The organism is Collinsella sp. BM28 (assembly GCF_054551995.1).
Genome location: NZ_JBTOLJ010000001.1, coordinates 228,879 through 286,549 on the forward strand (window position 1 = coordinate 228,879; position 57,671 = coordinate 286,549).

The 57,671-nt window shown below is 60.4% G+C and carries 44 protein-coding genes (1 of these 44 only partly in view); 36 read left to right on the forward strand and 8 right to left on the reverse strand.

Features of this window, described 5'->3' with window-relative positions:
* Positions 1-16, reverse strand: the start of a protein-coding gene (locus tag ACX9NZ_RS00995) for a hypothetical protein (RefSeq protein ID WP_118653383.1). 524 nt of this gene lie to the left of the window's left edge; the window shows 16 of its 540 coding nt (coding positions 1-16); the start codon lies at positions 14-16; its stop codon lies beyond the left edge, outside the window.
* Positions 17-298: 282 nt separating this feature from the next.
* Here ACX9NZ_RS00995 and ACX9NZ_RS01000 point away from each other — a divergent pair, with 282 nt between their 5' ends.
* The 3 genes from ACX9NZ_RS01000 (at position 299) to ACX9NZ_RS01010 (ending at position 2,063) form a co-directional block, all read left to right on the forward strand.
* A complete protein-coding gene (locus tag ACX9NZ_RS01000) occupies positions 299-1,129 on the forward strand; it encodes a hypothetical protein (RefSeq protein ID WP_118653385.1) in 831 nt (276 codons plus the stop codon).
* A 144-nt stretch (positions 1,130-1,273) separates the two neighbouring features.
* On the forward strand, positions 1,274-1,768 hold the full coding sequence (locus ACX9NZ_RS01005) for a hypothetical protein (RefSeq protein ID WP_407496625.1): 495 nt from the start codon (positions 1,274-1,276) through the stop codon (positions 1,766-1,768).
* Position 1,769: 1 nt separating this feature from the next.
* On the forward strand, positions 1,770-2,063 hold the full coding sequence (locus tag ACX9NZ_RS01010) for a DUF2442 domain-containing protein (RefSeq protein WP_302742115.1): 294 nt from the start codon (positions 1,770-1,772) through the stop codon (positions 2,061-2,063).
* Positions 2,064-2,139: 76 nt separating this feature from the next.
* On the opposite strand, the gene ACX9NZ_RS01015 is transcribed toward ACX9NZ_RS01010, so the two are convergent.
* Both ACX9NZ_RS01015 and ACX9NZ_RS01020 read right to left on the reverse strand, forming a co-directional pair.
* A complete protein-coding gene (locus tag ACX9NZ_RS01015) occupies positions 2,140-2,646 on the reverse strand; it encodes a GNAT family N-acetyltransferase (protein WP_407496623.1) in 507 nt (168 codons plus the stop codon).
* Positions 2,647-2,725: 79 nt separating this feature from the next.
* Positions 2,726-3,010 carry a hypothetical protein gene (locus ACX9NZ_RS01020; RefSeq protein WP_407496621.1) on the reverse strand — a complete coding sequence of 95 codons (285 nt, stop codon included), beginning with the start codon at positions 3,008-3,010 and terminating at the stop codon, positions 2,726-2,728.
* A 308-nt stretch (positions 3,011-3,318) separates the two neighbouring features.
* On the opposite strand from ACX9NZ_RS01020, the gene ACX9NZ_RS01025 reads away from it, so the two are divergent.
* The 7 genes from ACX9NZ_RS01025 (at position 3,319) to ACX9NZ_RS01055 (ending at position 10,982) form a co-directional block, all read left to right on the forward strand.
* Positions 3,319-4,764, forward strand: coding sequence for a sensor histidine kinase (locus tag ACX9NZ_RS01025; protein ID WP_407496619.1), 1,446 nt, complete (start codon positions 3,319-3,321; stop codon positions 4,762-4,764).
* 401 nt (positions 4,765-5,165) lie between these two features.
* Positions 5,166-5,999, forward strand: a complete 834-nt coding sequence (gene pstB, locus ACX9NZ_RS01030; RefSeq protein ID WP_407496644.1) for a phosphate ABC transporter ATP-binding protein PstB — start codon at positions 5,166-5,168, stop codon at positions 5,997-5,999.
* 31 nt (positions 6,000-6,030) lie between these two features.
* Complete coding sequence (locus ACX9NZ_RS01035) at positions 6,031-6,708, forward strand: response regulator transcription factor (protein WP_118653413.1); 678 nt, start codon at positions 6,031-6,033, stop codon at positions 6,706-6,708.
* A gap of 33 nt (positions 6,709-6,741) precedes the next feature.
* A complete protein-coding gene (locus ACX9NZ_RS01040; protein ID WP_407496617.1) occupies positions 6,742-8,184 on the forward strand; it encodes a sensor histidine kinase in 1,443 nt (480 codons plus the stop codon).
* Between the two features lie 149 nt (positions 8,185-8,333).
* A complete protein-coding gene (locus ACX9NZ_RS01045) occupies positions 8,334-9,017 on the forward strand; it encodes a transaldolase family protein (protein WP_407496615.1) in 684 nt (227 codons plus the stop codon).
* Between the two features lie 176 nt (positions 9,018-9,193).
* Positions 9,194-10,036 carry a transketolase gene (locus tag ACX9NZ_RS01050; protein WP_317440130.1) on the forward strand — a complete coding sequence of 281 codons (843 nt, stop codon included), beginning with the start codon at positions 9,194-9,196 and terminating at the stop codon, positions 10,034-10,036.
* 4 nt (positions 10,037-10,040) lie between these two features.
* Positions 10,041-10,982, forward strand: a complete 942-nt coding sequence (locus tag ACX9NZ_RS01055; protein WP_118653419.1) for a transketolase family protein — start codon at positions 10,041-10,043, stop codon at positions 10,980-10,982.
* A 200-nt stretch (positions 10,983-11,182) separates the two neighbouring features.
* Here the strand turns inward: ACX9NZ_RS01055 and ACX9NZ_RS01060 are convergent, their stop codons facing one another.
* Entirely contained in the window at positions 11,183-12,148 is a 966-nt protein-coding gene (locus ACX9NZ_RS01060; protein ID WP_118653421.1) for a hypothetical protein, read from the reverse strand.
* 480 nt (positions 12,149-12,628) lie between these two features.
* On the opposite strand from ACX9NZ_RS01060, the gene htpG reads away from it, so the two are divergent.
* The 10 genes from htpG (at position 12,629) to mfd (ending at position 29,953) form a co-directional block, all read left to right on the forward strand.
* A complete protein-coding gene (gene htpG, locus ACX9NZ_RS01065; protein WP_407496613.1) occupies positions 12,629-14,653 on the forward strand; it encodes a molecular chaperone HtpG in 2,025 nt (674 codons plus the stop codon).
* Positions 14,654-15,074: 421 nt separating this feature from the next.
* Positions 15,075-17,717, forward strand: a complete 2,643-nt coding sequence (locus ACX9NZ_RS01070; RefSeq protein WP_407496611.1) for a YhgE/Pip family protein — start codon at positions 15,075-15,077, stop codon at positions 17,715-17,717.
* On the forward strand, positions 17,718-19,928 hold the full coding sequence (locus ACX9NZ_RS01075) for a YhgE/Pip family protein (protein WP_407496609.1): 2,211 nt from the start codon (positions 17,718-17,720) through the stop codon (positions 19,926-19,928).
* Between the two features lie 322 nt (positions 19,929-20,250).
* A complete protein-coding gene (locus ACX9NZ_RS01080; RefSeq protein WP_118653427.1) occupies positions 20,251-21,588 on the forward strand; it encodes a glutamine synthetase family protein in 1,338 nt (445 codons plus the stop codon).
* 98 nt (positions 21,589-21,686) lie between these two features.
* Positions 21,687-22,349, forward strand: a complete 663-nt coding sequence (locus ACX9NZ_RS01085; RefSeq protein WP_118653428.1) for a response regulator transcription factor — start codon at positions 21,687-21,689, stop codon at positions 22,347-22,349.
* Between the two features lie 205 nt (positions 22,350-22,554).
* Positions 22,555-23,895, forward strand: a complete 1,341-nt coding sequence (locus ACX9NZ_RS01090) for a S1C family serine protease (RefSeq protein WP_294122979.1) — start codon at positions 22,555-22,557, stop codon at positions 23,893-23,895.
* Between the two features lie 331 nt (positions 23,896-24,226).
* A complete protein-coding gene (locus ACX9NZ_RS01095) occupies positions 24,227-24,508 on the forward strand; it encodes a NifU family protein (RefSeq protein ID WP_118653430.1) in 282 nt (93 codons plus the stop codon).
* 103 nt (positions 24,509-24,611) lie between these two features.
* A complete protein-coding gene (lgt, locus tag ACX9NZ_RS01100) occupies positions 24,612-25,433 on the forward strand; it encodes a prolipoprotein diacylglyceryl transferase (protein ID WP_118653431.1) in 822 nt (273 codons plus the stop codon).
* Positions 25,434-25,468: 35 nt separating this feature from the next.
* The gene (gene nth / locus ACX9NZ_RS01105) at positions 25,469-26,131 is read left to right on the forward strand and encodes an endonuclease III (protein ID WP_118653432.1); all 663 of its coding nucleotides are present in this window, start codon (positions 25,469-25,471) and stop codon (positions 26,129-26,131) included.
* A gap of 237 nt (positions 26,132-26,368) precedes the next feature.
* On the forward strand, positions 26,369-29,953 hold the full coding sequence (gene mfd, locus ACX9NZ_RS01110) for a transcription-repair coupling factor (protein ID WP_407496605.1): 3,585 nt from the start codon (positions 26,369-26,371) through the stop codon (positions 29,951-29,953).
* 102 nt (positions 29,954-30,055) lie between these two features.
* On the opposite strand, the gene ACX9NZ_RS01115 is transcribed toward mfd, so the two are convergent.
* The gene (locus tag ACX9NZ_RS01115) at positions 30,056-30,895 is read right to left on the reverse strand and encodes a MurR/RpiR family transcriptional regulator (protein WP_302742104.1); all 840 of its coding nucleotides are present in this window, start codon (positions 30,893-30,895) and stop codon (positions 30,056-30,058) included.
* A 147-nt stretch (positions 30,896-31,042) separates the two neighbouring features.
* Between ACX9NZ_RS01115 and ACX9NZ_RS01120 the strand changes: the two genes are divergently transcribed.
* From ACX9NZ_RS01120 to ACX9NZ_RS01135, 4 genes are all read left to right on the forward strand, one after another.
* Complete coding sequence (locus tag ACX9NZ_RS01120) at positions 31,043-32,476, forward strand: glycoside hydrolase family 1 protein (RefSeq protein ID WP_304292432.1); 1,434 nt, start codon at positions 31,043-31,045, stop codon at positions 32,474-32,476.
* 10 nt (positions 32,477-32,486) lie between these two features.
* A complete protein-coding gene (locus ACX9NZ_RS01125; RefSeq protein ID WP_302742102.1) occupies positions 32,487-33,875 on the forward strand; it encodes a PTS transporter subunit EIIC in 1,389 nt (462 codons plus the stop codon).
* 224 nt (positions 33,876-34,099) lie between these two features.
* Positions 34,100-34,840: a DMT family transporter gene (locus ACX9NZ_RS01130; protein ID WP_330006436.1), complete on the forward strand. Its 741-nt coding sequence runs from the start codon at positions 34,100-34,102 to the stop codon at positions 34,838-34,840.
* A 38-nt stretch (positions 34,841-34,878) separates the two neighbouring features.
* Positions 34,879-35,055, forward strand: a complete 177-nt coding sequence (locus tag ACX9NZ_RS01135) for a hypothetical protein (protein ID WP_330006435.1) — start codon at positions 34,879-34,881, stop codon at positions 35,053-35,055.
* Positions 35,056-35,191: 136 nt separating this feature from the next.
* Here ACX9NZ_RS01135 and ACX9NZ_RS01140 read toward each other — a convergent pair whose 3' ends face one another.
* Both ACX9NZ_RS01140 and ACX9NZ_RS01145 read right to left on the reverse strand, forming a co-directional pair.
* Entirely contained in the window at positions 35,192-35,377 is a 186-nt protein-coding gene (locus tag ACX9NZ_RS01140; protein WP_039910702.1) for a DUF362 domain-containing protein, read from the reverse strand.
* Positions 35,378-35,663: 286 nt separating this feature from the next.
* Entirely contained in the window at positions 35,664-36,317 is a 654-nt protein-coding gene (locus tag ACX9NZ_RS01145; RefSeq protein WP_118653438.1) for a hypothetical protein, read from the reverse strand.
* Positions 36,318-37,042: 725 nt separating this feature from the next.
* Here ACX9NZ_RS01145 and dnaK point away from each other — a divergent pair.
* The 5 genes from dnaK to ACX9NZ_RS01170 all read left to right on the forward strand — a co-directional run bounded on the left by dnaK (position 37,043) and on the right by ACX9NZ_RS01170 (position 41,677).
* Positions 37,043-38,929, forward strand: coding sequence for a molecular chaperone DnaK (gene dnaK / locus ACX9NZ_RS01150; RefSeq protein WP_407496600.1), 1,887 nt, complete (start codon positions 37,043-37,045; stop codon positions 38,927-38,929).
* 101 nt (positions 38,930-39,030) lie between these two features.
* Positions 39,031-39,798 carry a nucleotide exchange factor GrpE gene (locus tag ACX9NZ_RS01155; protein WP_118653440.1) on the forward strand — a complete coding sequence of 256 codons (768 nt, stop codon included), beginning with the start codon at positions 39,031-39,033 and terminating at the stop codon, positions 39,796-39,798.
* Positions 39,799-39,924: 126 nt separating this feature from the next.
* Positions 39,925-40,863 (forward strand): DnaJ C-terminal domain-containing protein, encoded by a 939-nt coding sequence (locus ACX9NZ_RS01160; protein WP_118653441.1) that lies wholly within the window; start codon positions 39,925-39,927, stop codon positions 40,861-40,863.
* Between the two features lie 111 nt (positions 40,864-40,974).
* Positions 40,975-41,388 (forward strand): heat shock protein transcriptional repressor HspR, encoded by a 414-nt coding sequence (locus ACX9NZ_RS01165; RefSeq protein WP_118653442.1) that lies wholly within the window; start codon positions 40,975-40,977, stop codon positions 41,386-41,388.
* A 37-nt stretch (positions 41,389-41,425) separates the two neighbouring features.
* Complete coding sequence (locus ACX9NZ_RS01170) at positions 41,426-41,677, forward strand: cysteine-rich small domain-containing protein (protein WP_294122992.1); 252 nt, start codon at positions 41,426-41,428, stop codon at positions 41,675-41,677.
* A 215-nt stretch (positions 41,678-41,892) separates the two neighbouring features.
* Here ACX9NZ_RS01170 and ACX9NZ_RS01175 read toward each other — a convergent pair whose 3' ends face one another.
* On the reverse strand, positions 41,893-44,061 hold the full coding sequence (locus tag ACX9NZ_RS01175; RefSeq protein WP_407496597.1) for a SpoIIE family protein phosphatase: 2,169 nt from the start codon (positions 44,059-44,061) through the stop codon (positions 41,893-41,895).
* Positions 44,062-44,312: 251 nt separating this feature from the next.
* On the opposite strand from ACX9NZ_RS01175, the gene ACX9NZ_RS01180 reads away from it, so the two are divergent.
* The 7 genes from ACX9NZ_RS01180 to ACX9NZ_RS01210 all read left to right on the forward strand — a co-directional run bounded on the left by ACX9NZ_RS01180 (position 44,313) and on the right by ACX9NZ_RS01210 (position 57,480).
* Entirely contained in the window at positions 44,313-45,047 is a 735-nt protein-coding gene (locus ACX9NZ_RS01180; protein WP_407496595.1) for a hypothetical protein, read from the forward strand.
* A 33-nt stretch (positions 45,048-45,080) separates the two neighbouring features.
* A complete protein-coding gene (locus ACX9NZ_RS01185; RefSeq protein ID WP_459389421.1) occupies positions 45,081-51,923 on the forward strand; it encodes a Calx-beta domain-containing protein in 6,843 nt (2,280 codons plus the stop codon).
* A 2-nt stretch (positions 51,924-51,925) separates the two neighbouring features.
* Positions 51,926-52,075, forward strand: coding sequence for a hypothetical protein (locus ACX9NZ_RS01190; RefSeq protein WP_304291493.1), 150 nt, complete (start codon positions 51,926-51,928; stop codon positions 52,073-52,075).
* Between the two features lie 142 nt (positions 52,076-52,217).
* Positions 52,218-52,511, forward strand: coding sequence for an STAS domain-containing protein (locus ACX9NZ_RS01195; protein ID WP_304291491.1), 294 nt, complete (start codon positions 52,218-52,220; stop codon positions 52,509-52,511).
* Between the two features lie 9 nt (positions 52,512-52,520).
* Entirely contained in the window at positions 52,521-54,737 is a 2,217-nt protein-coding gene (locus tag ACX9NZ_RS01200; RefSeq protein ID WP_330006430.1) for a cysteine peptidase family C39 domain-containing protein, read from the forward strand.
* 8 nt (positions 54,738-54,745) lie between these two features.
* On the forward strand, positions 54,746-56,599 hold the full coding sequence (locus tag ACX9NZ_RS01205) for an ATP-binding cassette domain-containing protein (RefSeq protein WP_330006429.1): 1,854 nt from the start codon (positions 54,746-54,748) through the stop codon (positions 56,597-56,599).
* A 59-nt stretch (positions 56,600-56,658) separates the two neighbouring features.
* Positions 56,659-57,480 (forward strand): LytTR family transcriptional regulator DNA-binding domain-containing protein, encoded by an 822-nt coding sequence (locus ACX9NZ_RS01210; protein WP_407496590.1) that lies wholly within the window; start codon positions 56,659-56,661, stop codon positions 57,478-57,480.
* Positions 57,481-57,671: the final 191 nt, after the last annotated feature.

Consider the following 57,671-nt stretch of genomic DNA (forward strand, 5'->3'; position numbering starts at 1 on the left):
TACTGGATGTTTCCATGACTGACCTCCCTTGAATCTAAGGCAATGATAGCATTCGTTTTGTTTGTTGCAACTATAAACAAGTTCAAGTTCTTAAAAAACTCGTCTAATTAGATGAATATACACGTAAACAAATATATATGTCATACCTAATCTATTGATTACTCAAACCCGACTTCTGTTTAGGATGCCTCCACCAAGAACGATCCAGCATATTTACGTCTACCTATGCGGCGTCGTGAATAGGGGCATAATTTCGGGAAAGTGCTAGATATGAGGATCGAGGGTTTCGGGGGACACGATGGAACGCTACCGCCTCGTCAAGGGTTTTGGTCGCCAGGAGTACAGAGAGGAATTCCTCGACGGCAGGCTCTACATGAACTCCCTGGGGTATTTTTGGAGTAACGGAAACGAAGCCCAGAGGGACGCCGCCGAAGGTCTGAGCCTCGAGATTGAGCCGATGACTCTGGAGGCATTGCCCATAGAGTTCAGAAGGGTGCAGATGCATTGCGCTCAAGTGTGTCCATCTGGTTTTGCCTCGTGTAATATCCTCTGCTTTGCCATGGATACCGTCAAGAACATCAATGGACTGCCGTGTATCGAGACCCTAGGGAACCCTCGCGAGCTCGGCGAGTATTTCATCGCAATCGATGATATCGATCAGTTTCTCAAACGGGTGGTGTGCGCGGTGGCCGCCCAAGGGGCGGAATACATCTTTTCGCCCGTGGCCTATGGGCCTCCCGCCTTGGCTCCCGGTCGGGATCTGGGCAATCATATTCTGCTTGAGATGGATGAAGCGCCGGGGGACGCCTTCTTTCCCGATGGGCTCCCGGGGACTTGTTTCGGGCCGTTCAAAAAGGCGGTGCAATACGCGTCGCAAAGAGAGTGGAGAATTGCGCTTTACCGTGGGGTTGCGGTCGCGACCCCATACGTCTTGGATATCGGGGACATAAGGGACATCGCTCACGAACTGCAATACGATGGCCTGTACATAGACGCCGAGATCGCCGCGCACAATACGGCAGCGTGGATCTTTGCCCAGACCGGCGGAAACATCTCAAAGGAAGAGCTGACCCGGCGCTTTTACGAGTTGGGGAATCGGAAGGTTAAGATGTTCTGTACCGTGGGTTGAGGCACATGGGGGAGCCGGTGCCATGCCCCATGAGCATGAAACTTGGCTCTAGGTCGATAATCATGTCCGCACGGCGTGCGAGAATTCTCACAACATGAATTGCTTGCAGGTACAGCTTAGGATCTGACTGAAAGAGAGTGCAAAATGGCTATTTCGAATGTTGATGCTGTGGTGACGGCGTCGACCGCGCTAGTGGCTCTTTTTGTCACGTTCCATCAAATAACTCAGTCAAACAAGCAGGGGCTCTTTAACCATCGGCTTAGCGTGTGGACAAATGCTAGGAGCCTCATGAATCTTTGTGAGAAAAATCGCCATTATCTAGAAAGGGAGCAAGAAAGCCCGGATTTGGCAAACGATTTGTCTTTTCAATTCATGACCAATAACGCTTATCTCTATTCCATTGGTCTGTCTATTGCGCATGTGCTTGAGCAAGATTACCAGCAGCTTCTTCTGTGTAAGTTGGCAGAGTTGCAGGATTTAGCCCTTGAAGCGAAATTTGTATTCAAGGGCGACTTGGGTAAATCGTTGTCGTCGTTTATCGATAGCTATCACTCCCTTTTGTTTTCCATGTATCAGTACCAGATTGCATTAAAGCTGGAAAGCCCTTCGACAAGATTGAGCCGCTCGTGTAGGAGGTAGCATGTACATCATCGACGGCATCGCATATGCTGGGGAGCCCGTTGAGGGCATCGAGGTCTCCCATGCGCGGTATGTCGGCGAGCGCATCTTGCTCGTCACGTTCTCGACGGGGGAGACACGCCTGTTCGATGCCAGCTGCCTTTTATCCATGCCCGCCTTCGAGCCGCTTGAGGACGAGGACGTCCTCAAGGATTTCCGGCTCGAGCACGGCATCATGACATGGTGTGATGGCGACATAGACATTGCCCCCGAGGCGCTTTACGAGCGGAGTTTTGAATATCAGCAGGTCGCCTGACCGTTGCCATGTTTTATGTTCGCAAAGGGCAGCCGGCCTTCGATAATGGCGTCGCCCGCGTGCGCGCACCCTTCGCTCAGCGCTCTTCTTGCTCCAACGGCATCGTCATATGCCAATGCGTCTTACTCAGCCCGAGCCGCTCATAGAGCCGATGCGCATCAGTGCGGGACCCGTTTGAGCTCAATTCGAGCACTTCGCACCCGGCTTCGCGCGCGATGCGGAGGGCACGCTGGACGAGTTTCGTGCCTATACCGCCCCCGCGTGCCCGAGCGTCGACGACTAGTTCGCAGATCTCGGCAGTCGGGCACTCGTGGTGCAGATGCGCTTCGATTTTTAAGTTGATCACACCGGCGGGCAATCCCCCGGATTCGGCTATAAAGCAGGTATAGTTTGGATTATGGAGTTGTCTAGAGAAGCGTTGGAGGAACGAGGGGTAATCGAATTCCATCGTTTCGAGCTGGCACATCATGTTGTGGACAAACGCGGCGTCCGCTTCGGTTGCGGGGCGAATGATCACGTTACCGCAGGCGGAGCCCGATTGCAGACATTCCAAATTGTTCTGTGGTTTCAACCCATCTCCCATTGGCCCTCCAAATAGACACACACTAAAGTAGTACATGCCGAGCATATGTGACGCGCTCTTGCGTATGCCGCCGAATGCGCTACGTGAGCCCCTTCTCGCGCCCGAACAGCTCCATCACGCGCTCGCCGGCCTCTTCGACCAAGATCGAACGCGCGCCCGCGGCTTCGGTCGAGCCGTTGCGCCCGTGGTAGTCGCTGCCGCCGGTCCTCATGAGGCCGTAGCGCGCGGCAGCCTCGCGCGCCTGCTCAACGGCCTTGGAGCCGTGGTCAGGGTGATGCACCTCGATGCCCATAAGCCCCGCTTGGACGAGCTCGGGAATCTGGCTCCATGAGTTCATCTGTCCGGCGTGGGCGAGTGCGGGCACGCCTCCGTGTACCCGTATCGAGGTTCGCGCGAACGCGAATCCGTCCGTCCGCCTATTGTATTCCCCTGCTCGGCATTGAGAGGGCGCATTGCTTGGCGGGGCGTTATTCGCAGCGCCCCGCATCAAGACACGCGGAGACTCGTCTCCACTTAATCCTCGCTTAATGTACCCGCATACCGATTGATGCGGGGCTGCATTGGTCATAATGGATGCAGGAATGTAATCATGGTCGCGCGCGATCATGCCACCTCGGGCGAGAGCGAGTGGCTATGTGGAACGACAAGCAGGCATCGAGGCGAGGGGGCCATTTGCCCGTTAACCCCATGACGGGTGCTCCGAATACGCGGACAGGCAACGTGGCGGACGTCGCTGCATCGCTGGACGCGACTCCAACGGGTTCTTCCGCTCCATCTCCCAAAGACGCGCCTAGGGCAGATGAGGGCAGCTTTGGCGCGCATGTCGCCAGCATGCCCCCCGCATCCGCCGTTCGTAACTCGACTTCGTCGCCCGTGGGGGATCGCACGTTCACTACGTATAACGACTCCATGGACGAGCTCCTTGCCAAGATGCGCAACATTCTCGATAGCCGCCTGCTCTCCATCGTGGTACTCGTGCTGATATCGTTCTCGGTGGTGGCGGGCGAGAACTTCCCTGCCTTCCTCATTGTGGTCGTGGTGGGGTACATGCTCATCGACCGGTTTATCACGGCCCGCCGCGCAGTTACGCTCGGCGGCCTTGCGTGGTTCATCGTCCTGTTCTTGGGCCGTCTTTTCACGATGGGCGCCGGCAGGCTTTTCATTGACCTCGACTACCTGTTCATGTTCTGCGGCTTTTTGCTCGCGCTCGCGGTGTGCGGTGTCTTTTTTGCCGGTCGCGCGATGTATTACATGGGGTACGACCGCGGCCAGGCTCTGGCAGATCGTGCGATCGCCGCGCATCTGGTCGACCGTCTCATTGAGCACCCCGAGAACGTGGCGAATCTTGATGGTACGTTTCTCGAGGTGGAGGGCGCTATCAACCGCGTGCGCAACCGCGAACGTCAGGTGGCGGATGCCCTGCGCGACGAGGCCCGCCGCAAAGACGACCTCGTCACCTATCTCGCGCACGACCTCAAAACGCCGCTGGCGAGCGTGGTGGGCTACCTCTCGCTTCTCGAGGAGGCTCCCGACTTGCCCGTTGAGCAGCGCGCTCGCTTTACGGGCATCGCGCTCGACAAGGCGCACCGCCTGGATGCACTTATCGAGGAGTTCTTCGACATCACGCGCTTCGACTTCCACGACATCGTGCTTACCCGCGGCTATGTTGACTTGGCGCTGCTGCTCGCGCAGGTCGCCGACGAATTCTATCCCATCCTCACCGAGCAAGGAAAATCAGTTGAGGTGGAGGCAACCGCGAGTCTCATCGTGCTCATTGATGGCGACAAGATGGCGCGCGTGTTCAACAACGTGATGAAGAACGCGATCGCGTACAGCTACGAGGGGTCGACCATTCGGATCTTTGCCGAGCAGACGCCCGATAGCGTGGTCGTGCGCTTCGAAAACCAGGGTGACCCGATTCCCGCTCCCAAGCTCGGCATGATCTTCGAGAAGTTCTACCGGCTGGATGCCGCGCGCGCGACTAACCGCGGTGGCGCGGGGCTTGGCCTGGCGATCGCCAAGGAGATCGTTTCCGCGCACGGGGGCACCATTTCCTGCGCTTCCACGCCCGAGGCGACGGTTTTCACCATCGAGCTGCCTAACGAGTCGCGTGGTTAGCGTAGGCTAGATGAGCTTTTTCGTACAGAAATTGGATTTTGCGAAGTAGACAGATGGGGCATGCTGCGGCGAACTGCGGTTTTGTTGCCGCATCGCGCCCGTTGAGGCTGCTCTACTTTGCAAAATCGAAAAACAATACGAAAAAGCTCAAGAAGCTCTCTATCACAACCTCAATGCGGCGCCCGTTTCCAAATTGAGGTCCCCAGATTGAGGTTCAGAACCTTCCGATCGCGGCTCCTGCGAGTTCTTAACATCCACGCGCATCGCGAGGTTGTTCCTTACAGGCTCCTTACATATGCCTTTCCGGCCTTTGAGGTGGACTCCGTATCATTCTGTGCGCTATGACGCTCATGTTGAGGAGGACCCAGGTGGATCGAACGTCTGAGGAAAGCGCCCTTGCCATGGCCCGCGCGGCCGAGGCGGCGGCATTGCGCGAGGTTGGCGCGCCCAAGATCGACCTGGGCGGCACCGTGCCCGTACACCACGCCACGCGCCTTTCCGTGAGCCACGTCGACTTGTTTTACGGTGACCATCATGCGCTCAAGGACGTGTCCATCGATATTCCGGAGCGCGAGATCACCTCGTTCATCGGTCCGTCCGGCTGCGGAAAGTCCACGCTCCTTCGCTGCTTCAATCGCATGAACGACTACGTTAAGGATTGCCGCGTTGAGGGCTCCATCAAGCTCGATGGGCAAGACATCTACGACGGCTTCGACACCACCTTGTTGCGTCAGCGCGTGGGTATGGTCTTCCAGCATCCCAATCCGTTCCCCATGAGCATCTACGACAACGTGGCGTATGGTCCGCGCGGCATGGGTGTCAAGAGCCGTTCGGAGCTGGATGGCATAGTCGAGGAGTCCCTACGTCGCGCCGCGCTGTGGGATGAGGTCAAGGACAAGCTGAAGTCGTCGGGCCTTGGTCTGTCTGGTGGACAGCAGCAGCGTCTGTGCATCGCGCGCGCGATCGCGGTCAAGCCGCAGGTTCTGCTCATGGACGAGCCCACGAGCGCACTCGACCCCATTTCCACGGTGCAGGTTGAGCAGCTGGCGATGGAACTTAAGCAGGATTACACCTTGGTAGTGGTGACGCACAACATGCAGCAGGCATCGCGCATTTCCGACTCTGTGGCGTTCTTCCTGCTGGGTGAGCTGGTTGAGCATGGCACCACCGCGCAGATCTTTAAAGCTCCGCGCGACCAGCGCACGGCGGACTACCTCACCGGCCGATTTGGGTAAAATCCACCAATAGGCGAGAGGAGCCGTTCCTATGATTTACTACGTCGAGGACGATGACAATATTCGGGGTCTCACCCTCTATGCGCTGCGCCAGCAGGGGATAGAGGCTGAGGGGTTCGCATCGGACAGCGAGTTCAAGGCTGCCGTTGCGCGTCGCGTCCCCGATGCGGTTCTGCTCGACATCATGCTGCCCGACACCGATGGCCTCGAGATCATGCGGCGCCTGCGCGCCGACCAGGCCACCGCGACGGTTCCCATCATGATGCTCACCGCCAAAGATTCCGAGCTCGACAAGGTCGTGGCGCTCGATGGCGGCGCGGATGACTACCTCACCAAACCGTTCTCCCTCATGGAGCTCACGAGCCGCTGCCGCGCCCTGTTGCGCCGCGGCGGCATGTCCAATCGTCCCGCGCCCGAGACGCTTTCCGTGGGAGGCATCGAGCTTTCCCCCAGCCATCGCGTGGTGCGCGTTGAGGGACAGGAGCTCAAGCTCACGCTGCGTGAGTTCGACCTGCTCGAGTACCTCATGCGCAAGCCCGGCGTGGTCTTTACGCGCGAGTCTCTTTTGCGCAGCGTGTGGGGCTGGGACTTTGACGGCGGCTCGCGTACGGTCGACGTACATGTGCAGACGCTCCGTCAAAAGCTGGGCGATTACGCCGATCGCATCGAGACGGTGCGCGGCGTGGGCTATCGTTTGGCAGACCTGTAAATGACGCCTCGATGCGGTCGCGTGAGTTCGCGCGTGGCCAAACGCTCCCTTTCCAAGCGTGTGTTCGCCACGATGCTCACCATGTCCCTCATCACGATCGTGGTGTTTGCCCTTGCGCTCACCTTGTTCATGCAAAAGCGCCTGGTTGATTCGACATCCGAGGAGCTGGCTAGCGAGGCGCGCGTTGTGGCGGCCTCCCTCAACAGCTCTCCAAGCTATGTCGGCATGCTTAGGCGTCTGCAGCAGGACGATACGCGCATCACACTTGTGGGGAAAGACGGTGACGTGTTGTACGACACCGATATCGACGAGAGCAAGATGGAAGACCACGGGGATCGTCCCGAGATCGAGGAGGCGTTTGAGACCGGGAGCGGTTCTTCTGACCGCGCCAGCTCAACGCTGGGCGAGGTCATGCTGTATGAGGCGGTTCGCCTGGCGGACGGCAGCGTGGTGCGCTTGGCAAAGGGCGAGGCGGGATACCTGTCTGTTCTCTGGTCGCTTGCCGGGCCCGTGGCGATTTTGACCGCCGTCGGCGTTGTGGTCTCCGTTGCCGTGGCGCGCCGTGAATCCAGGCGCATCATCGAGCCGCTGCTCGAGGTGGACCTCGATCACCCCCAGCGCAATGCACAAAACGCCTACGCCGAAATGGAGCCCATGTTGGAGCGTATTGAGACCCAGCGCCAAGAGCTCAAGCGCCAGGTGCGTGTGCTCGCCAACAATGATCGCATGCGCCGCGAGTTCACGGCGAACATAACCCATGAGCTCAAGACGCCGCTCACCACGGTTTCGGGTTACGCGGAGCTCATCGCCAACGGTATGGTGACCGACGAGGCAGATCTGCGCGACTTTGGACGTCGTATTTACAACGAGGCGGGAAGGCTCACTTCCCTTGTGAATGACATCCTCACCTTGTCCAACTTGGACGAGGCGGAGCGCTCCGAGGACGGTGCCGCGTCGGCGACGCTGGGCATGCGCGAACCCATCGACGTGCCACGCACGCTTGAGGGCATCGCCCAGCGCTTGGAGCAAGTCGCCCAGCGCGCGGACGTGCGGATTGAGCTGGCGTGCGAGCCTGCCATGGTGGTGGGTGTTCCGCGGCTCATCGACGAGCTTGCGTACAATTTGGCGAGCAATGCCATACGCTACAACCGTCCCGGCGGCGTTGTGACGCTCTCGTGCGGCGTTGAGCAAGTCGGCGGATCGGATGCAGATGAGGCCTCGGGGCTCTTTGCGCCGTACATCTGCGTTGCCGACACGGGTATTGGTATCGCCGCTGAGGAGCAGGGCAAGATCTTTGAACGGTTCTACCGCGTGGACAAAAGCCGTTCCAAGGCTCGCGGTGGCACGGGATTGGGTCTCGCCATTGTCAAGCACGCCGCGGCGTATCACGGCGCGCGCATCGAATTGGATAGCGAGCTTGGCCGCGGCACCAGCATATCCGTGCACTTTCCGGTGCAGGAGCTGCCGGAGCTGTAAAGCAACCGCCCGGGCGGGAGCCCGCTGGCGGGCCGGCTATGTAAATTCTCGACCGCTTGTCGATGCCAAAACGCTTTAGCTCCAAAACGCCTACAACGCAGCTTTTATACTGTGCTTTGTGTCGCATGATGCCGCGAGAAGGGTTTGAGATGAAGTTCTTTATCGACACGGCAGATCTCGAGGAAATCGCCGAGGCAAAAAGCTGGGGTTGCTTGGCGGGCGTGACCACCAATCCAAGCCTGTATGCAAAAACGGGCGGCAAGCTCGAGGACTTCGAGCCGCACATGCTCAAGATCGCCGAGCTGTGCGAGGGCTTGCCCGTCTCGGCAGAGGTGACGGCGAACACTGCGGAGGGCATGGTCGAGCAGGGCCGCCGCCTTTCTGCGCTCGCACCGAACATCGTGGTCAAGCTCCCCATTTGCGAAGCGGGCTTGACTGCATGCCGCGCCCTTGCAGACGAGGGCGCGCGCGTGAACATGACGCTCATCTTCTCTGCGACGCAGGCGCTTTTGGCTGCCAACGCCGGCGCCCGCTACGTGTCGCCGTTCGTTGGCCGTTACGACGACATTGCGCTCGACGGCCTTGCCCAGCTTGGGGATATCGTGACGTGCATCAAGAATTACGATTGGTCGGGCAAGAATCCGGACAGTCGAGTTGAGATCATCACCGCTTCCGTGCGCACGCCCAACCACGTGACGCAGGCGGCGCTCATGGGAGCGGATATCGCCACCGTGCCCATGAAAGCCCTCAGAAAATGCCTGCATCACCCGCTTACCGACGCCGGTCTCGCCGCTTTCGAGGCGGATTGGGAGCGGGTTGCATCTGCTCGCTAGGTCCTTTCGCTTGATTCTCAAAACGTCTTGTGGTCAAGCGTTTTATCGCAGGTAGATGTCTCAATTTCACATTGTAAGGTTTTGAATTTACCGTTTGCTTTCGACCCTCCGCCACGTCCTGCCGCTATGATTACCCTGGTAACGCGCCACCGCTCACATGCAAGGAGGCATTGTCCATGAGCGATGAGGAACTCATCCAGATTGCCAATGAAGTTAGAAAGGGGGTCGTGGTCGGAACGCATGCCGCCAAGTCCGGCCATCCCGGCGGCTCCCTCGGCTCAGCCGATATCATCACGTATCTGTATTTTGAGGAGATGAACATCGACCCGAGCGACCCGCGCCGCGCGAATCGTGACCGGTTCGTCCTCTCTAAGGGTCACTGCGCCCCTGCCCTGTATTCCGTGCTCGCCGAGCGCGGGTTCTTCCCCAAAGATGATCTTGAGACCCTGCGCCATGTTGGTAGCCACTTGCAGGGCCATCCCAACATGAACGACACTCCCGGCGTCGACATGTCCACTGGCTCGCTGGGTCAGGGCATCTCCGCCGCGGTGGGCATGGCGCTCGCCGCCAAGCACTGGGGCGATGCGTATCGTACGTTCTGCCTGCTGGGCGATGGCGAGATCGAGGAAGGCCAGGTGTGGGAGGCCGCGATGTTCGCCGGCAACCACCATCTCGACAACCTCGTGCTCATCGTCGATCACAACGGCCTGCAGATCGACGGCAGCATCGAGGAGGTCAACTCCGCGATGCCCATTGCCAACAAGTTCGAGGCCTTTGGCTTCCACGTCATCGAACTCGCTGACGGCAACGACATGGCGCAGGTGCGCGCTGCGTTCCAGGCTGCTCGCGAGGTGAGCGGCAAACCCGTGTGCATCGTCGCCGAGACGGTCAAGGGCAAGGGCGTCTCCTTCATGGAGGGCCAGGTGGGCTGGCATGGCAAGGCCCCCAACGACGAGCAGTTCGAGCAGGCAATGGCCGAGCTTGATGCCCGCGCGGCCGAGCTCGCGAAGGAGGCGTAAGGCAATGGCAGACGTTAAGAGGATCGCCACGCGTGTGAGCTACGGCGAGGCGCTGGTCGAGCTCGGTGCGGAGCACGATGACTTCGTGGTGTTCGACGCCGACCTTGCCGCGGCGACGCAGACGGGCAAGTTCAAGGCCGCCTACCCCGACCGTTTCTACAATGCCGGCATCGCCGAGGGCAACATGATGGGCCTCGCCGCGGGTGTTGCCACCACGGGCCGCGTTGCGTTCGCGAGCTCGTTTGCGATGTTCGCCGCAGGCCGTGCGTTCGAGCAGATTCGCAACTCGATCGGCTATCCGCATCTCAACGTGAAGATCGGCGCCACGCATGCCGGCATCTCGGTGGGCGAGGACGGAGCCACGCACCAGTGCAACGAGGACATCGCCCTCATGCGCACCATTCCCGGCATGACGGTCGTGGTTCCCGCCGACGACGTGGAGGCCCGTGCCGCCACGCGTTGCGCCTATGCGACGGACGGCCCCTTCTACCTGCGCTTTGGCCGTCTTGCTGCGCCGGTGATCAACGACCCTGATACCTACGAGTTCGAGCTCGGCCGTGCCGTCGTCATGCGCGAGGGCACCGATGTGTCCATCGTCGCTTGCGGCCTTATGGTGTCCGCCGCGCTTGAGGCTGCAGAGGTCCTTGCCGCGGAGGGAATCTCCGCCGAGGTCGTCAACATGCACACCATCAAGCCGCTCGACTCGGAGGCACTCGTCGCTTCCGCTTCCAAGACCGGCCACGTGGTGACGGTTGAGGAGCACTCCATTATGGGTGGCCTTGGTGAGGCGTGCGCGGCCGTTTTGGGCGAGCAGTGCCCGGTGCCCATGCGCCGTGTTGGCGTTCGCGACACGTTCGGCGAGTCCGGCCCGGCGCTGGAGCTTTTGGACAAGTACGGCCTCAACGCCGAGGGTGTTGCCGCCACTGTGCGCGAGGTGCTTGCGTAGAGGGTCCGCTCCCGCCTTCACGCCGACATGCGATGAAACGCGGTGCCGCTTGACGCGGTGCCGCGTTTTTCATTGGTGCGAAATCGCATGCTCGATTGGCTGGGATTCTCATGCTCGATCGGTGGGGCTCGCATCTTCGATTGGCGCGGCGCCGCACTTTCGACAGCAAAGCTCGCGGTGCCGCGCATCCGCGACCCCCGTCAGAATTCGTTGCCTCCATATCTGGTTACGGTCGGCATGAGCTGCATTCGCAAAATCTTTTGGAGCGTATGGAATCCGCTGGTGCGAATGCGCTTGCGAGAGCCCAGGGCGCGGAACAGATCGTCGGTGAACTGCTGGAATAGGTGCTCATCGACAAGATCCTCGTACCACACGTTCAAGATGGTGAATCCGGAGCCGACGATTTTGTTTTGTCGCCGCGCATCCCGCCCTGCCGCCTCTATGGAGTGGAACTCCTTTCCTTGGTATTCAAGGCCGACGCGCTGCCGGGTGAACCCGATGTCGACGCGCCGCCTCCCGACGGGCGTCGCGACGGGATGGTTCATCGAGATGGGACCGAGACCTAGACCGCCCATCGTGGTGGGCAGCGAGACAAGCATGGCCAGGACGGTCTCCATAGGGGAGTTTGACAGGCCGTTCACGTATTTGAGCAAATTACGCGCCCGCTTGATGCCGGTGACCCTGTGGATGGAGTCGGTGAGCCTGCCGATTTTCTCGGTTGATGTAAGCGGTTTCTCGGTGCACGTGAGGCCGTCCCACGAATCATCGAGAACATAGGTGCCGCAAAGCTCATATCCCAAGCTGATGATATCGAAGTTGCTCCAGGTGTTGTCGCCCGCAATCTGGATGAAGGAGAGTTCGGGACTCACCGTCCAGAACGATCGGTCGATTTTTATGAGCGACCGAGGAGGAAGAGGGCGGTAGCATGCCGTGACTTGGGTATCTTGACGTTGGTTGTATCCGCGGTTTCCATCGACGAGAACGTGATATGGCTTGCTCACGATGCCGTGGACGGTCATGTCATCAGCCAGGAGCTGCCGCGGCGGAACTGACAGGCCGGTGACCTGGCCGGTCCTCGGCTTGTCGAGCAGCGTCGGGATGAGGCGTTTGCTCGATCGGTAGAGTTCGAGTGCGGAGGCGCCGCACGCGCAGACAACTTTCTCCATGCATAGACGATACGCTCTTTTCTGCATTTCGGCGCATTTTTGCCAAAGTGGTCAAAAAACTACTTCATACAGTATTTCTTGTCTCTTTTTGTCGTTGGCTGGGCGTCGAGTGCATCACGGTTGATGCATGGGCGGCACACTGCTGTGCATTTCTTCATAAGTGACGGGTTTTACGGCCATTTCGATTTAGAGACGCGATGCAACGTAATTACAAATACTGTATGAATATAAATCGTGACCGCAATTGGCCGCAGCGAGCATCGAACGGTGAGGCCTGCTCTCCACGGGGTGCCAATAGCCCGCAGGTGACGGGCTGAGACTTCAGGATGCCAATTGTGTCATCTGAATCTAAGTGGTAAACGCTTAGGTTTTATGAGTTCAATTGTGGGTACCATGGAGGCGTTCAGTAGATGTGCGCCGCTTGCCGGCGCACAAGCCGGCGAAAGCCGGCTAGACGACAGCAGAAAGGGCGTTGCGCGTATGCAGCAATTTAAAACCGAGAGCAAGAAGCTCCTCGACCTCATGATCAACTCGATCTATACCAACAAGGAGATCTTCCTGCGTGAGCTTATCTCCAACGCGTCGGATGCGGTGGACAAGCTCAACTTCAAGAGTCTCTCCGACTCGAGTATTCAGCTCGGCAACGATGACCTTGCCATCCGCGTCTCGTTTGACAAGGACGCGCGCACGCTTACCGTCTCCGACAACGGCATCGGCATGACCGCCGAGGACCTCGAGGAAAACCTCGGCACCATCGCCCATTCCGGCAGCCAGGAGTTCAAGCAGGAAAACGCCGAGCACCAGGGCGGGGATGTCGACATCATCGGTCAGTTTGGCGTGGGCTTCTACTCTGCGTTCATGGTTGCCTCCAAGGTCCGCGTGGTCAGCCGTGCCTTCGGCGAGGACACGGCGCACGTATGGGAGTCCGACGGCCTTGAGGGCTACACCATCGAGCCCGGCGAGCGCGCCGAGCACGGCACCGACGTCATCCTCACCATCCGCGAGAACGTCGCCGGCGAGAATGGCGAGCCCGGCGAGAACTACGACACGTATCTTTCCGAGTGGGGGCTCAAGGACCTCATCAAGCGCTACAGCAACTACGTGCGCTACCCCGTCCAGATGATGGTCACCAAGAGCCGCGAGAAGGAACGTCCCGCCGACGCTGGCGACGATTACAAGCCGGAGTACGAGGACTACGAGGAGCTCGAGACCATCAACTCGATGACTCCCATCTGGAAGAAACGCAGCTCGGACGTGTCGGAGGAGGACTACAACGAGTTTTATAAGAGCACGTTCCACGATTTTGAGGACCCGGCGCGTACGGTGAGCTTCCACGCCGAGGGCACCCTCGAGTACGACGCGCTGCTCTATATCCCGAGCCGCGCACCGTTCGACCTTTACAGCAAGGATTACGAGAAGGGCTTAGCGCTCTATAGCTCCAACGTGCTGATTATGGAGAAGTGCGCCGACCTGCTGCCGGATTACTACAACTTCGTGCGCGGCGTGGTGGACTCCCAGGACATCTCGCTCAACATCTCGCGTGAGACCCTGCAGCACGACCGCCAGCTCAAAGCCATCGCCAAGCGCGTGGAGAAGCGCGTGACGAGCGAGCTCGAGAAGATGCGCGACGACGACCGTGAGACGTACGAGAAGTTCTTTGAGAACTTCGGCCGTGGGCTCAAGTTTGGCATTTACTCCAGCTATGGGATGAAGGCCGATGAACTTGCCGACCTGCTGCTGTTCTGGAGCGCGCGCGAGAACAAGATGGTGACGCTTGCCGAGTACGCCGCCGCCATGCCCGAGGGCCAGAAGGCGATCTACTACGCGGCGGGCGATGATCGCGAGCGCCTGGCCAAGATGCCCGTGGTAAAGGGCGTGCTTGACCGCGGCTATGACGTGCTGCTGCTCACGGCCGATGTCGACGAGTTCACCTTCCAGGCCATGCGCGGCTACACCGCCAAGCACATGCCCAAGGTTTACGAGGACGACGCTGCCCGCGAGGCGGCCGCCAAGGCCGTTGCCGACGGTGCGGAGCCCGAGACCGAGGACCGCTTCCTCGAGCTCAAGAATGTGGCGACCGGCGATCTCGACCTCGCGACCGAGGACGAGAAGAAGGATGCCGAGGAGGCTACGAAGGAGCACGGCGACCTGTTCGAGGCCATGAAGGAGGCCCTCGGCGACAAGGTGGAGAAGGTTGCGGTCTCCGCGCGTCTGACCGATGCCCCCGCCTGTATCACCACCGAGGGTCCGCTGTCGCTCGAGATGGAGAAGGTGCTTGCGCGCGGCCCCGAGGCCGATCGCGGCGAGATGCCCAAGAGTCAGCGCGTGCTTGAGCTCAACGCCAAGCATCCGGTGTTCGACAAGCTCGTGGCTGCTCAGGAGGCGGGCGACCAGGATAAGCTCTCCCTGTATGCCGGTCTGCTCTACGACCAGGCGCTGCTCGTCGAGGGCATCCTGCCCGCCGACCCGGTGGCGTTTGCCCAGAGCGTCTGCGAGCTCATGTAGATTGCCTACTTGCGCATCTGCCGGAAGTTTATAGCCATACGACTGGTCGGGGCGTCCCTCAGGGCGCCCCGGTTTTGCTCGGAGGGGGGGATGATGCGCCGCAAATACGCAAATGTTGGGTTAAAAGTGGGGGTATGCGAGTAAAGGCGAGATTGACCGCAATATAACCGCAGGTCAAGCCTTTGTTGCACAAATGGCTACACGGCGGATGCGGACTTTATCTCAACATTTGCGTATTTGCACGTTCCGCACGCTGGAGAAGAGGCTCTTTTCGCCCTTTCATGTGCACAGGTGTGTCGCCCTATTGCGAGTATTCTGCAGAAAGTATTGATAGTTACCAGTACACGTGTTGTTTTTCTCACGACCGTAGTATAGTTCTGCTCCAACAAAGGCAATAGTAAGGTCAAAGGGTGGTTCGAGCGTGAAGAAGGCCTTCCAGATCTTTAAACGAGACCTCAAGCGGTTACTGCGCAATCCCGTGGCGATGGTCATCACCATTGGTGTGTGCATCATCCCGTCATTGTACGCCTGGTACAACATCGAGGCGAACTGGGATCCGTACAGTAACACCTCCGGTGTGAAAATCGCCGTCGCCAACGAGGACGAGGGCGTTGAAAATGAGTTGACGGGGTCGCTCAATGCCGGTGAGCAGACGGTCGAGCAGCTCAAGGAAAACGACGACCTGGGCTGGGTCTTCACCGATGCGGAAAGCGCGAAAGAGGGCGTGTACAGCGGTGAGTACTACGCCGCGATCGTCATTCCTAAGGACTTCAGCGAAAAGCTCACGAGCATGCTCACAGGCGACTTTGAGCAGCCCGAGCTCACGTACTACGTGAATGAGAAGAAAAACGCCATTGCCCCCAAGGTGACCGATACGGGTGCCGAGACCATCGAGGAGCAGCTGAACGAGACCTTTGTTGCAACGGTCAGCAGCACGCTTGTCGAGCAGGCGCAAAAGCTCGGGGTCGATGTGGACGCGGCGGGGGAGCGCGCGGAGCAGGGCGTGCTCGCGAATGTCTCCGATTCCGTCGACGCCCTGCAGCGTGTGCGCGAAGGCCTTGGCGGCATGGCGACTACCATCGACGACGCCAAGGTTGCCGCAACGAGTGCCAAGAGCTCGCTGGCCGGCATGAACGCCGAGACGCCTGCGCTTGTCGATGCGCTCGACAAGGGACACCAGCTCCTGGGCACAACACGTTCGGCCGCGGGCGAGTTCCACACCGCGCTGTCGACCGCCCTCGCCAACGGAGCGACCCAGCTGGGCACGGCTTCGTCGAAGGCGGACGCCGCCGTTGGTTCAATGGCGGGCGCCGTCTCGGCTGCTAAGACCAAGATCGACATATCGCTCTCCAACTTCCAAGCCGTGATCGATTCCAATTCGCGCGCCCTCGAGGCCCTGCGCAACCTCAACAACTCGGCTTTGGGCTCAAACGGCGATATCGAGGCCTTCATCCGCGACCTTGAGAACCAAAATGCCGGTCTGCAGTCTGCCAAAGACGCGCTGCAGACGCAGAGCGATGCACTCGGCCAAGACGTCGATGCCGCGACCACCGCGACGGACGCTATCAACACCGCCGTGCAGGGCAGCGTCGAGAACCTGGGCAAGACCCAGCAGACCCTCAACTCCAGCGTCATTCCCCAACTGAGCGCGGGCCTCGATGCGTTCTCGAACGTCTCGGGCGACCTGTCGGGCGTCGTGACGAGCCTCACCCCCACCATCGCGCAGTCCATGGGCCTACTTGACCAGCTGAACGCCATGCTCGACCAGACCAAGAGCGCGTTGGCGAGCAGCGATGAAACGCTGGCCGACCTGCAGGCTACGCTTGAGACGGTCAAGACCGACATCGTCGCGCTGCGCAGCTCCGAGGCAACACGCGAGCTCGCGAACCTGCTCGATATGGACCCCGCTAACATCGCGGATTTCATGTCCGCCCCGGTGACCCTCACCACTAAGGCCGTGTATCCGGTCGAGAACTACGGTTCGGGCGTCACGCCGTTCTACACGAACCTGGCTCTGTGGGTGGGTGGCTTTGTGCTCATCGCCATCTTCAAGCTTGAGGTTGACACCGAGGGTGTGGGCCAAATCACGGCCAACCAAGGGTATTTTGGCCGCTGGATGCTCATGGTCCTGCTCGGCTTCGTGCAGTCGATCATCGTGTGCGTGGGCGACTTGGTGCTAGGGATCCAGTGCAGCCATCCCGTGTTGTTCGTGATTGCGGGCGTGTTCACCTCGTTCGTCTACGTGAACATCATTTACGCGCTGTCGATCGCGTTCAAGCATATCGGCAAAGCCATCGGCGTCATCCTCGTCATTGTGCAGATCCCGGGTTCCTCAGGCATGTACCCCATCGAGATGATGCCCGACTTCTTCCAGGCTCTGCACCCGCTGCTGCCCTTCACCTACGGCATTAACACGATGCGCGAGACCATCGGCGGCATGTACGGCATGAACTACCTGTTCAACCTGGGCATCCTTGCGGTGTTTTTGGCCGTGGCGCTCGTGGTGGGCGTATGGCTGAGGCCTAAGCTCCTCAACCTCAACCTGCTGTTCGACCGCCAGCTCTCCGGCACGGGCGTGATGATCTGCGAGCGCGACGACATGCCGCGCGAGCGGTTCTCCGTGCGCAACGCCGTGCGGGCGCTGTTTGACACGGAGGCGTATCGTCGCGAGATCCTCGAGCGCGGCGCGCGCTTCGAGCACCGGTACCCGCGGCTTATCAAAGCGGGCTTCTGCCTGGTGCTTGGTCTGCCCGTGCTGCTGTTCGTGCTCACGGCAACGCTTGACCTCGACATCGACGGCAAACTCGTGATGCTCGTGCTGTGGATCGTTGCCATCATCGTGGCGGATGCCTACATGATCTTTATCGAGTACCTGCGCGAAAGCCTGAATTCACAGGCGCGTATGACCTCGCTGCCCGATGACGAGCTGCGCGAGGAGCTGGGCCGCAGCATCGCGCGCGGGGTGCCGGCGCGCGCCGCAGGGGCGAGCCCGGATCGCGGCCTCACCGGCAGAACTCCTGCACACATCACCAACGGAGACGCCCCGAAGGGAGGCGAGGAGTAGATGAAGAAGATCATTGCCCTGCTCAAGCAGGATCTCTCGAGGGTGCGCGGCAGCGTGGTCGCATGCATCGTCGCGGTGGGTCTCGTGATTGTGCCCACCCTTTACGCCTGGTTTAACATTGCGGGCAGCTGGGATCCTTACGGAAACACGGGCAATCTCAAAGTCGCGGTGGCGAATTCGGACGAGGGCTATCTGAGCGATCTCATTCCCGTGCGCGTGAACATCGGCGACACGGTCGTCTCGTCGCTACGTGAGAACGACAACATTGACTGGGTCTTCGTCAAGGAGGGCGAGGCGGTCGAGGGCGTGCGCTCCGGCGAGTACTATGCAGCCGTCGTGATTCCCGAGGATTTCAGCTCTCGCATGATGACGGTCTTTTCGAGCGATGCCGAGCACGCCGAGATCGTGTACTACGAGAACCAAAAGGCCAACGCCATCGCGCCCCGCGTGACCGACAAGGCCGCGAGTACGGTGCGCAAGCAGATCGACGAGACGTTCGCCGAGACTATCAGCGAGGTGGGACTGGCCACCACGTCGAGCCTGCTCGATTACCTGGACGGCGATCAAATCGCCAACTACGCGGCGGACCTGAGCAGCACACTCACGGCGGGCATCGAGACGCTGCGCGATGCGTCCAAGACGGCGACCGAGTTCACGGGGGTCCTGGGCTCCTCCACAGGCCTTTTGGATTCTGCGGGCGACTTGTTGTCTCAGACGGGCGAGGCCAGCTCGAGTGCCGAGGCACTGGTGAGCGATGCCAAGACGGGCTTTGCCAACATGGATGCCGCTCTCGATGGCGCGGTTGACGCCATCAACGGGGCGCTGGCCGACAGCGCGGGTGACTACGAAGCCGCCGCCACGGCCATAGAGAACGCGTTCGCCACCGTGGATGAACACGTGTCGACTACCTGCACGCAGCTGCGTAGTGCCTCGTCGAAGATAGCGGGACAGGCGGCGGATGCACGTGCGGTGCAGAAGAAGATCGCCTCCCTTGAGGACAAGGTCGACAGTCTGCCGATATCAGATGCGGCAAAGGCCGAGCTCATTCAGCAAATCGACATCGTGGCCAACACGGTGGGCAACGTCGCTAACCAGCAGGAACTGCTCGCACAGCACCTCTCGGATGCCGCCGATTCCCTCGAGGCGGGTGCCACCGACGCTCGCGAGCAGGCAGAAGCCGTCAAGGAAAACCTCGCCTCTGCCAAAAACGACATCGCATCGATCAAGGACTCCTACAAGGAGACGCTCGAGCAGGAGATCGCGTCGCTCGCCGATGCGGTGGAGAGCGTCGCCAAGAGCAGCGAGGACATGGCGAGCAGTCTGAGCACGACCGCCTCCGATCTCTCGACGGCATCCAAGGACCTTTCGAGCGACCTTTCCGATGCGCAAGGCGTGCTTACCAGCGCCGCAATCGACCTGAGTACCTCCGCCGACGGCCTGCAGGAGCTCAAGGACGGCATCGATGCCGCCGTGGCGTCGGGCGACCTGCAGAAGGTGCGGGACCTCATCGGGTCGGACCCGACATCGCTTGCCGAGGCCCTCGCCGCCCCGGTGGCCCTCGACCGCCAGGCCGTGTACCACATCGAGAACTACGGCAGCGCCATGGCGCCGTTCTACACTACGCTGTCCATCTGGGTCGCGGGCATCGTGCTTGCCGCAATGCTCAAGGCGAACGTGGATGAGCGCGATATCCAAGCGCTCGCGCCGATTCACCTGCACGAGCTCTATCTGGGACGTTACGCGTTCTTCGCGTTGCTCGCCTTTGCGCAGGCGACGCTCGTGTGTGCCGGCGACCTGATGTTCTTTGGGATCCAGTGTGCCCATCCGCTGCAGTTCCTCCTCGTGGGCTGGGTTGCCGGGTTCGTGTTCAGCAACATCATCTACACGCTCACGGTGAGTTTTGGCGATATTGGCAAGGCGATCGCCGTTGTGTTGCTGGTCATGCAGGTGGCCGGCTCAGGCGGTACGTTCCCTATCGAGATGACGGCCGACTTTTTCCAAGGTGTCTATCCGTTCCTACCGTTCACGCATGCCATCAACGCGATGCACGCCGCCATGGCCGGAGCCTATGGGATGGAGTATTGGCGTGAACTCGGTGTCTTGGCGTGCTACCTGCTTCCGTCGCTCGCGCTCGGTCTGGTATTCCGCCGTCCCGTGATTCGCGCGAACCAGTGGATCATCGAGAAGCTCGAGGAGACCAAGCTCATGTAGGGGCCGACGGCCGAGCGCACGGCGGCGCGGTCTCAGCCGTCGATTGCCGCGAATCGGGCGTTTTTGTAACGAGTTTCCAGAGGGGCCGAGTAGACAGGTGTTTTGGGCTATCGCCAACTGGGGCTTTGATGCCCAAACCGACCGTCTACCCGGGGCGTCTCGATCTTCGTTACAAAAACGCCCGATTCGCGGCATTGCACCTTCTGCCCATGCCCTCATTTCCAAGGTGCTTTTATGCGGGGGAGTGCCGGAAACTCGGACGAAACATAACTATGCGAACATGGAGACAATCTGGCATCATCGCATGTGAAAGGGCTCGCATATGGACCAGCAGCAGAACATCGATTTCGTCCTGCGCACCGTCGAGGAGCGCGACATCCGCTTCATCCGCCTGTGGTTCACCGACGTGCTCGGCAGGCTCAAGAGCTTCGCCATCAGCCCCGAGGACCTCGAGGTCGCGTTTGAAGAGGGCATCGGCTTCGACGGTTCCGCCATTGAGGGCTTCACCTCTCCCGACGAGGCGGATATGCTGGCCTTCCCGGATGCCTCCACGTTCCAGATCCTGCCCTGGCGCCCCAAGCACGACGGCGCCGCGCGCATCTTCTGCGATGTCTGCACGCCCGACCGCCAGCTGTTCGCTGGCGATTCGCGCGAGTGCCTGCGCCGCATGTTCTATCGTGCGGAGAAGCTCGGCTACATCATGAATGTGGGCGCCGAGCTCGAGTTCTACTATTTCCCCGACGAGCACACACCCGAGCCCATGGACAAGGTTGGCTACTTTGACCTCACGCCGTCGGATTCCGCGCGCGACCTGCGCCGTTCCACCGTGCTCATGCTCGAGAAGATGAGCATCCCGGTCGAGTACACCTTCCACAGCTCCGGCCGCTCGCAGCACGGCATTTCCATGCGTCACGCCGAGGCACTCACCATGTCCGATGCCATCATGACGGCCAAGCACGTCATTCGCACCTGCGCCTACGAGTCGGGCATCCACGCCTCTTTCATGCCCAAGCCCATCGCCAAGGGCTCGTCCTCGGCGATGCTGCTTCACCAGTCCCTGTTTGACCGTGAGGGCAACAACGTCTTTTGGGGTGACGACGCCAAGAACCACCTGTCGCCTATTGCCAAGAGCTACATGGCCGGTATCTTGGCGCATGCCTCCGAAATCAGCGCCATCACCAACCCCACGGTGAATTCCTACAAGCGCCTCTCCGCCGGCGTGGGTAACGGTCCGCGGTATGCAACGTGGGGCATGCGCAACCGCTCCGCTATGATCCGCGTGCCCATCTACAAGCCGGGCAAGCAGGTTGCGGCCCGCATTGAGCTTCGCAGCCCCGACCCGATGGCCAATCCGTATCTGGTGAACACCGTCACGCTGGCAGCCGGACTCGACGGCATCAAGCGCGGACTCGAACTGCCCGAGGAGGCGACCTCCGATCTGTTGCGTCTGCCCGAGAGCGAGCTGCGCGCCCGCGGCATCGAGCCGCTGCCGAGAAACCTCGACGAGGCGCTCGACGTCTTTGAAAGCTCCGATTTCATGAAAGACGCCCTCGGCGAGCACATCCATGCATTCTTCCTCAAGAAGAAGCGCGACGAGTGGAATCGCTTCAACGCCACAGTGACCGAGTGGGAGCTCGATCACTATCTCGCCAATTCATAGGGAGTGGGGCCTCGGTCGGTGATCCTTGCCCGAATATCACCGCCATGTACGTGCTCGACCTGCCTATTTGTTATGATGATGCCGTCGGAGGTGTGAATATGTCCGAAAAGTCTGTGCTATTCATGGCGCGTACCACGCGACTTCATGATTTCGTCCGAACACTCGCCTCGTCCTTAGGTGTCGAGGTGCATATTGCGACCCCAGATTCGCCTGCCGTAGCGCATGATTTCGACCTCCTTATTCTCGATGGCGATGGGGTGCGTTCCGATCGCGTCGATGCCATGGCAAAGTGGCTCGAGCAGCGCGGCGGTGTGCCCATGCTTCTCATGATGGATGAGGAGAACCTCTCCGACCTGCATCTTCCCTCTCATGTCCGCTCCGATTTCATTTGCTCGGGTGCAAGTGACGCCGAGCTCGAAGCGCGCGCCCGCCAGCTTTTGGGCGATGGCGAGACCGTCGCGGTCGACGAAGTCCTCACCGTGGACAACCTCACGATCAACCTTGCCACCTACCAGGTATCGCTCGACGGCGAGCCGGTTGACCTCACGCTTATGGAATACTCGTTGCTCAGCTTTCTGGCAACGCATCCCAACCGTGCGTACAGCCGCGAAGTGCTGCTGCATCGCGTGTGGGGCTTCGAGTATTGTGGAGGAACGCGTACGGTCGATGTCCATATCCGTCGAATCCGCAGCAAGGTGGGTCCGCAGATCGCCGGTCACATCTCCACGGTTCGTGGTGTGGGCTACCTGTTTAAGGAATAACGTGTGCGCCGGGGCGCGTGCCGAAGGGCGCGCGCCCCTTTTCATGCGCGTTGCCTTTTCGCGCTGTGGGTTGCGTATAGTGCCTGAGTGCCTTTCGAAAGACTTAATGGTACTTACAACTTGATTAAAGTCCGCGACTCTCGGGGGGTTGAACCTCGTATTTGGGGTACAACGGTTGAGATTGAAAGCGTTGAAAGGAACCTCCATGATTGACGACAAGACCCCGCAGCGCCCGGACGGCCTTGCGGGGGATGAGCCGCATTTCGCTTCGCACTCCGAGCCAACGGTGGAGACCACCGTCATGCCCGCGATGCATACCGAAACGCGTACCGTGGTGAAGACCAAGAGCCGCAAGCTTCCGATCTTCCTTGCATCCCTGCTCGGTCTTGCCGTAGGATCCGTGCTCGTGATCGCGCTCGTGATGTCCGGCGCATTCCGCATTACGGGCACCAATGTGGAGTCTGCTGTCAGTGGTGCCACGCAGACCATCGAGATCGATCCCGAGGACACCACGCTTTCGGAGGCCGTTGCCGCCAAGGCTCTGCCATCTGTGGTGTCGATCACCGCTCAGGGCGAGACCGAGGACTCCGGCGGCATCGGTAGCGGCGTCATCCTCGACACCGATGGCAACATTCTCACGAACTACCACGTAATTGAGGGTGCTTCCGCGTTGGTGGTGCGCACGGACAGCGGCGACAGCTATGAGGCCGAGGTCGTGGGCACGGATGAGTCGAGCGACCTCGCCGTGATCCGCCTCCAGGACGCCGAGGACGCCGATCTCACGCCCATTGACCTCGCCGACTCCGATGATCTCACCGTGGGTGAGTGGGTTATGGCAATCGGTAGCCCCTTTGGCAACGAGCAGTCCGTCTCGACGGGTATCGTCTCCGCTTTGTACCGTTCCACCGCACTTCAGAGTACGAGCGGCACCTCCATTTACGCGAACATGATCCAGACCGACGCCGCCATCAACCCCGGTAACTCCGGTGGCGCTCTCGTGAACGACGAGGGCAAGCTCATCGGCATCAATTCCGTGATTGAGTCGTACTCGGGTTCGAGCTCGGGCGTGGGTTTTGCCATTCCGGTGAATTACGCCATCAATATCGCGGATCAGATCATCGCCGGCGAAACGCCTGTTCATCCGTACCTGGGCGCCTCGCTTATGAGTGTGAACGCCTATAACGCGCGTCAGAACAACCTTGCAGTCGATAGCGGCGCCTATGTTGCCGAGGTCACTGCTGATGGTCCTGCCGCAACTGCGGGGATCGAAGCAGGCGACATCGTGACGGCGGTGGACGGCGAGCCCATCTCTTCCGCCGACGGCCTGATTATCGCCTTGCGTGAGCACGAGGTGGGAGACAAGGTCACTCTCACCGTGATGCGTGGTAAGGACGAGAAGGAGATCGAGGTTGAACTCGGATCTGACGAGGCATTGCAGGCCGAGCAGCAGGACGCTTCCGACGGCAACGGTTCGAGCGGCGGCATGACCGAGGAGGAGTTCCTCCGGTATCTCGAGCAGTACATGGGTGGCCGCGGAGGGTTCTAGCGCCTGCCCCCCGGTATGGCCCTCGTGGCGATGCGATACTGTAGTGCCACAATGGCGGGTACGCTCCAACTGGGGGCGCGCCCGCTTTTGCATAGAGGGCGATGGCAGAACGGGGAACGGCAACGGGGGACGCCGACGGCGTTCGCGGCGAGCTGGTTTGGCGCACATCGACGCATCTGCGAATCTGCGTAGGCTGGCCCTCTACGGCTGAGTGCGGAGCGGCACATGGGGGAGCGTGGTATAGTGTCTCCACATGCGGGCGCGATGCCCATTATCAACGAATGACGCGCGGCGGCGGAGTGCGCAGCTGCGTTTGGAGAAGGGACTGCACATGGCGGTGAACGAACAGCTGCTGCTTGAAGTGCTCGAGCAGATTCGACCCAACTTGCAGGCCGATGGCGGCGACATGGCATATGTGGGCGTGACTGAGGATGGCGTGGTGCAGCTTGAGCTGCAGGGCGCCTGCGCAGGTTGCCCCATGAGCTCGCTCACCTTGTCGATGGGCATCGAGCGCATCCTCAAGGAGCACGTGCCCGGTGTGACTCGCGTTGAGCAGGTGGGTGGCGGCGCCGATGCGGCCAACGACCTGTACGACGAGTACGCTCCGTTCTAGGGTTTGCACAAGGGTCCCGAAGGCGCCGCCCGTCGGGACCCTTTCTTTTCCGTTCGCGCGCCGGGCATGCGTCTCGGCGCGTATCTCATAGGAGTGGCCATTCATGCTCAACGAGCTCTATCACAGCCTCGACCCCGTCGCATTTTCTGCGGGACCCTTCACCGTGTATTGGTATGGCCTTGCCTATATGGTGGGTGCGCTGCTGGCGGGCGTGGTGATGTACCGTACGCTCAAGCGCTGGGATATGGCCATTACCATCGACGACGCCATGACGCTTGTGGTCTCGGTGGTCTTTGGCCTGTTGATTGGCGGCAGGCTGTTCTACGTGCTGTTCTACAGCAATGGGTATTACTTTGAGCACCCGCTCGAGATCATCTTTGGGTCGAACGGGCATGGCATCAATGGGATGAGTTTTCACGGCGGGCTTGTGGGCGGCATCATCGGCGGCCTCATTGCCTGTCGCGTATTGCGGCTGTCGCCGCTGACCATCGCCGATGCGGCGTTCGTGGGGGTGCCCTTGGCGCTGTGCTTGGGGCGGTGCGCGAACTTTGTAAACGGCGAACTGTGGGGTAAGCCCACCGATCTTCCCTGGGGTGTGGTGTTCGGCGGGGCTGCCGGCGACATTCCGCGCCATCCGAGTCAGCTCTACGAGGCGTGTCTCGAGGGCATTGTGCTGTTTGCCGTGCTCTACCTGCTGAGCCGTCGAAAAAAGACGCCGCCGCAGGGCTCCATTATGGGGACGTTCGTACTCGGCTACGGTATCGTGCGGTTTTTAATCGAATTCGTACGACTGCCCGATGCGCAGCTTGGGTACCTGTTTGGCGGCTGGCTCACCATGGGCCAGCTCCTGAGTTTGCCGCTCATCGTGGCGGGAGCGGTGTTGCTCGTGTTCGCGTTCCATTTCAAACGACCGCAGCATCTCTAGGTGTCAGCGTCTTTAAAAGAGAGGAGCCAAGGCGGATGCCACGTGAGACGAATGCGGCAAAGCGCGAACGCGCGATCGAGACGTGCCGTCGTTTGAACGAGCGATACGGGCCGGTCGAGTGCTTTTTGGACCATGAGACCCCGTTCAGGCTGGTCATCGCTGTCTTGCTGTCGGCGCAGACGACGGATGCCCAGGTGAACAAAGTCACGCCGGAGCTGTTCCGCCGCTGGCCCACGCCCGAGGCGATGGCGGGTGCGACGTACGAGGAGCTCTCGGAGGTCATCAAGTCCCTCGGCTTCTACAAGACCAAGGCGAAGCACTGCATCGAATGCGCCCAGATGATCGTGGCGGATTACGGCGGCGTGGTCCCGAATGAGATGAAGGAGCTTGTGAAGCTCCCGGGTGTGGGGCGCAAGACGGCCAACATCGTGCTCAACGTAGGGTACGGCATCGTGGACGGCATCGCGGTCGACACGCACGTGAACCGCATCGCGCACCGCCTCAAGCTCTCGCCCAAAACACACGAGAAGGAACCGCTCAAGACGGAGCAGGACCTCTTGAAGATCCTCCCCCGCGAGTACTGGAACGACGTGAACCACCAATGGATCATGCTGGGTCGCGAGATCTGCGATGCCCGCAAGCCTTTGTGTGGGGAGTGCCCTCTGGCTGACATCTGTCCGAGTGCCAAGGTGGGGTAGCACTCGATATGTTGCAGCGCAAGCGCGAATTCTCAGGTGGACGAGCTTCTTAAAGGCACAACCGCAGGAAGAGGCTTTCAGCAATATCGATGAGCGCGAGATGGGCAGCTCGGACTGCAGCAAATCGTTTTTCGACCGGTGGGCATCTTGCGGTAGGATGATTTGAACATACGAATGCGTCGAACTCCCGCCCAAGCTCGCGTTTGGGCGGGTGTTTGGCGTCGGAAAGGTGCCCCCATGCTCATTCACCGTATCGCCGCGCAGCTCTATACCGCCGAGGCGCTTCAGGACATCGACGCGGCGCTCATGGCGGGAGAGGACGCCACGCTCGCGATCTCCCAGTCGGGCCGCACCCTCGCGGTGGCGGCCCAGTTCGCCCGCCGGCCTCGCCCCACGGTGTACATCGTCTCGGGTGAGGACGCGGCCGACCGCGCTGCGCGCTCCATTGCGGCGTATGTGGGTGCGGATCGTGTTGTGCGCTTCCCCGAACGCAAGGATTATCCGTGGAAGAACGCCGAGCCCGATGACGCCGTGGTCGCCGCCCGTTGCGCCGCGCTCGCGAGGATCGCGCGCGGCGACGCCTGCATCATGGTCGCATCCGCCCGCTCGCTCCTGCGATGCGTCCCGCCGCTCGAGAGCCGGTACTGGGCGTCCCGCACGTATTCCGTGGGAGAGGAAGTTGCCTTTGAGGAGGTTCCCGGGCAACTCGTCTCGATGGGCTACACCCGTGCGGACGCGGCGGATGCCCCGGGCCTGTTCCGTGTGCTGGGCGATGCCGTTGACATCTGGGCGGCCCAAGCGACCGCGCCGGTGCGCATCGAGTTCTTCGGCGACGAGATCGACCGCATCCGCCTGATGGTGGCATCGACCGGTCAGACGATCGGCGACGAGGATTCGGTCGAGATCAGCCCCGTGCGCGAGCTTGCCCTCACCGATGAGGCGGTGAGGCGGATCTCCGCCGCGCTGTACCTGCCCGCCCAGGACGACACCGAGCTGGCAGCCCTGCTCGAGCTGGTCGAGGCGCGCGTTGTCACGCCCGAGCTCGAGCGCTTTTTGCCCCTGCTTTACGGCGAGACCGTGAGCCCTCTCGCGCACGTGCATCCCGATGCACTGGTCATCTTGTCCGAACCGCGCTCGCTGTTCGATGACTGCTCGCGCGCGTACGAGGACCTCGAGCATCGCGCGGCCGACGCGAAGATCGCGCGCCTCGACGGGCTCTACGTGCGGCCTCAAGAGCTTGACTTTGGGCGTCAGCAGCGCCTCAACTACGTAAGCCTCATCCGTGCGGGCGGATCGGTGACGGCGGAGCTCAAGATCGAGCAGCCGGCCCTCGCGGGTTCGGACAACCGCTTCATGAGCCGGATCCAGGAGGTTGTCAACAACCGCTTCGCCTGCGTGTTCGCGATTCCCGACCGCGGCGCGCGCGAGTCGATGGAGCTCTCCTTCACCGATGAGAACATCCCGTTCGAGGAGTCCCTCCAGGCGGCGCCCGAGAACGCCGGCGCCGTGGGCGGGGCGCGCGTTCGCGTCGAGCTCCTCAAGCGCGACGTGGATGCGCTCAATGCGCGCGGCATCGATGAGGGCGGGGAGCGCGTCGTCCCCACGTTGACGCGCGGCAGGATGACCTTCGTCGACGCCCCCATCCCGTCCGGAGTCGTGGTCCCCGCGGCGCATCTCGCCGTCTTCAGCCTCGCCGACCTCAACGCGCGCATGGACGGCAAGCGCGGGCGCGCGCACCGGCGCGTGGACATCACCGAGGTCACCTTCCCCTTCAAGCCGGGTGACTACGTGGTTCACAGCACGCACGGCGTTGCCCTGTTCTCCGAGATCGTCCGCCAGGAGGTCGCCGGCAAGGAGCGCGACTACTTCCTGCTGGAATACGCGGGGGGCGACAAGCTCTACGTCCCGCTCGAGCAGGTCGACCGCATCACGCGCTACGTCGGCCCCGACGGCGACAACCCTCGCCTCACGCGCCTCAATACGGCCGACTGGAGCCGCGCCACCACCAAGGCGCGCAAGAGCGCCAAGAAGCTCGCCTTCGACCTCGTCGACCTGTACACGCGTCGCAGCTCGATCACGGGCTTCGCCTTCGGACCCGACAGCGCGACCCAGGTCGAGATGGAGGAGAGCTTCCCCTACGACGAGACGCGCGACCAGCTCGACGCCATCGCCGACATCAAGGCGGACATGGAATCGACCAAGCCCATGGACCGCCTGCTCTGCGGCGACGTGGGCTTCGGCAAGACCGAGGTTGCCCTGCGCGCGGCGTTCAAGTGCGTGGACGGCGGCCGCCAGGTCATGGTGCTGTGCCCCACGACCATCTTGGCGCAGCAGCATTACGAGACGTTCTTCGAGCGCTTCGCGCCGTTCGGCGTGGAGGTCGAGGTCCTATCGCGCTTCCGTACCCCCGCGCAGCAGCGCCGCGCGCTCGCGGCCTTCGCCGAGGGGCGCGTCGACGTGCTCATCGGCACCCACCGCCTGCTCTCCGCCGACGTCAACCCGCATGAGCTCGGCCTGGTGATCATCGACGAGGAGCAGCGTTTCGGCGTGCAGCACAAGGAGCAGCTCAAGAACATGCGCGAGCAGATCGACGTGCTCACGCTCTCCGCGACGCCCATCCCGCGCACGATGCAGATGGCCATGAGCGGCGTGCGCGATATGAGCCTCATCACCACGCCGCCCACCGGCCGTCGCCCCGTGGCGGTGCACGTGGGCGAGTACGACCCCGATGTGGTGAGCGCGGCCATTCGTTTGGAGATCGGCCGCGGCGGCCAGGTCTACTACGTGTCCAACCGCGTGAAGACCATCGACGACGCCGTTGAGCGCGTGCTGGAGGCCGCGCCCGAGGCGCGCATCGGCGTGGCGCACGGCAAGATGAGCCCGCGCGAGGTCGAGGACGTGATGGTGCAGTTCGCCACCAAGAAGATCGACGTGCTCATCGCCACCACCATCGTGGAGAGCGGCATCGACAACGCGAGCGCCAACACGCTGATCATCGAGGACTCGCAGCGGTTGGGCCTGGCGCAGCTCTACCAGCTCAAGGGCCGTGTGGGGCGCTCCGCCACGCAGGCGTACGCGTACTTCATGTTCCCCGGCGAGCTGCCGTTGACGGAGGAGGCAACGGCGCGCCTGACCGCGCTCTCCGAATTCCAGGACTTGGGAAGCGGCATGCGCATCGCCATGCGCGACCTCGAGATCCGAGGCGCCGGCTCGCTGGTCGGCGCCGAGCAGCACGGCAACCTGTCGAGCGTGGGCTTCGATCTGTTTACGCAGATGCTGGGGCAGGCGGTCGCGGAGGCACGCGGCGAGGGCGCCGGCGACGTCGAGCAGGCGACCGTGGGCATCAACCTGCCTGCGGACTTCTTCCTGTCCGAGGAATACGTCCCGGCGGTCGACCGTCGCGTTCTGGTGTACCGCAAGCTCGCGGCTGCGGACATGCTCGAGCAGGTCGACGAGCTCCAGGAGGAGTGCGAGGAGACGTTCGGTGCCCTGCCCGAGGCGGCGCAGAACCTGTTCGACCGCACGCGCATCCGCATCCGCGCCGACAGGCTTGGTCTCGAGAGCGTTGCGCTCATCGCGGGGAAGCTCACCTACCAGGGCGTTGACGTGCCCAAGGGCGTGGCGTTCGATCTGCGCACGAAGCTCGGCGCGATCGCCTTTCCCAAGACGCGAAAGTTCACGGTCCCCTACAAGGCGGGGGCGGGCAGCGGCAGCGGCGTCGGTCGCGGCATCAACGCCGATGTGGCCGCCGGCGGCATGGGCCCCGTGCAGGCGGCCTTGGGGATTCTGGCTCAGCTCGGTCCGAGCGGCGACGACGACTAGGTGCCTATGAAAAGAAGAGGCTACGAGCGCGAGTTTGAGCTGCACTCGTAGCCTCTTCATTTCGATAAATATCTGGAGCGCTGGGCGGTATAAAGGTTTAGCTCACTCGATCATTTCCGGCCAAGAAACCGTTGGACCGAAGAGGGGGTTTCCCGGCGTTTTATATTTCGTGATGTAGCGGGAAGAAAGAAGGTCAAACAGGTACGTGATGGCGTACTTCGAGTAAACCCCTAGCTCATCGATGCCGTCTCCTCGCCCGCTCAGGTAGTACGCCTTATCAAAACGCGAAGCGGTGTCTTTGCTGGAAAACGCCGTGATGAGCACCTTCTTCGCCGTTCGTCCCCACATGCGTTCGTCAAGTTCGCGTGCGAACATGCCCGAGACCGAAACCACGATGACCAGGGAATCGTGGTAGGTCTCGACGCGCATCGGCGGCTTACCGTTGTCTTGAGTGTTGAGGCGCACGATCTTTCCTGCAAAGAACATCTCTTGTTGGAAGCGCATGAGATTTCCGCTCACATTGTTGGTGCAGAGCAGCTCGACATTGCGATGTTGGGCTATCTCGTATGCGAGTTCGTCGAGAAGGGCATCGGATATTCTGCTCTCCACTTCCGCATACATCTCCATCATGCGAATATCGAGCTCAGCACGATATTCGTTAAAGCTGAGATTAGGGTCGCGGTGCCTGAAGTCCGAGGGGAAGACCAGTTGAGAAAAAGAGTTCTTGAGTTCGCTCAGGCTCTGGTACCCAAGGCGGTTGCAGAAACGGCGAACAGCCGATCTCGTCACGTGCGCGCGCTCTGTTATGGCGCTCACGTTGATGGCCTCGGAATTGCGGAGGTTGGAAATAAGGTAGCGCGCAATGGCGACATCGTTGCCGTCGCGCTCCTCGTTGATTATTGAACTGATGATGTTTAGCAGGCCAAAGCCGTGATTGCTCAAGATGACCCCTCGCGAACGGTCTCCAAACAGTGGTTCATTTTATGAATCATAGCAGGCAAATTCCTTTTCTATACTTCAAATCAGATGGCGCCATGTTCGAAAAAGGGCGGGAAAACCGCCTGCGTAAAAGGAGGGGAGGATGGTCGCATGAATGTTCAGGGACACGCGAATCTGCAGTTACCGGACTTCTTGTGGGGTTCTGCCACGGCGGCATATCAGTGCGAAGGTGCTTGGGACGAGGATGGCAAGGGGCTTGGCGAGTGGGATTATTTCAACCACACGAGCGCCAAGAACATCAATAACGTCGACGGCGACGTCTCGTGCGATTTCTATCATCGTTACGAGGAGGATATTCGGCTGTTGGCAGAGGGCGGCCAGAACACTTATCGATTCTCTATCGCGTGGAGCCGCATTTTGCCCGATGGGGTCGGTGAGGTCAACGAGGATGGCGTCGCGTTCTACAATCGCGTGATCGATTGTTGCGTCAAGTACGGTGTCGTCCCGAATGCCACGCTGTTCCACTATGACCTTCCCTATGCCCTGGCCTGCAAGGGCGGCTGGCTCAATGCGGATGTCGCCAAGTGGTTTTGCGACTACGCCAAGATCTGCTTTGAGCGCTTTGGCGACCGCGTGAAGGTGTGGGCAACCATCAATGAGCCCCATTTCTATAGCTACTGCGCGAATATGCTGGGCAACTACCCGCCCAACAGATCCCTCGACATGCAGTCCTTTATGCAGTATCAGTACCACCTGATGCTTGCCAGCTCCATGGCCGTACGCGCATATCGGGAGATGGGCGGCGACGGCATCATCGGCGTCGTGCACGACGGCGGTGTGGTCGAGGTCGATCCGGCTGCGGAGCATCCCGAGGAGGTGTTCCGCGGTGCCGACTTCATGGCGAATCGCATGATTCTCGCTCCATGTTTGCAGGGCAGGCTTCCCGAGGAAATGGACGAGATGCTCCAAAAGCTCGACGTCTTGCTGTATCGCGTGCCGGGCGACGAGGAGATCTTTGCCCAAGGCGTTGGCGACTACATCGGCTTGAACGTCTATTGCCGCGAGTACGCAACGGACTGGCGCGGTGGAGCGACCCAGGTTTCCGCCAACAACAAGGGCGGAGCGAGCAAGAAGCTCGAGGGGAAGGTGATCGCACCGCTGTATCAGACTACGTGCGATCCGAATGTTCCCCGCAACAAGTGGGGACGCGAGATTCTTCCGCGTGTCATGTACAGCACGATCATGGACATCGCGGAGCGCTACGGCAACCCGCTGATGTTCATCACGGAAAACGGCCACGGTGCCTACGAGGATCCCGACGCCGAGGGCATGGTTCACGACGACGAGCGCATCGAGGTACTGGATCAGTTTATCGAGCACATGATGCGCGCTCGCGCGGAGGGTGCAAACGTCCACGGGTATTACGTATGGTCAACGATGGATTTGTACAGCTGGATCAACGGTTACCAGAAGCGCTACGGATTGGTTCGAGTCGATTTCGACAATGATCTGAAGCGTGTTCCCAAAAAGAGCTGGTATTGGTATCGCGATCTGATCAACGGCTATCTAAATCAAAGCGAATAGGAGGCGTGAAATGAAATACGAGAAGATGTCGCACTCTATTCTTGCCGCGATTGGCGGTGTGGAGAACATCTCGTCCGTCACGCATTGCGCGACCCGCTTGAGGATTGATGTAAAGAAGCTCGATGCAATCGACCTCGATGCGGTCAAGAAGGCGGAATATGCGCTTGGAGCCGTGGTGAGCGGCGGCCAGCTGCAGGTCATCATCGGTCCGAACGTGACTGAGGCATACAACGATTTCCTCGAGGTCGCGGGCATCGATTTCGGTGCAGGTGTCGTCGCAGACGATGAGGGCACGATCGCCGACATGGCCGCCTCGGTGAAGAGCAACGGTGCGGTCGGCATTGTCGAGAAATTCGGCAACATCACCGCCCAGATCTTCATGCCCATCGTCCCGGCGCTTATCGTCGGCGGTCTGATCCTTGCCATTAAGAACCTCCTGGTCAATTACTGCGGGTTTAGCACCGATAGCGGCACGGCGCAGGTGCTGCTGGCGATCTTCGACGCGGCCTTCACGTTCCTACCCGTCTGGATTGGCTATCAGCTTGCCTCCATTCTCAAGATGCAGCCGATCATGGGCGCGCTTCTCGGCGCGATCATGGTGAGCCCGTCGATCAGCGGCGTTGAGGGCCTCGATTTTCTCGGGATGCCTATTCCGGCGATCGGCTACGGTGGAACTGTCGTGCCCATCGTGCTCGGCGTCGTGTTCATGTTCGCGGTTGACCGCTTGCTGCAGAAGGTCATCCCCGATGTTGTGAAGTTGTTCGTCAAGCCGCTGCTCACCATGTTCATCATTGTCCCCGTGACGCTTCTGGCTCTCGGTCCTGTCGGTTCCATGATGGGTTACGCGCTGAGCGACGCCGTTACGTGGCTTATGGGGCATGTCGCGGTGATCGCCACTCCGATATTTGCCGCGATCAACCCGTACCTCGTCATGCTTGGTCTCGATAAGGCCTTTATCGCAATCGAAGTGAATAGCCTTGCCCAGCTTGGATACGCGCCTATTATCTTCGGCTTCATTTCGAACCTGTGCATCGGAGCTACCTGCCTGGCGCTTGCGAGCACCATCAAGGGAGATTCTGCTCGTAAGGGCATGGTGACCACCTTTGGCATCACCGCGCTGTGCGGCGTTACCGAGCCGGGATTCTACGGCGCGCTCATCGAGCGTCCCCGTCTGCTTCTTGGCACTGCTATCGGCGCCCTGTCTGGTGGTCTCATCGCCGGCATTTTCGGGCTCGTTGAGTACGTTGCCGGCGCCTGTCCCGGTCTGCTCTCGGCGTTGATCTTCATCGCCCCGGACGGCGGTATGGATAATTTCTTCCTCGCCTGTGTGGTCGCCGCGGTGAGCATCACGGTGTCTTTCATCGCGACGCGGGTGATCATAGCCAAGTTTGAGAAGTAACTTACCTGAGGAACAGTTCGCTTGGGTTCCCGTTTGGCTGGTTGATTGGCCGGCCCGCTCACGTGGCGTGACCGTTTGATTTTGTTGATGGCGGTCCGCTTGAGAGAGCTCTGCCTGCACTTCGCCGGCTGAAGATCGGGGCATATGCTCCGTCCTCGATGCGTGCGTCGAGGACGGAGCTTTTATATGGCGAAGCCTCTGCATGCGAACCATGGAGGTTGTGGATGCAAGTTCGTTTTGGATATTTTCTTGTCCTGCTTGGCGCCCTGCTGTGGGGGAGTGTAGGCGTCTTTTCGCGTGCGCTGGGTCAAATGGGCTTGACTGCGATGGAGGTCGCGGCGCTCAGAATGTTCGTCGCCAGCATATTTCTCGTCCCGATTCTCTTGGCGATGGGGGCGGGCAAGGATTTCGAGAAGGCAGGAAGACGGGGGCTCCTCCGGTTTTTCCTGATCTCACCTCGAGGGCTGTTTTGGAGCGCGCTTGTTGGTGTTTTTGGCCTCGCCCTGTCCAGCGCAACCTACTATATATCTATAGAGCATATTGGCATGTCAACCTCTTCGGTGCTCATGTGCACGTCTCCTATGTTTGGCATCGTGCTCGGTCGCATACTATACGGCGAGGGGATAACCAATCAAAAAATCGTCTCACTTGTTTTCAACGTCGCGGGTTGCACACTTGCCGTCACGGGCGGCGCGCTCGAGATCGAGTCGATATCCCCAATTGGAGTTGGAACGGGCGTTTGCTCTGGCTTGATGGGATGCCTGCTCACAATGTTCAGCAAGGCGGCAACACGTTACGCCCAGCCGCTCACTGTCGTATTTTATGGCTTTGTGGCCGGTGGCGCCCTTTTGTCCGCCTTCGCGAACCCGTTTGCGAAGATAGCTGGGGGCATGCCATCCGGGTTCTACTGGGTCGCAGCCGCTTTCGGCTTGTTCCCAACGGTCCTCGCGTACTTTTTTATATGACTGGGCTCTCAAAGGGGCTTGAGGCATCCAAGGTCCCCGTGATCGCCACGTTCGAAACGGTGACGGCCGTGATACTCGGCGTTGCCATATTCAGAGAGCCGTTTGGCATGGGAAAGCTGATCGGCGTCTGTTTGGTCCTGGCTTCCATCGGTATAATGAGCATCGATGTGGCGGCTCAGCGCAGAAAGCTTCTGGAAAGGGTCCGTTCCGTGTAGTGCGCCGTAGGTGCGAGGGAAGGGTTCGGTTGCGATCGGTTTCGCTTCTGAGCTGCGAGATGATCGGTTAAAGCCAAGGCCCGACCCCTTGCGGGGTCGGGCCTTGGTCATGCGAGGCGATGATGACAGGCCTGTACTAGTCTTCGGCGATCTCAGTGATGGCACCGGCGGGGCAGGCGTCCTGGCAGGCGCCGCAGGCGACGCAGGAATCCTCGTCGGCGACGGTGGCGACGTCGTTCAGCTCGAGAACGCCGGCAGGGCAAGCGTCAACGCAGACGCCGCAGGCGATGCACTCGTCAGCATCAATAATCGGATGAGCCATGATAAACCTCCTCTGTTGCGCCCGGTGCCACAGGCGAAGAGGCAACGGGTCTTTCTCAAAAGAAAGATACCACGCGGCTCCTTCAATGCAAGCCTTGGGACCGGACAATATCGACCGTTCGCCGAGTAAGCCAAAGTTGACCAACAACGCGAATGGAGCCGGTCTCTACAAATCGGCAGCAGGGTTATCCGCTCGTCCTGTAAATACACAAATGTTGGCCAAAATGAAAGACCTTGGAGTAGACAAAGAAATCCCGTTGAAAAAACTGCAGGTAGAACGCTTGGTCTCAGTTCTCTCTACTATGTCCAGATGGTTTTCGTTCAACATTTGTGTATTTGCCTCTCTTTCCCATGCCGTTGGGGCATTTTTTGCGCTTTAGAAAGTGGCCCGGCGCGCGCCTTGCCTTGTTTTCGGCGTATCGCCGCGCCCGTTCGGTAGCAGAAGGTTCATCTGCCAGCTTGATCCAGTCGTCAAAGATTTCAGAGCGCAGTTTGTCTTCTGCAAAAACCTGCTTAGAGGTCTTTTCGGGCCAGTGTATATTTAGCTGCGCAGAGAGCAAGTCTAGAAGCGCGTTGAACTTGTCAGAGTCGGAAAGTTGGTCGCTGGTGACCATAGTTACGCTGTGCCCCATCGTTTGGAGGGCGGTGGCGCGCAGCGAGTCTCTGGTCCCTGCGCCAACTCGATCGTGGATGACCTTGCCTTGGCACTCGACCATCCATTCTTTAGTCCCGTCGGGTGAAAGCACGCGCATGTCAACTTCGGCATGGTCAGTATCGATGAGAGTCTTTGCATTGTTCGACAAGACAATGCGGTAGTTGTTTTCGAAGTTTCGATAACCCCATCCACCGAGGTCGCAGCTCATCCATAGCAACATCGACAGCTGAGCTTCTAGAGGCGAGGCAGTGACGCCGCTCACGCAGTTAACGGCCTGTTCAAACATCTTTGACCCTCTGATGCCTCGAAGGCCCGCGGCGAACTGTTCAAGGTCGCTCGTCGTAATGAGGGGCGGTCGGGTCCAAAGGCTTGTTGGACTTCCATTTTGGTCTCTCACGCAAGTCCATCCGTCACTGCACGTCCCCAAACCGTGCGTTTCGAGCTCCGTCTGCAGCCGATCGCTGGGACTGTACAGGGCGAATCGTCCGCACATCTCATTTATCGGGAGAAGGGGGTGCAAATATGCAAATGTTGAGCTTTATTGAGGACTGTCGAGTACAGAAGGTCTCATCCAGACTAAAAGCGCAGGTTGCAGGCGTGCGTTTCGGGCGTCTACTTGGGTTTGACGAAAAAGAGGCAACATTTGCGTATTTGCATGCGGTTTGGGCGTGTGGAAACCATCCGGAGCTTGCATTGGGTGTGTGGAGCATGTGTGAGCGTGCCGCGGGCGTGTGGACGCGCGCCAAGCGAACACTGGGACCACCTCGGGTGCGTAGTGGGGTGCGGCGGGTGTGCCGTGGGTGGGGCATTGAGCCTATGGGGCCCGCTAAAACATCTGTTAGCAGGCTGCAGAGAAGACTTAAGTTTAAGAAAATAAGAAATCTTATATGAATTGACTTAGATTTTGTATAAGTCGCCGCATAAGGGGATACACTATGCCATGAGCAAAACGCAGAAGCGCCGTGAGCATCCGCGAACGCGCGCCACGCAACCCAAGGAAGGGAAGTAACTATGAGCAAGATTCTCGGTATCGACCTGGGCACCACCAACTCCGCGATGGCCGTTCTCGAGGGCGGCACGCCCACCACGATCGTGAACGCCGAGGGCGACCGTACCACCCCGTCCGTCGTCGGTTTCCGCGCCGAGGGCGACCGCATCGTGGGCAAGGCCGCTAAGAACCAGGCCGTCACCAACCCCAAGAACACCGTCTTCTCCATCAAGCGCTTCATGGGCCGTAAGTTCTCCGAGGTCCAGGACGAGCTCAAGACCGTGCCTTACGAGGTCAAGGAAGGCAGCAACGGCCGTTGCGTCGTCATGATCGACGGTGAGGAGTACACCCCCGAGCAGATCTCGGCAATGACCCTTTCCAAGATGAAGGCCGACGCCGAGAAGTACCTTGGCGAGCCCATCACCGAGGCCGTCATCACCGTCCCCGCGTACTTCAACGACGCCCAGCGTCAGGCCACCAAGGACGCCGGCCGCATCGCCGGCCTCGACGTCAAGCGCATCGTCAACGAGCCCACGGCCTCCGCGCTCGCCTACGGCCTCGACAAGCAGGACAAGGAGCAGAAGGTCCTCGTCTTCGACCTCGGCGGTGGTACCTTCGACGTCTCCCTGCTCGACCTCGCCGACGGCGTGTTCGAGGTTCTCGCCACCAACGGCGACAACCACTTGGGCGGCGACGACTGGGATCAGCGCGTCATCGACTGGATGGCCGACAAGTTCCAGTCCGAGAACGGCGTCGACCTGCGCAAGGATCCCATGGCTCTGCAGCGTCTGAAGGAGGCCGCCGAGAACGCTAAGAAGGAGCTCTCCGCTGCTCAGCAGGCCGTTATCAACCTGCCCTTCATCACCATGAACCAGTCCGGCCCGCTGCACCTCAACTACACCCTCACCCGCGCGGAGTTCGAGAAGATCACCCGTGACCTGCTCGAGCGCTGCAAGGCTCCGGTCACCAAGGCACTGAACGACGCGGGCGTCTCCCTCTCCGAGGTTGACGAGGTCATCCTCGTCGGTGGCTCCACCCGTATGCCCGCCGTGCAGGAGCTCGTCAAGAACATGACCGGCAAGCAGCCGAACATGTCCGTGAACCCGGACGAGGTCGTCGCCAACGGCGCGGCGGTCCAGGGCGGCGTGCTCACCGGTGACGTTGAGGGCATCCTGCTGCTCGACGTGACCCCGCTGTCCCTCGGTGTCGAGACCATGGGCGGCATCATGACCAAGATGATCGACCGCAACACCACGATCCCGACCTCCAAGACCGAGATCTACTCCACGGCTGCCGACAACCAGACCTCCGTCGAGATCAACGTGCTCCAGGGCGAGCGCGAGCTTGCCCGCGACAACAAGTCCCTCGGCAAGTTCCAGCTCTCCGGCATCCCGGCCGCCCGTCGCGGCGTCCCGCAGATCGAGGTCACCTTCGACATCGACGCCAACGGCATCGTGAAGGTCTCCGCCAAGGACAAGAGCACCGGCAAGGAGCAGTCCATCACGATCTCCGGCTCCACCGCGCTTTCCGATGAGGAAGTCGATCGCATGGTGAAGGACGCCGAGTCCCACGCCGAGGAGGACAAGAAGCAGAAGGAGGAGGTCGAGGCCCGCAACCAGACCGACTCCCTGTGCTACTCCACCGAGCAGACCCTCGCCGAGCTCGGCGACAAGGTCTCCGGCGACCTGAAGTCCAAGGCAGAGTCCGCCATCGCGGACGCCAAGAAGGCGCTTGAGGGCTCCGACATCGAGGCTATCAAGGCGTCCGGCGAGGCTCTGCAGTCCGTCGCCTACGAGCTCGCTCAGATGGTGTACGCCGATGCCCAGGCCGCCGGCGCGGGTGCTGACGGCGCCGCCGCTTCCGACGACGTGGTCGATGCCGACTACGAGGTCGTTGACGACGAGGAGTAGGTTCCCCGCCCGCGAGTCCAAAACCCGCGGTAAACATGGATGAAAGGGGCGGCCGGCCTGCCAGCTGGCGAGTCGGCCGCCTAGGCTGTAAGGAGACGGACGTGAAGATACCCGTGAAGGATGCCGTGGAGGCGTCCGATCAGGCACCTGAGCCCGCCGAACTGGTTGTTGAGAAGGAGGAGGCCGATATGGCCGAGGAACCTGCTGAGATGACCGAGGAAGAGATGGTCGAAGCCGCTATTCGCGCTGGCGAGGAGGCTGCTGACAACGACTTCAAGCTCAAGTACGAGAAGGTCGAGGCAGAGCTTGCCGAGCTCCGCGAGCAGCTTGCCGCTGCCGAGGATTCCAAGACGGCAGCCGAGGCCAAGGCCGCCGACGCCGTGAGCCGTCACGCGCGCCTGCAGGCCGATTGGGAGAACTACCGTCGTCGCACCGCGCAGGAGCGCTTGGACGAGCGCGCCCGTGCAACCGAGAAGCTGGTCGAGGCCCTGCTTCCGGTCGTTGATGATATGGAGCGTGCGCTCGATCACGCGCGTAGCCAGGAGATGGCCGAGGACTTCAAGCAGTTCGTCGACGGCGTCGATGCCGTGCGCGCCAAGCTGCTCGGCGTGTTCGACCGCGAGGGCGTTGAGCCCATCGATCCCAAGGGCGAGGCCTTCGACTGCAATATCCACCAGGCAGTCGGTCGCGTTGAGGACGCGTCTCAGTACGATGAGACCGTGAACGACGTGTATCAGAAGGGCTATCGGATGGGCGGCAAAGTGCTGCGTCCCGCTATGGTCACCGTGACCTACGGCGGCGACAAGCGCCCCGCGCCGGCGCCCGAGGCCGACGCTGCGGAAGGCCAGGCCGAGGAATCGGCCGAGTAAGTAGCGTTTCGACCTGCGCGTGTTCGATGGGCCCTCAGTACGGGTCCACGCGGCACGCGTTTTCGATTGATCAGGCGGGGCCCTGGGACGATAGCCCGGGGCCCTTTTTAAGAAGGGAGGGTTCACATGCCTTCATCTAAGAGCTTCTACGATGTCTTGGGCGTATCGAAGAACGCCTCCGATAAGGACATCAAGTCGGCTTTTCGCAAGCTCGCGCAGAAGTACCATCCCGATCGTGGCGGCGATGAGGCCAAGTTCAAGGAGATCTCCGAGGCGTACGAGACGCTCTCGAACCCCGAGAAGCGCAAAGAGTACGACATGATGCTGCAGTTCGGCGGCATTCCCGGGCAGGGCGGCTACGCATATTCGGGCGGAGCGGGCGGTCCCTCGATGGCGGACATCTTTGGCAGCATGTTCCGAGGCGAAGGGGTGAGTGGCGCGTACGGCTCCGACCCCACCGGGTTCGACTTTGGCGACATGTTCGGTGGGGGCGCGCGCCGGGCGCGCAAGGGTAGCGACCTCAAGGCCGTTATCGATGTGACTTTCGACGAGGCGCTGCACGGCGCCCGCAGGAGCGTGACGCACCGTATTCCGTCGACGGGCGAGAGCGACACCATCGAGGTGACGATTCCCGCTGGCTGCTATGACGGCATGAAGGTCCGCTACAAGAACCATGGCGAGTACGGCGTGAACGGCGGCCCGCGCGGCAACATGCTCATTGAATTCCATGTTGCCGAGCATCCGGTTTTCAAGCGCCGCGGCAAGACCGCCGATGTATCGGTCGAGGTGCCCATCTCGATGTACGAGGCCGCGCTCGGCTGCTCGGTTGACATCCCCACGCCCGAGGGTAAGAAACTGCGCCTCAAGGTGCCCGCGGGCACGCAAACGGGCAAGAGCTTCCGTTTTAAGGAGATGGGCATGCCCGACGCCAAGCGCCGTGGTCACATGGGCGCCCTGTTGGCGAACGTGACCGTGCAGATCCCGACGAGCTTGACCGACAAAGAGCGCACCGCTTTGGAAAAGCTACGCGATTCCGATGAGCGCGACTATCGCACCAAACTCTAACGTGTAATGTGGTGGCGGGTGCGTCTTTGCACATCTGCGTGCGCCGGGCAGCTGAGTCCCGCCGCGCGCCGCGTACAATAGGACTCGAAAGATCGATTTGATGGGGGAAGCATGTCCGAGGAGAGCCGCAACAAACCGCTGTATATGATTTCCGTGGCCGCGGAGCTCACGGGCATGCACCCCCAGACGCTGCGCGTGTACGAGTCCAAGGGCTTGGTGAACCCCAAGCGCTCGGGTGGTAACACACGTCTGTATTCACAAGCCGACATCGAACGCCTCGAGCTCATCAACCAGCTCACGGACGAGGGCATCAACCTCGCTGGCGTGGTGCGCATCCTTGACATGAAGGAGCGCGCCCAGGAGCGCGAGCGCGAGGCGGAACAGCTCCGTGCGCGCGTGCGCCAGCTCGAGGACGAGCTGCACGAGCTCAAGATGCAGAAGCGCATCACTGCGCTCGCCCCGCGCGACGGGTCCGCGGATCCCGAGAAGGTCCTGCGCGGCCTTCTCGGCGGCGGTGATTTGTAGGTTGGCGCGGGAGGCCGCCCGTTAGGAGGGGCTCTGCATGCCCAGCACGGAGTCGTACAAGTTCTTCAACCACTCCACCTGCGAGTTCTATCCCTGTCACGACATGTCGGCGGCGGACCTCAACTGCCTGTTCTGTTTTTGTCCGCTGTACCGGCTAGGCGATGCCTGCGGCGGGAATTTCGCCTACATCGATGGGGCAAACGGTGAGCGCATCAAGGATTGCAGCGCCTGCACGCTGCCGCATCGCCGCGAGAACTACGACTACATTATGGGGCGCCTGGCGGAGTGACCCCATTGAACGCGGGACGTCCTTCGGTCATGTAAGCTAAAACTTGCTAAAAGAAACTAAAACCGACTAAAAGCGCATCCAGTTTGCTAAAAGAAACTAAAAGGATCTAAAAGGCACTGTAGCCGGGTGATTTCAGCCGTCCGGCCAGCCTTTGCATGAAACATGTGCTGCATGAGCGTCGCGGAGACGGCTAGCGAACGCGAAGGCGGGCGCTGCTAGAGCCCGTAGTGCTTGGTGACATGCAGGATGTTGTGGTCGCCAAAGCGCTCGTAGCGCATGGAATCGGAAAGCTTGCGGACGAGCAGGAGCCCCATGCCCCCGACCTCGAGGTCTTCCAGGCGCTCGGCACCCGTGAGCGCGCTGATTTTTCGCAGGGTGGGGTCATACGCCACACCGCTATCTTGCAACAGAATATGCACCACGTTGTTGGACACATCGTCGGCGACGAAGATATCCACACCCCGTTTGGAAGACGGGGCGCCTTCGTAGGCATGCGTGGCCACGTTCACGAACAGCTCCTCGACAATGAGGTCGAGATTGAAGCCCGCGTTCTCAACCGCGGCGTCGGAAATGTGCGAGTGAACGAATTCGCAGACATCCATGCAAAGGTTCGCATCGGCAGCAAAAGTGCCGCAGGCGGTTTCGGGCAGCCAGCAGAGCGACAATACGGTAAGGTCATCCGCCTGTTCAGCACCTTCGGAAAATGAGGTTACGGCACGCTCAACTATCGCTACGGGGGAGTCCGAACCTGCCGCATTGAGCGCGTCTTCGAGTCGTCGATCGCCGAATAGCTCGCCAGCGGCGGAACGCGCTTCCGTTACCCCGTCGGTGTACAAAACGACCTGCTCTCCCGGCAAGATCTTCGAGCGACCCGTTTCGTAATAGAAGTCCTCCATCACGCCCAAGGGAAGTCCGGGCTTGGCCTTGAGCCAGCGGTTGCCATGCGTGGCGGAAAGCAGCATGGGCAGATTGTGCCCTGCATTTGCGAACTCGATATTACCCGTTCGCGCATTGAGGGCCACGACGAACATCGTCACGAACAACATGGCATCGTTGTTGGCGCACAAGTGCGAGGAGGCATGGGAGAGACCTTCTCCCAGCGTAGAGGCGGAACGTAGACACTCGCGCGTTTCGGCCATGGCGCGCATCATGAAAAGCGCCGCAGGGACCCCTTTGTCCGACACGTCGGCAACGAGCACGCACAGACGATGGTCATCGAGCGGAAACACATCGTAAAAGTCCCCGCCGACCGTACGGGCGGGACGCATGATGGCATCGATTTTTGCGCTGTACGTGCTTTCGAGGTCGGAGAAATCAAGCGGTAGGGCATTCGTCTGAATAGTGGAAGCGAGTCCGAGTTCCGTCGAGATACGCTCGCGCTCACGTGCGGAGGTTTGGGCTTCGATCATGCTGGTGGCAAGTGCGTGGCGCATCTCATTCGATTCGTGCGCCACGAGTGCGATTTCGTCCAGAACGTGGCTGGACGTAAGGCGGATGTCGAGCTCACCGTCGCGCATGCGCTCCGGGCCAGTGGAATCCATGCGCATCGCAAGGGTGCGAGCATCGATTGCCAATTCATTTAACGGCTGGGCGAGCGCGTGCTCAATGATGGCGAGCATGGCGCAGGCGAGGCCAAAGAGGCAGATGGTGACGGTGGTGAGCAGCGGATAGATGAAGGCAAGCGATTCATCGAGAGCCGAGTTTGCGACCGTGTTGCCATCTTGGATTCTGAATGCGAACATAATCGCGACGCACAGGATGCTCGCGATGGCTGCAGCGAAAAGGGCTACAAGGACGAATCGCTCAGAAAGGCTGCGTTCGCCGCGATCACGTCTCACACGTTGAACCGGGAGCATGGTGGGCGGGGCAATATATGTTAGTGCGAGGAAATTGTTGAACAAATGGACCATGTGGATATTGAGGGCCTGCATGGTGTCTCCCTCGAGGGGCAGGAGCAGCAGCGTCACGAGAAGGGCGTCGAGCATCGCTCCGATCAAAAAGGCAACGAGATGTTTAGCGGAGGCGAGGCGCGGCGCGGCGTCGCTGCCAAACAATATGTTCCACCAGGCGCGCAGACCATATGCGTAGATGAGCTGGATTACAAAGTACGCCGGCAGCCATGGGTCGTTGGGGAAATGAAGGATGTCTGAGATGAGGTTGCCCACGGCGCAGCCAAAGGCTCCGGGTAGGCCGAACATCAGGCCGAGTGTTGGGCCCAGCCCCGAAGCAGGTCGGATTTGCGTCACGCCGTTGAATGCGGGGACGGCAAGGAACGCCTCGAGAATCACGAGGTACACGATACAGCAGCCCATGGCAGTGCGGAGAAAGTGAGACGCGCGCAGGCGCATGGGGGCGGACGTTGGATGAAGGGTGCCGGGCAGCATACGGTCTCCTCAGGACATGGTTGTAGCGCCACACAGGGGCCCGCCGCGTTTGCGTCCATTGTACGCAAGGCGCAGCCCCCCCACGCGTTTCAGGTCGTTCATTCCTTGTGAGGAGTCATTCATTCCCGTTATTGCAATTGCAAAAAAAGTTACCCTCCCCCTCACAGATAATTAAAAGACGATTGTGGAGGAATGGCTCGTGGGGAGGCATTATGGGGTGTGGACGCGCACGGAGGATTTTGGCGGCGACAATGACTGCATTGTTGCTGTTCCAAGCAACACCCGGCGGAATGCTGACGGCGTACGCGGCGAACAACGGCATTACGGTTTCTCCTAAAACCGATGAGCTCAAAGCCGAGCTCGCTGCCAAGACGCAGGATTATCCTGCTGGCGCCTTCGCCTTTTACGAGGCGAATACCTCGATTAAGGAAGGCGAGAGCGATCGCGAAGTCCGGGTCGTCCGCTGGGGCGACACGTCTGCCCAGGCAACCGTGGACGTCAAGGTGTTCGCGCTCACGGCCACCTATGGCGAGGACTTCGAGGTCTATACCACACGCGGCCTCGTCAAGGATGTGTTGAGTGAGGAGGGGCCCAAGGACGCCGACACTGCAGCTGCCGAGGACGCCGCGAGTGCCGATGCCGAGACCGCATCCGATGCCGCTACAGGTGACGACGATGCGACGGACGCCTCCTCTTCCGAAGCCGGCTCCTCTTCACAAGAGGAGCAAGTTCCTTTCACCGCTACCGGCACCGATGAGACGGCGGAGGCTTCCGAGCCCTCTGCCGACGTGAATGCCGACGCCGCTCAGGGTGAAGACGGCATCAGCTCCATGCGCGATGCGTACGCCATCCAAACCGGCAAGGACACCAAGCGTACCGACTGGCGCGGCGAGTACGAGGAGAGCATTGCCCCGGTTGCTGCCGTCGAGGCGGCGAACGGCATTGCGAGCGAGCTGCCGGGGGCGACGGGTACGCTCACGTTTTAGCCGGGCGAGTACGTTAAAACCGTGCGCATCTCCGTGAAAGACGACGATCGTGCCGAAAGCGACGAGGCGTTCAAGCTGATGCTCGGCTCCGCCAGCGTGGGTGTACTGGGCGGGCAGATGCAGCACACGGTCACCATCGAGGACAATGAGGAAGCTGAGCGCATCGCCTTCGCCATGAAGGACTCCGTAGTCACCGTCGAGCCGGGTGCCGAGTATGCCGAGCTCACCGTGGTGCGCACGAGCGGCAAGGACTACTACGCCGGTGCCGTGGTGGGCACCGCGGCGGGTACCGCCACGCCCGAGACCTCCTACGAGGCGGTCGACAACGGCGTCGTCTCCTTTGCCTCTGGCGCAACCGAGCAGACCATTCAGATCCCGCTCAAAGAGACCGCCCAGGCGGGCACGGAGTTCACCGTGCGCTTGGACGCCGATTCCACCAACATCGACGGCGCCGCCGAGACCATTGTGAAGATTGGCGACGACGCGGCTTCTGCGACAGCAGGCGCTCAGGATGCGGCGGACGACGCCACCGATAATGCCGCAGTCCCCATGGCAACCAGCGAGGATGATGAAAAGGCGGCCGAGCCCGCCGCCGTTAACGCCGTGGCTGCTCCGCGCTATGAGCACAATGGCGTCGTGTATGACGGTGTTCGTGTCGATCCCTGGTGGACTGCCAGTGCCGATGGTGTGGATGCCTCGGCTTCCTTCACCTATAAAAACACCGATCTGTCCGATGAGGCAACCCGCATCGTCGCCCGCATCAATGTGTGGGGAAGCACCAATTGGTCGTTCCTCGGTACTCCCGCATACAAGAACTGGAGCATGGCATTCGGCGGTCGCACCATGATCAATGGGCGTGATTGCGACAGCAAGGACGTGTGGTACACCGAGCAGTTCAACATCACATATAACGAGAGCAAGACCGGCGGTCTCTATCTCAAGGTCAACACCGACGGAACCAATTACCATGGCCGCGTAAGGCTCGAGTACCTAACGTACTATTACCCGCGCTACACCGTCACGATGAATGAGTCCGATTTCGAGCAGACGCTCGTAGGCAGGAACTATACGTCCACGACAAAGTCCACAACGTTCAAGGTCAACGCGATCAACGGGGACTTTAAGAGCAAGGACGCGACCGTCGCGCATGACGGCTACGTCAACCTGCGACCGGACAACATGACCGACGGTGTGCGGATCAAAAAGTACGAGATCTACGCGGGTAAAGACAAGATCGGTGAGACGAGCGGCTCCTTCTTGCATTACAGCGATCTCAACGAGCTGCGTAAAAATTACGAGAGCAAGCTGGAAACCAACAAATTCAAGATCAGCGTCAAACCTGTCTATGAGGCAATTTCTGCAACGGTGACGTTCGAGACGCAGGATGCGAGTGCCATTGACTTCTCGGGTAGAAAATCCGGGAGCCAGGGCTTCAAGGCAGGCGACAAACTCGAGGCGACGCAGATTGACACGCTGACGATTACGGCTGAATGCCCTACCGATCAGAAGGTCAAGCCCTTGGCCATTTCCCGGTATGAATCGAAGTTCAGTTGGTCGAAATTCAAAACAGTGAAAACGCATGTGAAGGATTATCGCGGTGACGGTGGCCTCAAGCTGACGGTGAGCAAGCTCAAGATCGATGACGACAGCATGACGCTCAAGGCCATGCACGATGACGCAACCCTTACCTACGAGTATACGCCGAGTGAGGCGGATGCGGTCAACGCCACCTGGGGTGCCGTGGCCGTGTACGACCCGGATAATCTTAGCGAGCCCTTGGGCGTTTCCAACTACGAGCAGCCCCTCACGCTGCGCGATAGCCTCGAGATGATCGCGGGCAACTCCTACGTGGCACGCGTCATGAAGGGCGACGGGTTCATGGAGGGCACCGTCGTCGATGGCATCTCGTACTCCACGCGCACCATCTGGACCTATACCGACCCCACGACGGGCCAGAAGCAGTCATCGACGGGCAATGCCTTTATGTTCGACCCGTACTACGGTGACGAAGTGGTGAACTACCACTTTAAGAACGTGCAAGACGACCGCAAGAAGGCGGGCGTCACGGGTACCGTCTATATCCAGGAAAAGCCGCTGTTCTCGACTAACGCCAAGCAGACGAGCAAGCCCGCCGTGGGCGTTCAGCTCGACGTGGGCGGTGAGAACGCCAAAACCGACCAGAGCGGCACGTACACCATCGACCCCGTGTTCAACAAGAGCGACTACGTCTCTGCCTTTCTCACCTACGATTCGCTCACCATGATGAGCAACGTGGCGATATCTCAGGACACCGTCAAGGACTTCTACATCGACGTCGACGAGCGTGATGCTCTCAAGGTGTCGGACAGCTCCATTTACAAGCTCACCAATACGGGTGAGAAGGATATGTCCAACAACGATATCTATGAGCAGCGCAAGGCCTCCTCGGTGCTGCTCGAGGACGCTATGTACACCTTTACGGTGAACGCAACCGGTTCTGCGGGCGTCACGCCGGGCAAGGCGGAGTTCTACTTCTACGACAAGAGCGGCAATCGTCTGGATGACAAAACGCAGACGGCCACGTTTAACGGTGCCACGGCGGAGCTCAAGCTCAATCCGCAGACGCTCAACTTGTCGGTGGGCGATTCCATGACGGTCAAGCTTTTCGACACTAAGGGCAATGGGTACTTCGAGCATCAGACGAGCGTGATCTTGGGCAAGAAGGCCGAAGGCGTCTATACCTTTAACTACGAGGGCATCAAGCAGGAAGATGACAACCTCTTCCTCAAGGCGGTCGGTGGTATCTCCATGGGATACGACTTCGTGCTCGATATGCTCTCCGCCAACGCGGGGACCTATGAGGACGAAACCGGCGCCCAGCATCAGCTCATGTTCATTGGCTTTGGCAACGGGTTCCAAAACCAGGGATCCAATGCCGAGAGCGAGGTCTACAAGACGCTGCAGCAGGCCATTGCGAACATCGATGAAGTGAATACGAACGCATATAGCATAAATGCCAACGACAACATCGCGTTCTTTGGTAGCGGGAGCTGGTCTTTCGACATTTCGCTGGGCATCATCTACGACATGGTTATGGAGGACACGGGCGACCGCAAGGGCGAGTTCAAGTTTAGTGACTACTTGATGATGGTGGATGCCTCGGCCGGTTATAACAAGGAGTGGAAGGTCCCGGTTGGTCCGGTGAACCTGACGTTCAACTTGCAGTTTGGCTTTGGGGACTCCTCCAACGGCACGAGCGGCGTAAGTGTCAAGTGGCATTTCTACGATCCGGATGACGAAGGGTACTTCGTTGAGGACAACGCCGCGATAAACCTCCTGTTCGACGAGAACATCGACAGCAAGGGCTATTTTGGGCTCGATGCTCGCGTTCTGGGCTCGCTGCGCGCCGAGTTCCTGGGCGACTTGATTGGCGGTGAAGGTGCCCTCACTGTGCAGGTGGGCAACCGCACCGCTTATGACTCCGAAAACTGGAATGACTACGGTGAGGTGCTGCTCACGCCCAAGGTGAAGCTCGTGGTGCTGGGCATCGGTATCCCCGTATGGTCCAAGACATGGCGCCACGAGTGGTCTACGGCGGACGCCCAGGCGAAGGCACGGGCGAGTGCGGCGATGATGAATGCCATCGACGAGGGCATGAGTGCCGATAACATCCTGTTCACCAGCACCGATGGGGCCGATGCGGCGGACTTCTCCTATGCCGAGAACCGCTCTGGCTGGAATAGCGGCGGCATGAGCTTCTTCAACGCGTTCAAGGCAGCGGAGAGCGCGGATGAGGACGTCTTGCAGACGGGCTTCCTCACCGATTCCGACATCTCCTTGTGCAATCTGGGCAGCGGCATGTACCTCGCCGCGTTCCTCGATGTGGTGCCCGGCCGCGATGATGCCAACAAGATGGGTGCGTACTACTCCGTTTACGATGGCTCCGCGTGGTCCAAGCCGGTGCTGTTGAACGATGACGGCACCGAGGATCAGGTGCCCACCATCTCCGATGCGGGAGAGAAGGGTGTGCTCATTGCTTGGTCGAGCGCGGGCGAGGAGCTCAACGGCAACGCCGACCTGAGCGATCGTCTCAACCAGTTCAACATCGAGGGCGTCTTTTACAAAGACGGCAAGCTCGGTGACGTGATGCAGATCACGAAGAACACGGATGAGGATCACTTTGCCGACACCGATCCGCAGGCCGTGTACTACGAGACGGCGGACGACAAGGGCCGCATCAAGCTCTACTACACCAAGAGCGAGTTCACGGTGAGCAAGCCCGAGGAGGGCGAGGTTGTGGGTGATCTGCTCAACCCCGATCAGCTGAACCTTGTGCGCGAGTACGACGTTGCGAGCGGCGAGTGGGTCTCTACGTATGATGCCGAGACCGAAGCGGGAATCCGTGCGAAGTTGAAGGGTCAAAACCCCGGTGCCTCCGACGATGAGCTGGAAGAGCTTTACGAGAAGTACGTGACCGACTGGTACGGACAGGTCTTCCTTGACCTTGCGCCGGCGGTCGACATCACCGAGACGCTGGATGAGAACGGCAATTGGTCCTCCGACCCCGTTATCACTCCGCTCGATTCCACGGCGGCGGGCTCGCGTATGGTCAAAGACTCCGACGCCATCGCCTACAACGGGTTGGGGCTCCTCGCCTATAGCCTGGACAAGGGCGGCATGGCGCAAACGACCGGTGACCAGAACCTGTATCTGCAGATTTTCAACGCCGAGACCAACGAGTACCACCATCCGGTCATGATCTCGGGCGTGAATGCCGAGATCAGTGACATCCAGTTCATGCGCAGCACATACCTCGGAACGGACGAAGAAGAGCATCCCATCACCTGGCTCTACTGGAAGGAGCAGGCATCTCAAGCCAAGAAGGATGAAGCGGGCAAGGTGGTCACGGACGAGTCCGGGAACCCGGTGATGGAAGATGTGACCTCGATCAAGCGTATCGACATCTCTACGCTCGTGGGCAACAAGGACCAAAACCTCATCCTCAACGAGGATGACCCCGACCATCCGTACTACTACATCAACAAGGCTGAGAGCAATGCCGCCTACGCGCCCGAGCAGGTGCTCGTGAGCTCCACGCCCGAGTCTGATGACGGATCGGACTTCATCTCCATCGACAACTTCCAGGTTAAGTCCAGCGCCGATGGCAGGTACAACTTCATTGTGTGGACGCAGGGCGTTAATGCCGGCGAGGGTGATGAGGCCCGCCAGGAGCTCCAGCTCTTTGCCGTGCGTGAGGATCTGCACTCCGGCGAGGTGTCCGCGCCCGTCCAGCTCACCGATAAGGCCGATCAGTACATAGCGGAGTTCGACTTCGCCGTGACCGATGATGGTGATATCGACGTGCTTGCCGGCCGTCAGACGCTCAAGTCCACTAAGGTGCTTGACGAAGATGGCGAGGACACCGGCGTGGTGGCGTACGAACCCGATCCCGCGACCTCCGAGCTCGCGTCCATGCATATCACGCCTTCTCGTGAAATCACGGTTGATGACGCCGTTGAGGGCGCGTTGCACAAGAGCGACGATGACGCCGTGGTCGACTTGAGCACGACGATTCACAATGAGGGCTTCGAGGGGGTCGAGAAGATCAACATCGTGGCCGTCGACAACAACGGTACGGTTGTGTATTCCAGCAAGGATGAGGTGCTCGGTACGGTCAGCGACCCCGTGACGCGGGGAGCCGAAGACGGTGGCATCACGTTCGAGGACGGTAGCGATACCACCCAAAAACGCGGTCTCATCACGCTCGGAGGCGGCGAGCAGCTTAAGCTCACGCTGCCCATCCCCGTAAGCAAGGCCGGCGTCTACGACGTGACCGTGCGTGTTACCGCCGATGGCAAGGAAATCGCCACCAAGCAGTTTAAGGGCCAGGTTCCGGTTAAGCTGAGCGCCACGGGGCTCAATGCCGAGGTTCTCGAGCGTAACAAGGTCGAGCTTTCGGCGACCATTTCCAACGAGACGGTCCTGGCCGCCAACGAACGCACCGCCGCATACGGCTACATCGATTCGGACGGCAACCAGGTCGAGCTCGGAACCGTAACGGTGGAGGGCCTTGAGCCCGGTGCATCCACCGAGTTCTCCGTGGAACTCGATCAGGACTTCGCGACGTTCGAGAGCAAGGTGCTCGACGATGGGTCATTGCGCGATAGCCGTCGTTACTACCTTGACCTTGAGCCGGAGTCCAAGGCCGCCAAGGCCGAGGCTGCCGCTACGGACGAGGGTGTGATCGATGAGGGCGATAACTCGGCGACCATTGTGTACGGCGAGATTGCGCTCACTGCCACCGCTTCTCAGGTCTCCCTTATGGGCAAGGCCAAGAATCTCGGTGCCAAGCTCGCGATTGACGACGGCGAAGGCGGTGTCAAGGCGGTCGAGGCCGTTAAGGCGGGCGAGTATGCCGAATTGGCGCTCACCGTGGATGGCGTGTTGGCTCAAGATTCCGAGGAGCTCATCAACGGCTACAAGGTCGTGTGGGACGAGGTTGACAACGATATCGCCAAGGTTGAGCGTGACGGCACGTTCCTTGCCAAGAAGAGCGGCACCGTCAAGTTGACCGGCAAGGTCATGCCTGCGAACACCGAGGTTGCCCTGGATCCGAGTGGTGTGTCGGTCGAGGTCGACAACTACGATGCGCTGCCCGCCTCGCTCATCAAGACCATCGAGGTGACCGTTACCGATGGTGTGGTTGTTTCGAGTGGTGGAACGGGCGGCACAGATGGCACCGGCGGTTCCAATACTGGTAATGTGGGTGGAAACCTGCCCAATATGGGCGATGTGCTCAACCCGCTCTATATTATTGTGATCACCGCGGCGGGCATAGTGCTTATCACTGCGGGCGTGTACGTGCGTCGTCGCCGCAATGAGAAGAAGGGACGCTAATCATGGCAAAAGAGAACGAGAAGATCGAGCTTGGCGAGGTCGAGGAACTGAGCGACGAGGCGCTCGCCGATGTTGCCGGCGGCGGCCTGCGCGACAAGGTGTATGTGACCCCCACCACCGACATCAGCGACGATACCGCTTCCAAGATCTAGCGTGATCGACACGCAAACGGCGTGATAAAATCCGCCGCGGCGCGGTCCCAGGGTGATGCCCGGGGCCGCGCCTTCGGCGTTAACAATGGGCGCATGGGCACCTAGCTCGGGTATGATGCCCTCCTTGTGGGAGGAGAACGATATGGATATCAAAGTGAATGTCGATGGGCAGACGGCGAACGTCTCGCTTGCGGGTTCGCTGAACGCTGCCACTGCGGGCGAGCTCGAGGAAGCGCTCGCGCCTGTTCTTTCCGGCGTGCGTGAGGTCCACTTCGACTTTGCGGACCTCGAGTACCTTTCCAGCGCGGGCCTGCGCGTGCTCATGATGACGTACAAGCGTCTGGGTGGTACGGGCCTGAGCGTCGATAACGCATGCGACGAAATCCGCGAGGTCTTCGACATCACGGGATTCTCCGCGCTATTTGACATCCGGTAGGGTGCTGACGTGACTGGACACGGAGCAGTGGCGGGACGGGTCCCCCAGGTGATGCAGATGGAGGCGCTCGAGTGTGGTGCCGCCTGTCTTACCATGGTCTGTGCATATTGGGGTAAGTGGCTCCCGCTCGAGCAGGTGCGCGTCGACTGTGGTGTCTCGCGCGACGGATCGAACGCCCTCAACATCATCAAAGCGGCCCGCCGCTACGGCCTGAGCGCCCGCGGCATACGCTGTAGTGCCGAGGCGTTGCGCCACGAGGCGAGCTTTCCGTGCATCGTCCATTGGAACGCCGAGCACTTCGTGGTGGTTCGCGGCTTCAAGGGTGGCTATGCCTACGTCAACGATCCTGCTTTGGGCAAGGTACGACTTGGTATCGAGGAGTTTGACCATGCGTTTTCGGGCGTGTGCCTGCAGTTTGAACCGAGTGCGTCATTTGAGCGCGGAGGCAGGCGCCCGAGCGTTCTCACGTTTGCGCGCGAGCGGCTGCGAGGTGCGGCTTCGCTGCTCGCGGTGCTGGCAGGCGTCACGGCGGCTGCGCGCGCGGCGGACCTTCTTAACCCGCTACTCTCTCAGGCTTTGCTGAATCGCCTGGGTGCTCCTGGCGTGTCGAACGACTGGGACGCCCTTTTTATCGCGGCTCTGGCGCTCGCCGCCCTTGTGCAGGTTGCCTTGTTGGCTTTGGTCGCACGCTTGCGCGTGAGGGCGACCGGAAGAATCGCGGTCAAGACGAGTGCCTCGCTGTTCTGGCACATTCTGCATTTGCCCATGGTATTTTTCGCGCAGCGCTCTCCGGGTGACCTGGTTGCCCGCGTGGACTCCGGATCGACCGTTGCCGCGCAGCTCGTCGGGGTACTAGCGCCGCTTGTGGTGAACGCCGCCATGCTCGTCGTGTATCTCGTGTTCATGGTTGGCTATGCGCCCCTGCTCGCTGTCGTGGGTGTTGGCTCCATTTTGCTCAATTTGGGCGTTGCTGCGCTCATCTCACGCCTGAGGGTGAATGTGATGAGCGCTCGCCAGCGCGACGAGGCACTGCTTGGTTCGGCAACGGTTGCCGGTATCGACGTGGCGGAGAGCATCAAGGCCGCTGGGGCCGAGGAGGGCTATGTGGGTCGCTGGCGTGGCCTCATGGATGGCGTGACCGCTCGTCGTATGGACGAGGTGAGGCTCGGGGCTCGCTTGGGAGCCGTGCCGCTGGCGGTGACGAATGCGGCGAACGCCCTTGTACTCGTGCTCGGTGCATGGCTCATCGGGGCGGGGTCGCTAACCGCGGGCGCCCTTCTGGCGTTCCAGGGCTTCATGGCGCGCTTTGCCGCTCCTGCCGAGGCGCTCATTGCCAGCATGCAGACGCTTATGGAAATGCGCGCGCAGATGGATAGGATTCAGGACGCGATGGCCTATCCCCTCGATGCGCTTGCCCAAGACGGCATGGGCGATGGGAGCGATGGTGATGCCGAGGACAACGATATCCCCCGCTTCCAGGATGATCAGGATGTCGGCTACGAGAAACTGCGCGGCGAGATTTGCCTTGATAACGTGACGTTTGGCTACGCCCGCTTGGCGCCGCCACTCCTGCAGGGGGTCTCCCTGCATGTTGAACCGGGCAAGAGCGTTGCGCTCGTGGGTCCTTCGGGCTGCGGCAAATCGACAATCGCCAAGCTCATCGCCGGCCTGTATCAACCTTGGGAGGGCGAGGTCCTGCTCGATGGAACGCCACTCCCGCAGGTTCCGCGTCCCGTGCGCACGGGATCAGTTGCGGTGGTCGACCAAGATGTCTCGGTCTTCGCAGGTACCATAGACGAGAACATCCGTCTCTGGGACGACTCTATCGAGGACTACGAGGTCGTGCTCGCTGCACGCGACGCTGAGCTGCACGACGACATCATGCGGCGTCCTGGGGCATATCAGGGCGTGCTCGCCGAGGGCGGCACCGATTTGTCCGGTGGCCAGCGCCAGCGATTGGAGATCGCTCGAGCACTCGCTGTCGACCCCACCGTACTCGTGCTCGACGAGGCGACGAGTGCGCTCGACGCGGTGACCGAGAAGCGCGTCATGGATCGCATACGCCGTCGCGGGACGTCACTCGTGGTAGTCGCTCACCGTCTATCTGCCGTGCGCGACTGCGATGAGATCATCGTGCTCGACCGAGGGCGTATTGTCGAGCGTGGTTCGCATGACGAGCTGATGGCAGAGGGCGGTCTGTACAAGACGCTCGTGACGGTGGAGTAGGGGGCGCGATGGGCTGGTTTGACACGCAAATTCAGGAGCGCCGGGCGTGCGATGAGGCGCTCATGGCCTCCACGGTAGAAGCGCTGTCCGCGGCTATTGAAGGCAAGCGCGGCGGGGAGATAGGTGCGCAGCGAATGTTGCCCGACCGCGAGCTGGAGCCCCGTGACATCTACCGGTTCGTGTTCGAAGGGCTCGGCGTATACGATTGGACACGCGTGCTTTTAGGAGCCGCCGCGGCGAGCCTGGCGGGTATGGTGCTGCCCGCTGCGACGGCCTTCGTGTTCACCGATGTCATTCCGTCGGTGATGGCGAATGCGGTGGACCATGCGGATCTGGGCTTGTTGGGGCCGCTGCTCGCGATCCTCTTGGCTGCCGGTTTCGCCCAAGCGGTCATCGGAGCGCTGCGCGCTCTGCTGATGGGTGGCATGGTGGAGCGGAGCGCTCGAGACCTCATCTCTGCGCTCATGGACCGTGTGCTGCATTTGCCCGCCTCGTTTTTTGGCGCGTATACCGCAGGAGACCTGGCCTCGCGCATCCTCTCCATGCGCTCCATGGTTGAATTGATGGGCGACGCCCTGTTCTCCACCGGTCTCACGGCGGTGTTTTCATTGGCGTACGTGCTCCAGATGGCGGTCCTGGCTCCACAGCTCGCGGGCGTCGCGTGCATGGTGATCGCCCTGCAAATCGCGGGGTGCGCCATAGTGGCGTACCGTACATCTCGGATGCTCGCCGCGCGTTTGGACTGGCGTTCACAACGGAGCGGCAGGGAGGTCTCTCTGGTGGAGGGAATCCAAAAGATACGCCTTGCCGGAGCGGAGGTGCGGGCATTTGCGCGGTGGGCCTCGCTGTATCGTGGCGAGCTTGTCGCTACGTACGGGCACTACCTGGATGCCGCAATCCTGGCGGGCATGGGCGCGGTCGGATTGCTGGCCATCTATGCGCTTGCGGACCTTTCCGCTGTTTCCGCATCGGCGTTCATGGGTTTCGCCGCTTCGTATGGCGTGGTGCAAGCCGCGCTCGAAGGCTTGGCGCATGCAGCTTGTGTGGGCATGACGCCCGCTCCCTTCATCAAGCTTGTCGATCCCATCATGATCTGTGTCCCCGAGACGGCTCGCCCTGGGCAGGAGGTGGAGCGCCTTGTGGGTCGCATCGAGCTCGATAATGTCACATTCGCATATGGCGAGGAGCTCGAACCGGTGCTCAAGGGTGTTTCCGTCAAAATCCGCCCGGGGAGCTATGTGGGCATTGTGGGGCGCACGGGCTGCGGCAAATCGACGCTCATGCGTGTTTTGCTGGGGTTTGAGACCCCGCAGGCGGGAGCGGTCTACTACGACGGGCGCGATGTCCGCCAGCTCGATCTGCGCAGTCTGCGTCGTCACATGGGCGTGGTTCTGCAGGACGGTAAGCTGTTCGCGGGGAGCTTGATCGAGAATATCTTGGTGAGCGCACCCGACCTTGGCGTGGAGGAGGCCTGGCGTGCCGCGGAGCTAGCCGGAATTGCCGACGATATCCGTGCTATGCCCATGGGCATGCAGACGCTGGTGGGTGAGGGCGCAAGCAGTCTTTCGGGTGGGCAGCGTCAGCGCATCATGATTGCGCGGGCCATTGCGGCGAGTCCACGCGTCTTGCTTTTCGACGAGGCTACGAGCGCACTCGACAATGCCACCCAGGCTCATGTCGCGGCTTCGCTTGCGAGCCTCAAGTGCACGCGAATCGCCATAGCACATCGCCTTTCAACGGTGCGCGATTGCGACCGTATCCTCGTTTTCGACGACGGCCGCATTGTGGAGGATGGGACGTACGAAGAGCTGGTGGCAGCGGACGGCGTCTTTGCCGATCTGGTGCGCCGCCAACAGGCTTGATGTCTGGGTCCAAAGTAAGCTTTGACGATGAGGGGCCTTCGGCTTGGAAAGGAACGGATATGACGGTCTCTATGCCTTCAACTCGTGAGGAGCTCGTGTCCTGCACGAGCGTGATGGTCACATCCTATTTTCACCTCGACAACGAGCTATTCTTCGCCTACCTCGATGAAGACTGCGTGTGGGTTATGCCCAACCATGATATATGCCATGGAATTTTAGAGGCGCGCGCGCAATTCAAGCAGGGCTGGATCATGCCGCGGTTCGAGATATACGATATGCATTTCGAGCTTGTCGAGTCCGTTCTTGGCGATACGGCGGTGGTGATGGGGCCATATCGCCTGCTTTCCGCAAGCGATTCCGAGCAAATCATGGCCATGAGCCAGCATCTCGCTGCTGTTTGGTGCCGGTCAGGGGGTGTGTGGCGCATAAAGTACCTGCATGTTTCCGCCGAATGGTCGGAGACGGTTCGCGGCGAAGTGTATCCCATAGAGCTGAGCCGTCAGACATGGCGCTACGCTCAGGCGATTATCGCTCAGGGTCTCAAAAACGGCCATCAGCCGCTTATGGTCAAGGGCGAGCATGGCGAACTGCTGAGCGTTGATCTCGTAACGGTTTTGCATGTGCAGGCCGCGGGCAAACGATGCACGCTTCACATCGGCGACGACAATGGGAGCCGGACTGTCGAAGCCGCCTGTTCCCTCGCGGAGCTCGAAGGTAAGCTACCAGCGGGGTTCGTTCGTGTGCATCGAAGCTATATCGTTAACCGCGATCACGTGCAGTCTGTAGGGCCAGAAGGCCTTGTGCTTTCCGACGGAACCTGCGTACCCGTGCCAACAAAGAGAAGGGCGGAAATTCGGCGGATGCTCCAGCAGGGCGCCTGAGGTGCGCGCCCGACTTGGCTCCAGGGCATAGCGACGATCTGTGCCAACCTCTAGCACAGGGATGCTTTCACGTGCGTACATAGCGACAGCTATAAGAATTGGCAACCATGGTCTATATGTAGGTCAACTAAGAAAATCTTATATATGTAGACTTAGATTTATGTATAGAACGAGGCTCCATCGGCAACAAT

What these genes read in the sequence shown, in the direction of transcription:
- ACX9NZ_RS01000 (WP_118653385.1), top strand. Translation starts at nt 299, where the DNA reads ATGGAACGCTACCGCCTCGTCAAGGGTTTTGGTCGCCAGGAGTACAGA.
- ACX9NZ_RS01005 (WP_407496625.1), top strand. Translation starts at nt 1,274, where the DNA reads ATGGCTATTTCGAATGTTGATGCTGTGGTGACGGCGTCGACCGCGCTA.
- ACX9NZ_RS01010 (WP_302742115.1), top strand. Translation starts at nt 1,770, where the DNA reads ATGTACATCATCGACGGCATCGCATATGCTGGGGAGCCCGTTGAGGGC.
- ACX9NZ_RS01015 (WP_407496623.1), bottom strand. Translation starts at nt 2,646, where the DNA reads ATGGGAGATGGGTTGAAACCACAGAACAATTTGGAATGTCTGCAATCG.
- pstB (WP_407496644.1), top strand. Translation starts at nt 5,166, where the DNA reads ATGGCCCGCGCGGCCGAGGCGGCGGCATTGCGCGAGGTTGGCGCGCCC.
- ACX9NZ_RS01035 (WP_118653413.1), top strand. Translation starts at nt 6,031, where the DNA reads ATGATTTACTACGTCGAGGACGATGACAATATTCGGGGTCTCACCCTC.
- ACX9NZ_RS01045 (WP_407496615.1), top strand. Translation starts at nt 8,334, where the DNA reads ATGAAGTTCTTTATCGACACGGCAGATCTCGAGGAAATCGCCGAGGCA.
- ACX9NZ_RS01050 (WP_317440130.1), top strand. Translation starts at nt 9,194, where the DNA reads ATGAGCGATGAGGAACTCATCCAGATTGCCAATGAAGTTAGAAAGGGG.
- ACX9NZ_RS01055 (WP_118653419.1), top strand. Translation starts at nt 10,041, where the DNA reads ATGGCAGACGTTAAGAGGATCGCCACGCGTGTGAGCTACGGCGAGGCG.
- ACX9NZ_RS01060 (WP_118653421.1), bottom strand. Translation starts at nt 12,148, where the DNA reads ATGGAGAAAGTTGTCTGCGCGTGCGGCGCCTCCGCACTCGAACTCTAC.
- htpG (WP_407496613.1), top strand. Translation starts at nt 12,629, where the DNA reads ATGCAGCAATTTAAAACCGAGAGCAAGAAGCTCCTCGACCTCATGATC.
- ACX9NZ_RS01075 (WP_407496609.1), top strand. Translation starts at nt 17,718, where the DNA reads ATGAAGAAGATCATTGCCCTGCTCAAGCAGGATCTCTCGAGGGTGCGC.
- ACX9NZ_RS01080 (WP_118653427.1), top strand. Translation starts at nt 20,251, where the DNA reads ATGGACCAGCAGCAGAACATCGATTTCGTCCTGCGCACCGTCGAGGAG.
- ACX9NZ_RS01085 (WP_118653428.1), top strand. Translation starts at nt 21,687, where the DNA reads ATGTCCGAAAAGTCTGTGCTATTCATGGCGCGTACCACGCGACTTCAT.
- ACX9NZ_RS01090 (WP_294122979.1), top strand. Translation starts at nt 22,555, where the DNA reads ATGATTGACGACAAGACCCCGCAGCGCCCGGACGGCCTTGCGGGGGAT.
- ACX9NZ_RS01095 (WP_118653430.1), top strand. Translation starts at nt 24,227, where the DNA reads ATGGCGGTGAACGAACAGCTGCTGCTTGAAGTGCTCGAGCAGATTCGA.
- lgt (WP_118653431.1), top strand. Translation starts at nt 24,612, where the DNA reads ATGCTCAACGAGCTCTATCACAGCCTCGACCCCGTCGCATTTTCTGCG.
- nth (WP_118653432.1), top strand. Translation starts at nt 25,469, where the DNA reads ATGCCACGTGAGACGAATGCGGCAAAGCGCGAACGCGCGATCGAGACG.
- mfd (WP_407496605.1), top strand. Translation starts at nt 26,369, where the DNA reads ATGCTCATTCACCGTATCGCCGCGCAGCTCTATACCGCCGAGGCGCTT.
- ACX9NZ_RS01120 (WP_304292432.1), top strand. Translation starts at nt 31,043, where the DNA reads ATGAATGTTCAGGGACACGCGAATCTGCAGTTACCGGACTTCTTGTGG.
- ACX9NZ_RS01125 (WP_302742102.1), top strand. Translation starts at nt 32,487, where the DNA reads ATGAAATACGAGAAGATGTCGCACTCTATTCTTGCCGCGATTGGCGGT.
- ACX9NZ_RS01130 (WP_330006436.1), top strand. Translation starts at nt 34,100, where the DNA reads ATGCAAGTTCGTTTTGGATATTTTCTTGTCCTGCTTGGCGCCCTGCTG.
- ACX9NZ_RS01140 (WP_039910702.1), bottom strand. Translation starts at nt 35,377, where the DNA reads ATGGCTCATCCGATTATTGATGCTGACGAGTGCATCGCCTGCGGCGTC.
- ACX9NZ_RS01145 (WP_118653438.1), bottom strand. Translation starts at nt 36,317, where the DNA reads ATGTTTGAACAGGCCGTTAACTGCGTGAGCGGCGTCACTGCCTCGCCT.
- dnaK (WP_407496600.1), top strand. Translation starts at nt 37,043, where the DNA reads ATGAGCAAGATTCTCGGTATCGACCTGGGCACCACCAACTCCGCGATG.
- ACX9NZ_RS01160 (WP_118653441.1), top strand. Translation starts at nt 39,925, where the DNA reads ATGCCTTCATCTAAGAGCTTCTACGATGTCTTGGGCGTATCGAAGAAC.
- ACX9NZ_RS01165 (WP_118653442.1), top strand. Translation starts at nt 40,975, where the DNA reads ATGTCCGAGGAGAGCCGCAACAAACCGCTGTATATGATTTCCGTGGCC.
- ACX9NZ_RS01170 (WP_294122992.1), top strand. Translation starts at nt 41,426, where the DNA reads ATGCCCAGCACGGAGTCGTACAAGTTCTTCAACCACTCCACCTGCGAG.
- ACX9NZ_RS01175 (WP_407496597.1), bottom strand. Translation starts at nt 44,061, where the DNA reads ATGCTGCCCGGCACCCTTCATCCAACGTCCGCCCCCATGCGCCTGCGC.
- ACX9NZ_RS01180 (WP_407496595.1), top strand. Translation starts at nt 44,313, where the DNA reads ATGACTGCATTGTTGCTGTTCCAAGCAACACCCGGCGGAATGCTGACG.
- ACX9NZ_RS01190 (WP_304291493.1), top strand. Translation starts at nt 51,926, where the DNA reads ATGGCAAAAGAGAACGAGAAGATCGAGCTTGGCGAGGTCGAGGAACTG.
- ACX9NZ_RS01195 (WP_304291491.1), top strand. Translation starts at nt 52,218, where the DNA reads ATGGATATCAAAGTGAATGTCGATGGGCAGACGGCGAACGTCTCGCTT.
- ACX9NZ_RS01205 (WP_330006429.1), top strand. Translation starts at nt 54,746, where the DNA reads ATGGGCTGGTTTGACACGCAAATTCAGGAGCGCCGGGCGTGCGATGAG.
- ACX9NZ_RS01210 (WP_407496590.1), top strand. Translation starts at nt 56,659, where the DNA reads ATGACGGTCTCTATGCCTTCAACTCGTGAGGAGCTCGTGTCCTGCACG.